This is a genomic window from Pseudomonas sp. TH10 (assembly GCF_016651255.1).
Lineage (GTDB): Bacteria > Pseudomonadota > Gammaproteobacteria > Pseudomonadales > Pseudomonadaceae > Aquipseudomonas.
This window is the reverse complement of record NZ_JAEKEG010000047.1, coordinates 1-43999: the sequence shown is the minus strand read 5'-3', so window position 1 is coordinate 43999 and position 43999 is coordinate 1. Positions and strand designations below refer to the sequence as shown.

Sequence of the window (43999 nt, the reverse complement as noted above, 5' to 3'; positions counted from 1 at the left end):
GCAGTCACCGGCTCCGGGCTGGTGGCGGCGTGGTTAAAGCGCGGCCAGTTGACCAAGCCGGCGCAATTGTTTGCCGATTACTGTCGGGAGCAGCTGACGGCCAAGGCGGCCGCTTGACCGTCAAAAGATCGCAGGCTCCTGCATTTGAATGCGAGCCAACGTAGGCGCTGGCATAGCCTGCGATCTGTTGATCTTCAGCTTTTGCGCGGTTTTATGCGCGCTGTCGCCTCTGCCACCAACGGATCATCCGGCCAGTAATGCTTGGGGTATCGTCCTTTCAAGTCCTTCTTCACCTCGGCGTAGGTACTGCGCCAGAAGTTCGCCAGGTCCTGGGTCACCTGCACCGGCCGGCGCGCCGGGGATAGCAGGTGCAGTTTCACCACCTGCCTGCCGCCGGCGATGCGCGGGGTGTCAGACAGGCCGAACAGTTCCTGCAAGCGTACCGCCAGGATCGGTGGCTGCTCGCTGTAATCCAGGCGGATCGAAGAGCCCGACGGCACGCTCAGGTGATGCGGCGCCTGCTCGTCCAGGCGTTGCGGCAGCGGCCAGGGCAACAGGTTGTGGACGATGCTCGACAGGTCCAGGTTGCTGAAATGGCTCAGCCGCGAAACCTTGCCCAGATACGGCATCAGCCAGTGTTCAAGGCTTTTTAGCAACGCGGCGTCGCTGACGTCCGGCCATTCGCTCTGGCCCTTCCCCGCCAGATCCAGCTGGCGCAACAGCGCCACTCGCGCTTGCCACTGGCGCAGCTCCGGGGTCCACGGCAATAGCTCCAGGCCCTTGCGCCGCACCAGATTGACCAGCGCCTGACTCCGGGCGCTTTCATCCAGGCCGGTCAACGGCTCGCGGCTGAGGATCAGTTCCCCAACCTTGCGTTGGCGCTCGGCGCGCAACACGCCCTCGCGCTCATCCCAGTCAAGCTGGTCGACTAGGCGCACCTGCTCGCACAGCACGGAGTCGAACAGCGCCGGATCAAAATCCGTCGCCAGGTAAATCCGTTCCTCTCGCTGGCCCTGGCGACTGCCCAGGTCGGCAATCACCAGCCACGCTTGCTTCATCAGGCTGTCCGCTTCGGCGAACAGCGCCGCCCGGCCGTTGGCCAGGCGATACTCGGCGCCACCGGCACGGCGTTGCTGCGCCACGCGGTCGGGATAGGCCAGCGCTAACAGCGCGCCCAGCCAGCGTGGATGTTCGGGATCACTGACCGCCTGCGTCGCCTTGCCCCGCAGGTAGCCGCGATACTGCCGTGCCAGTTGCCGCGCACGCTGGACGCCGCCCTGGGCGCCACGCGCGGGGCGTTCCGCGCCGGACAACAGGACCAACCGGCTATGCAGATCGGCACCGGCGCCGCGCAGGATATCGCGCTCCCCCAGCAGAGCCGCGACGTCGCAGGCCATATCTGCCAACCCCAGGTCCTGGCCGCGCAACAGTAAATGACCAATACGTGGATGCGCCGGCAGCTCGGCCATGGCCTGGCCGTGGCGGGTCAGCGTCTCGCCATCCAGAGCGCCCAGGCGTTGCAGCAGATCCTGCGCCTGCGCATAAGCGGCGGCCGGCGGGATGTCGAGCCAGACCAGTTGCCCGGGCGTTACACCCCAGCGACCGAGTTGCAAGGCCAGGCTGGCAAGGTCAGCCGAGAGGATTTCCGCACTGGCATAGGCCGCCAGCTGTTCGTGCTGATCCTGGGACCACAGGCGATAACACACCCCGGCTCCAGGCGCCCGGCCCGGCCCGCACGCTGGGTGGCACTGGCACGGGAAATTCGCTGGGTGTCGAGGCGGGTCATGCCACTGCCGGGGTCGAAGCGCGGCACCCGCGCCAGCCCGGCATCGATCACCACACGCACACCGTCGATGGTCAGGCTGGTCTCGGCGATGTTGGTGGCCAGCACTACTTTGCGCTTGCCCGCAGGAGCCGGCTCAATAGCCGCGCGCTGGGCGCCAAGGTCCAGCTCGCCGTGCAGCGGGCAGAGCAGAACCTGGGAACTGTCGCCCAGCGCATCGGCCAGCTGTTGATGCACCCGCCGAATTTCCGCCTGCCCGGGCAGGAACACCAGAACGCTGCCGGCTTCATCGTTCAAGGCTTCAAGTATTGTCTGCACCAGTCTCGGTTCGATGAATTCACCCGCCTGGAACGGCCTGCCCCAGCGCATCGCCACCGGGTACATGCGCCCATCGCTGCGCAGTATCGGCGCATCATCGAGCAACCCGGCCAGGCGCTCGCCTTCGAGGGTGGCCGACATCAGCAGGATTTTCAGCGGCTGGTCTTCCCGGAACAGCTCACGACCGTTCAGACTTAAGGCCAACGCCAGATCAGCGTCGAGGCTGCGCTCGTGGAATTCGTCGAAGATCAGCAAACCCACGCCTTCGAGCGCCGGGTCATCCTGCAAACGGCGGGTGAGAATGCCTTCGGTGACCACTTCGATGCGCGTCTTGGGGCCGACCTTGCTGTCGAGACGAATGCGATAACCGACGGTTTCGCCGACCTTCTCGCCCAACTCGCTGGCCAAGCGCTCCGCCGCCGCACGCGCAGCCAGGCGACGCGGTTCGAGCATCAGAATGGTTTGCCCGTCCAGCCATGCCTCATTGAGCAGGGCCAGCGGCACGCGGGTGGTTTTACCGGCACCGGGCGGTGCTTCGAGCACGGCTTCGTGGCGTGTCGCCAAGGCTTCACGCAGGGCGGGTAAAACGTCGTCGATCGGCAAAGAATTCATGCTGGCTCCAAAACAGAGGGCCGAGTATAACGGCGAACTGCCGGGCGTTCGTCAGGGTCTTAATTCCAAATGACGACGCTTCGTTTTCAAATGACTGAGGAGATTTCCCATGCGTTTACCTTTTCGCCTGATCGGCGGTGTGCTGGTCGCTACTCTGCTCACCCAAATCACCGCGTGCGGTTCGATTTTCTACCCGGATCGGCGCGGCCAGATTGATGGCAAGGTCGACCCGGCGATTGCCGTGCTGGATGCCGTGGGCCTGCTCTTCTACATCATTCCCGGCTTGATCGCGTTTGCCGTCGACTTCGCCACTGGCGCGATCTATTTCGAACCCGGGAAGACCGCCCAAGTGGCTCCTGAAAAACTCCAGGAAGCGATTGGCGCCGACGGCAAGGTCGACAACGGCAAATTGCAGACCATCCTGGAAACCGAACTGGGCCGCAGCTTCCCGCTGGATGATCCACGCCTGATCCAGCACAAGGGCAGCACCCAGCAGTTGGCCATGTTCGGCCTGCAACCCGCTGCATAAACCTGTTGCAAGGAACCGCCGCACCTATGATCTCAAGCTCCGAACACGCCCGCCTGCTGCGGCTGGCGACCCGTGCCTCGGTGGCGGTGGCCTGCACGCTGATCGTCGCCAAAGCCATCGCCTGGTGGCTGAGCGGTTCGGTGAGCATGCTCGCCGGCCTCACCGACTCGGCGCTCGATGGCATTACCTCGATGCTCAATCTGCTGGCGGTGCATTACGCGCTGCGCCCGGCCGATGACGATCACCGTTACGGTCACGGCAAAGCCGAGTCCCTCGCGGGCATGGCGCAGGCCCTGTTCATTGGCGGCAGTGCGGTGTTGATCGCATTTCAGGCTTACGAGCGACTGCACGATCCACAACCGCTTGGCGCGCCGTGGCTGAGCATCGGGGTGATCGTGTTTTCGCTGCTGCTGACAGCGGCGCTGCTGGTATTGCAGCATCGGGTGATCAAGCAGACCGGCTCCAACGCGGTGCGCGCGGATTCGCTGCACTATCGCTCGGACATGTTGCTCAACGGCAGCATTCTGATTGCTCTGATTTTGGCCGGGCTCGGCTTTCATCAGCTTGATGCGTGGTTCGGTCTGGGGATTGCTGCCTACATTCTGTGGAGCGCGGTGCAGATCGCCCGGGAAAGTTTTTCGGTGTTGATGGATGAAGAACTGCCGACCGATGTCAGTCAGCACATGCTCGAACTGGCGTGCAGTGTACCGGGGGTGTTGGGCGCGCATGACTTGCGCACGCGGATTTCCGGCAACCACTGGTTCGTGCAGTTGCACCTGGAGTTGCCGGGAGAATTGACCCTGTCAGTGGCGCACGGCATCAGCGATCAGGCCGCCGATGCCATTCACAAAGCCTACCCACGGGCCGAAGTGCTGGTGCACGCTGACCCGCAAGAAGTGGTGCAAGCGGCCCGCGCTCAGAATTTGACCTGATAACCGCGACTGCCAAGGCAGTTGCCCTGGGCCTGCCGGTAGATCTGCACCACCGAGGGGTCCGGCTGATAAGTGTCGGCACGTGGATCGAAACCACTCTGCTCGACTGCATAGCGGTAGCAGTCGTAGCCGTCCTGATTGACCTGCTCCGGCGACTGTCCATTGGCCGGGTAAGCTTCAACGTCGTAGCCGTTGCTGGCCGACTGTGGCAGCGGTTGTCCCGGTGGCTCGACCACCACGTAATCCCGGGTGCTTTCCTGATAGGCATAGTACGAACCGGCCGCCAGGAACAGCAGCGAACCGCCGATCCACACCTCGCGTGCGTAATCGGGCAGGTAGCCCACCCGGATCCCGCGCGGCGGTTGCACCACCACATAACGTGGCCCCTGTGGACGGTACCAGTAGCCGCCCGAGTAGAAGTAATCGCTGGCCACCGTAGGGCACACGATAATCACGGTCCGGGAAGCGGTCGATCACATGCCCTGGACGATACTGCGGCCCAGGTCCCCAGCCATTACCGTGCCCAGTGCGGGCGACCGGGCCAGCGATTGTCATTACGATGGTCATCGGCGACGCGCCCCGGCCCGCCGACTTGCCAATGCGGGTGTAGCATCGTTGCGCCGTGGCTCATCCTGATAATAGCCCCGCTGAGGTTGCTGGGTCTGGCGCACGCTGTCGGGGCGACCCTGGATCGGCAGGTCATTGGCGGGTAACTGGGGTGGAGGCGGCGGTGGTCGCACCGGGCTGGTTGTAGTCCGGTGGCGGGCGACTTTGCCCTGTTGCGATTGTCGGTCCGTTCTGCTCGAACTGTCGACTGTTGTCACCGCGAATGATGTCGTTGCCCTGCCCACGGGGCTGATTACTCTGCTGTTGGGCGCATTCTGCGGGCGTTGCGAATGATCGTTGCCACCGCGCCCCGGATTATTGCCCTGGCGAGCATCACCTTGCGGGCCACCACCAGGCCCCCGATTTTGCGGCTCGTCAGCCAGCGCCTGGGTCGTGACGCTGATGCACAGTAAACCAACACCGGCCAAACGCCGGATGCGCGACTTCATGCTTTTCCTCACAGGAGCTCAGGGCTTGTACATAAGACTGGGAAAGCACAGGCCGGTTCTGCAACAGGTTATCAGTCGCGCAGTATTTTTCGCAGGCATAAAAAGGGGAGACCCGTCGGCCTCCCCTTAGAGAACTTCGTCCTGGCTCGACGCTTTTGACGTCGGCTCACCTCACGCCGTCTTGTGGACAGTGTGCAGCTCGGAGGCCGGCACATCCCCGGTGGGGGTGGCGGCCGCAGCTGACCTGATTGGGCGAGCTGCAGTGGACTGTTTTACCGAGCAGTGATTCTGGTGATAAGAATAGGCCCGAGGCCGCGACAGATGATTGCGAAGATTGCTGAAATAAACACCACTTGCGCAATTTTTAACCCTGGATAGATAATCCGCCGCAATAGTTACAACCAAGGACAGATTGATGAGCAAACTCGACCGTTACGACCTGAGCATTTTGGCGGAATTGCAGCGCGACGCCCGCATCTCCAACCAGGAACTGGCCGAGCGCATCGGTCTGTCGCCATCGCCGTGCTCGCGCCGGGTCAAGCAATTGGAAGACGACGGCTATATCTCGCGCCAAGTGGCTTTGCTGGATCGCAAAATGCTCGGTCTGAGCCTGACCGCGTACGTGCTGATCGGCATGGATCGGCACACGCCAGAGCGTTTCGAGAATTTCGAAGCGGCGATTCGCACATTGCCGCAGGTGTTGGAGTGCAGTCTGGTGACTGGCGTCGACGCTGACTATCAGTTGAAAGTGGTGGTGCCGGACATGGATCACTATCAAAAGCTGCTGCTTGGCCACCTTACGCGCATCGATGGCGTGACCAGCGTGCGCTCGAGTTTTGTGCTCAATCAGGTGCTCAACAGCACCGAACTGCCGCTGACTCATCTTCGCAGCTGATGACGCCATCGCTGGCAAGCCAGCTCCCACAGGTTTTGTGTTGAACACAAGATTGTGATCGACCACAAAACCTGTGGGAGCTGGCTTGCCAGCGATAGGGCCGGCGAAGGCGACCAATGACTGCGGCACACCGACGCAGGTCAATGCTGCGCGAACCTTGCGTGGCGTATACTCGCCGCGCCCTTTTAGCCCCGCGCGCGTCGGAGAAACCCAATGGATCCAGCACTATTAGAAGAATGGATGATGACCGGCCTGGTCAGCATCCTGATCATTTTCATGGGTTTCATCGTCTGGGATCTGGCGAAGAAGTCCAAGGCCGGGCGCTTTGGCTCGTTCATTCTGTTCTTCGTGCTGGGCCTGGGCGTGGCCGCGTTCATCATCAAGAGCGTGGTGATCGGCCTGATCGAATCCGGCGCTCTATAAGCGCGCCGGCACTTCTTTCCACTGGCCCTGATCGAGTCCTTCGATCGTCCAGTCGCCAATCCTCACCCGGACAAGTCGCAAGGTCGGCAAACCCACGGCAGCCGTCATGCGCCGCACCTGGCGGTTGCGGCCCTTCGCGAATCACCAGTTCCAGCCAACTGGTGGGCACACTCTTGCGAAAACGCACGGGAGGATTGCGCGGCCAAAGCTGCGGCTCTTCCAGCTGCCGCGCCTCGGCGGGCAAGGTCATGCCGTCATTGAGCTCGACGCCGTCGCGCAAGCGCTGCAGCTGCACAGCGTTCGGCTCGCCTTCCACTTGCACCCAGTAGGTCTTGGCCAGCTTGTGTTTCGGGTCGGCGATGCGCGCCTGCAGCTGTCCGTCATTGGTCAGCAACAGCAAGCCTTCGCTGTCGCGATCCAGACGTCCTGCCGGGTAGATGCCGGGCACATCGATGTAATCCTTGAGCGTCGCCCGCCCTCCTTCGTCGCTGAATTGCGTCAGCACATCGAAGGGCTTGTTGAACAGGATCAGCCGGGGTTCGGCAGGCGGCGCTTTGGCGACCCGGCGCGGGGCCGAGGCGGATGGCGCAAGGTTCGCACCGGGGCGGCGGGAAGCAGGACGTGGGGGACGGGACATGGCGAAGAGAACATCTAACGGTCAGGGCTGCTAATGCTGAGTGCCCTGACCGCCAAATGACCATGAGAACAATCAGCGGAACGGCGGCTCGTCGAAGCTGCGCAGTTTGCGCGAGTGCAGCGAGTTGAGTTCCGTGCGCAACAGGTCCACCGCTTCGATGCCAATCTTCAAGTGCTGGCTGACCGCACGCTCGTAGAACGCGTTCGCCGAGCCCGGCAGCTTGATTTCACTGTGCAGCGGCTTGTCGGAAACGCACAGCAACGTGCCGTACGGTACGCGCAAGCGATAGCCCTGGGCGGCAATGGTGCCGCTTTCCATGTCCACCGCCACGGCGCGGGACAGGTTGATCAGCGGACGCTCCTGGGCCCAGCGCAGTTCCCAGTTACGGTCGTCGTAGGTCAGCACGGTGCCGGTGCGCAGGCGCTTCTTCAGCTCGTCGCCCTTCTCGCCAGTGATGTTGGCAGCCGCCTGCTGCAAGGCCATCTGCACTTCGGCCAACGCCGGGATCGGGATATTCGGCGGCACCACGCGGTCGAGAATGCCGTCGCGACGCATGTAAGCATGCGCCAACACGTAATCGCCGATGGTCTGCGACTGACGCAGGCCGCCGCAATGACCAATCATCAGCCAGCAATGCGGACGCAGCACCGCCAAATGGTCGGTGATGTTTTTCGCGTTGGACGGGCCGACGCCGATATTCACCAGCGTCACACCGTGGCCGTCGCTGGCGATCAGGTGATAGGCCGGCATCTGATAACGGTGCCAGACCACACCGGCAGCAATCGCCGACGCTTCGCCGTGATCCATGCTCTTTTCGATGATCACGTTGCCCGGCAAGACCATGCGCACGAAACGCGGATCGCTGCGCAATTGCTCCAGACCATGGACGATAAATTGGTCGACGTAGCGGTGATAGTTGGTCAGCAGAATCCACGGCTGCACATGGCGCCAGTCGCTGCCGGTGTAGTGCACCAGGCGACGCAGCGAGAAATCCACGCGCGCGGCGTCGAACAGCGCCAGCGGCAGCGGATCGGTGTTTTCCCAATCGTAGAGGCCGTCGGCGATGCCATCGGTGGCAGCAGACAGGTCAGTACTCGGGAACACGCGCGCCAGCACCGCAGCGGTGACGCCGGAGCCGGCCAGTTCATCGCCCTGCTCGACCACGTACGGATACGGAATGTTTTGCTGGCTGACGCCGACTTCCACCGTCACGGTGAAGTCGTGCATCAATGGCACCAGTTGTTCGAGCAGGTATTTGCGAAACGCCGCCGGGTGGGTGACGGTGACGCTGTAAGTGCCCGGCAATTGCACCTTGGCGTAAGCGCGGGTGGTCTGCGGGACTTCGCCCTGGCAAAGATAGGTCAGACGCAGTTCGGGATAACGGAACAGCGCACGCTGTTCGGCGTCAGGCTCGACGCGATCCTTGAGGTAACGCTTGAGCGCCGAGTTCAGCGCAGTGGTGGCCCGCTCATGCAGCTCGGCCAGACGGTCCACGGCTTGTTCGGCGGTTTCAACGACAATAAACGCTTCGGTCACGATCAGCTTCCTGTGTTCTGACTTGCAGAGCTTCATCTTGCCTGCATCGTGGCGTCACGGGAACAGTGAAAAAAAGATCGTCCGAAGGCCCGGGCCGCGTTCGGACGATCTTTTGCCCTTCAAATCATCTGCGGGGTTGATCGGGCGACGATCGCTTCTACCTCCAGGCCGCGTGGCAGCGCACCATACACGCGGCCGTTCGAGCCGAGTCGGCTGGCGATGAACGCATCACTGACGGCAGCATTACCCGCCTCCAGCAACAACCTGGCCTGCAAACCCAGGGCGATGTCCTCGGTGAGCTGGCGGGCTCGGTACTGGATATCGCTCGTATCCTTGAACTGCGCCTGCAACTGCTGGATATGAGCGGCCAGACGTTTGTCGCCATGACCATCGCCCAATTCACTGAACAACACATCGAGCACACCCGGTTCTTTCGACAGCGCGCGCAGCACATCCAGACACTGCACGTTGCCCGAGCCTTCCCACGTCGAGTTAACCGGTGCCTCGCGGTACAGGCGCGGCAGGATGCTGTCCTCCACATACCCCGCGCCGCCCATGCATTCGGCCGCTTCGTTGATCATCCCCGGCGCACGTTTGCAGATCCAGTATTTGCCCCCCGCCGTCACCAGCCGCGCAAACTGCGCTTCGTGGCGATCATCCAGATGATCCAGCGCTTTGCCCATGCGCAAGCTCAGGGCCAGCGCGGCTTCGCTTTCCAGCGCCAGATCGGCCAGCACGTTTTGCATCAACGGCTGTTCGCTGAGCACTTTGCCGCCGACTTTGCGGTGCGCGCAGTGATGGCTGGCTTGGGTCAGTGCCTGACGCATCAGTGCGCTGGAGCCGACCATGCAATCGAACCGGGTCATCGCCACCATCTCGATGATGGTCGGCACGCCGCGGCCCTCTTCACCGACCATCCATGCCAGCGCGCCACGGAACTCCACTTCGCTGGAAGCATTGGACTGGTTGCCGAGTTTGTTTTTCAGGCGCTGGATGTAGAACTGATTGCGCGTGTCATCCGGGCGATGACGCGGCAACAGGAAGCAGGTCAGGCCCTTGTCGGTCTGCGCCAGCGTCAGGAAGGCATCGCACATTGGCGCCGAGCAGAACCACTTGTGACCCACCAATTCATAAGCCTCGCCCGGGCCACTGGCGCCCACCGGATACGCTTTGGTGGTGTTGGCTCGGACGTCGGTACCGCCCTGTTTTTCGGTCATGGCCATGCCGATAGTCACACCGGCCTTGTGCGCCATGCCGACGTTACGCGGGTCGTATTCGCTGGCGAGGACTTTCGGCAGCCACTGCTCGGCCAGGTTCGGCTGCAAACGCAGGGCCGGCACGCTGGCGAAGGTCATGGTCAACGGACAACCGCTGCCAGCCTCGGCCTGACTGTGCAGATAGCTCATCGAGGCGCGTGCGACGTGGGCGCCATCCTGGGGATGTGTCCATGGCAGCGAAGTCAGGCCGTGTTCAATCGCCGTGCGCATCAGTTCGTGATAGGCCGGATGAAATTCCACCAGATCGATGCGATGGCCATAGCGGTCATGGCTGGTGAATACCGGTTTGTTCTGATTGGCGAGGAACCCGGCGGCCATCAGTGGCCCGCCGGCGAGCGCACCGTACGCATCGATCCGCGACTCGGCCCAACCGGCACCGAACCGGCGCGACCATTCCTGCAAAGGCAGGTCGATGCGATACAGGTTGGTGCCGTCCAGCGACGGTGGCTGGTTGGTGACTTCGTGGGTTTCGGCGAACTGATGCAGGTTCATGACACGGGCTCCTCTGTCGGCCAGAAAGTCAGTTAAGCACTGCCCTCAGAACGATCAAAGTGTCATACCTGCCGAATTGGCGGCGCATTTACCCTATGCGCAGCACAGCACCCGGCGCTCAAGGGCTGACTGCAAATCTTCGAATTTCACCGGCTTGCTCAAGTAGTCGATGAAACTGGCGCCGGTGCAGTGCTCGCGATCGATGCTCAAGGCAATCATGAAGACCGCAAGCTCGGCGCAGCCCGCCAGCGTACGGATCTGGCTACTGACAGGCATGCCGTTGAATGGCGGCAATTGGCAGTCGAGCAATACCGCATCAAACGCCTCCCGCTGCAGGTAATCGAGTGCCGCCGACCCGCTGTCGGCCGTGCGCACCTGGTACCCGAGCTTGAGCAGCATGCCGCGGATAACCAGTTGGTTGACGGTGTTCCCGTCCACCAGCAGCACCTTGCAATCTCGCGGCTGGCGCAGGCGCGAGTAATGCTGTGAAGTGCGGGGCGGGGATTGCGTTATTGACAGTTCAAATTCGACGTCCAGCTGGAAACGACTGCCGCGACCTGGCTCGGAGCGGTGCGTCAGTCGCCCCCAAGCAACTCGACCAGCTGCCGACAAATGGCCAGACCCACGCCCAGCCCGCCATACTCGCGGGTCATTGAGCCATCGAGCTGGAAGAAGCGCTGATACATGGTCGCCTCCCCCAGGTCGGTAAAACCGATACCGGTATCAATCACCGCAAAACACAGCGCCATTCTTCCAGGTTGCGCAGGTTTGCCTGTGACGCGCAGCGCCAGCCCACCGACCCGGGTGAACTTGATCGCATTGTCCAGCAGGCATTCCAGGCATTGCATCAGCTTGGCGCTGTCACCGTGCAGGCGGTCTGGAAGGCCGGGTGTCACGTCCACCTTGAAGTCCAGCGACTTGCTCAGGGCATTGCTCTCGAACTGCACGCGCAAGGCTTCGATCACGCTGCGCAGACTGAACGTCGCCGCGCTGGCCGTAAGCCTGCCGGCCTGCAACTCGGTCAACGTGAGGATGCCGTTGACCATGCGCATCATGTCGCGCGCCGAACCGGCGGCAGTCTGGTGATATTGCTCCAGCTCCGAGTCCAACTCGACGGTCTGCATCAATTCCAGCGAACCGATCACACCGTTCATCGGCGTGCGCAGTTCGTGGGTCAGGGTCGCGAGGAATTCGTCCTTGAGCTTGTTGCTGTGCGCCAGTTGCTGGTTGAGCACTTCGAGTTTTTGCCCAGCGTCGTAAAGCGTCTGCGCCTGTTGTTCGCGCATGGCGTTGATGCGGTCAGCCAACGCCAGCGAGAGCAATGCCACTTCAATGGCCGAACCGATCTGGCTGGCGTACATGGTCAGGAATACGTTTGGCAGGTAACCCAGGACCATCAGTGTGTTGATGACGCCGCCAAGCAAAAACGCCGACCAGGCGATGATGAAGTAGCGCGCCACACGCAAGCCACGCCACCAGGCGATAATCCCGGCCGCGAAGATCACCACGGTGAAGGTCAGCGCCAACGTCGTCGCCAAACGCAGGGCCAGGGCGTAACTGGTCATCAGTGACAGGCCGATGACCAGTGCGCCAAAGGCAATCAAGCCGATCAGCAAGCGGTCGAGCCCGCGGCTGTGGGTTCTGGTCTGGAGGAAACTGCGCGCGAACTGGCTGCCGAACAAACCGGCGCAACCGATGAAGAATGGCGTGGAGGCGTTGGTCCACCACGGATTGTTCGGCCAGAAATACTCGGCCGCCGCGCCATTTACCGACAGTTGATAGAAGCCGAATGAGGCGATATAGAAGATGTAATAGAGGTAGCTGGTGTCGCGCACGCTGAGGTAGATGAAGAGGTTGTAAACCAGCATCCCCAACAACACGCCATAGATGATGCCCAGTACGTATAGGCGCACCGGTTGATCTTCGAGGTAGGCAGTGCTCGACCACAAGGTGACCGGCGCCTGGATCGAACCTTCGCTGGCCAGTCGCAGGTACACGGTTTGTCGTTGATCGGGCTCGAAGGCCAGGTCGAACAGGTAATTGTTCTGGCGAATCTCGCGGCTGGCGAACGGCAACGCGTCGCCGGTCTGACGGATCAGGTGATAGTCGCCCGCAGCGTCGGGTAAATACAGATCCAGATGATCGAGGGGCGGATAGGCCAGTTCCAGCAGCCAGGTTCTTTGCGTCGCTGGATTCTTCGGACGATAGTGCAGGTCGATTTTCAGCCAGAACGCTGAACGCGAATAGCCGGCGTTGAGGGTGGCATTATCGTGGGCTTTGAAATTGCCGGCAGCGGCCTGCGCACGGACATCGGCAATGCTCGCCTGACCGCTTGGGTCTTCGAACACTTGCAGAGACCGGCCCAGTGGGAGGCTCTGAGTGGTTTCGTCGAATTCGACGGCGCTCGCCAGGAGGGGCAAGCAGAACAGCAACATCAGCAAATAGCGCATTGAAGCCCCAGCGTGGCTCGTCCGGTTGTGTCAGGAAGCCCCCCATTCCTTTTGAGTAGACGTAAAACCGGTATTACCTGTTATTGGTTTGGATCCAGACTAGCATAGCCGTTGATGGCCATTGAGCACCATTGAAATCTTTCCAGTAAAGGCTCTAGAACGGGCGTTTCAGAGCAAAGCAGCGGGCTAGAGCTGTTAGATTGGTCAGGAAGATCAAAAGATCGCAGCCTTCGGCAGCTCCTACATTGGAATACGTTCACTGTAGGAGCTGCCGAAGGCTCGGGCCGCGTTCGGACGATCTTTTGATCTTGCTCTGTCACCTACCCCCGAAAATCAGCTTTGGTGGTAAGCTCGCGCACCATGAATATCTACAGCTCCCGCCCTGTTGTCCTCTGTCTCTCCGGCCACGACCCAAGTGGTGGCGCCGGCTTGCAGGCAGATATCGAAGCCCTGCTCGCGCAGGGTTGCCATGCGGCTCCGGCCGTCACCGCCCTGACCGTGCAAGACACCGTCAACGTCACTGACTTCCGCGTCCTCGACCGTGAGTGGGTGTTGGCTCAGGCCAATGCCGTGCTCAACGACTCCGAAGTCGCCGCGGTCAAACTGGGCATGCTCGGCTCGCTGGAAATGGTCGACACCGTTGTCGAACTGCTTTCGGCGCACCCGCATTTGCCAGTGGTCTGCGACCCAGTGCTGCGCGCCGGTGGCGGCGGACGCCTGGGCAAGGACGAAGTCGGCTATGCGATGCGCGAGCGTCTGCTGCCACTGTCGATCATTGCCACGCCTAACCTCCCTGAAGCCCGCATCCTTGCCGAACTGCCCGAAGGTACCGCGGACGAGTGCGCTGAAAAACTCCTGCCGTTCGTCAAAAACCTGCTGATCACCGGCGGCCATGGCGACGAAACTGAAATCCACAACCGCGTGTACAGCCGCGATGGCCTGCGTGAAACCTTTGTCTGCCAGCGTCTGCCGGGCAGCTATCACGGCTCCGGCTGCACCCTGGCCAGCGCCCTCGCCGGTCGACTGGCCCAGGGCGAACACTTGGCCAGCGCCGTGCGCAGTGCTTTGGATTACACCTGGCGCACCCTGCGCGATGCCGAACAGCTGGGCAAAGGCCAGTTCGTCCCGCGTCGCCTGCCGCTGGATTTTTGCTCGTAACGTCGTGAGGTCTGCCTGATGAAACTACGTGGCCTGTATGCCATCACCGACAGCGAGCTGCTGGCCGGCAAGTTTCTGTCTTACGTGGAGGCGGCGCTGGAAGGCGGCGTCACCCTGCTGCAATACCGCGACAAGAGCAACGACGAAGCCCGCCGTCTGCGCGAGGCCGAAGCCCTGCGCGATCTGTGCGAGCGCTACAAGACGCAGTTGATCATCAACGATGACGCCGAACTGGCCGCGCGCCTCAACGTCGGCGTGCACCTCGGTCAGACCGACGGCCCGCTGTCGCCGACCCGCGCCCTGCTCGGCTCGAAAGCGATCATCGGTTCGACCTGCCACGCGCAACTTGAACTGGCAGAGCAGGCGACTAAAGAAGGCGCGAGTTATGTCGCCTTCGGCCGCTTCTTCAACTCCAACACCAAGCCCGGCGCGCCGACCTGCAGCCTTGATCTGCTCGACGAAGCCCGGCGCAAACTGCACCTGCCGATCTGCGCGATTGGCGGCATCACTCTCGACAACGCCGCGCCGCTGGTGGCCCACGGGGTCGATCTGCTGGCCGTGGTTCACGGTTTGTTCGGCGCCGAAAGCACGGCTGAAGTCACACGCCGCGCCCGCGCGTTCAACGAACTGCTTTCCATTTAAGTCGCTTAAAATCTGATTTGAGAGTCCGATCATGTCCCGTTCCGAAACGCTATTTGCCAATGCCCAGAAACACATCCCCGGTGGCGTGAACTCGCCAGTGCGCGCGTTCAAGAGCGTTGGCGGTACGCCGCTGTTTTTCAAACACGCTGAAGGGGCCTACGTCACCGACGAAGACAATAAGCGCTACGTTGATTACGTCGGCTCGTGGGGCCCGATGATCCTCGGCCACAGCCACCCGGACGTTCTGGACGCCGTGCGCAAGCAACTTGAGCACGGCCTGTCCTACGGCGCACCGACCGAGATGGAAACCCAGATGGCGGATCTGGTGTGCTCACTCGTGCCTTCAATGGAAATGGTGCGCATGGTCAGCTCCGGCACCGAAGCGACCATGAGTGCCATTCGCCTGGCCCGCGGCTTTACCGGGCGCGACAGCATCATCAAGTTCGAAGGCTGCTATCACGGTCACTCCGACAGCCTGCTGGTCAAGGCCGGTTCCGGCGCCCTGACCCAAGGCGTGCCGAGTTCGGCAGGTGTACCGGCGGCATTCGCCAGACACACGCTGACTTTGCCCTTCAACGACATCGACGCGGTCGAAACCATGCTGGCTGAAGTGGGCCAGGACGTCGCGTGCATCATCGTCGAGCCGGTGGCCGGCAACATGAACTGCGTTCCTCCGGCACCGGGCTTTCTCGAAGGCCTGCGGACCCTGTGCGACAAGCACGGCGTGGTGCTGATTTTCGACGAAGTGATGACCGGTTTCCGTGTGGCACTGGGCGGTGCACAAGCGCATTACGGCGTGACCCCGGACCTGACCACCTTCGGCAAGATCATTGGTGGTGGCATGCCGGTTGGCTGCTTCGGCGGCAAGCGTGAAATCATGTCGCACATTGCACCACTGGGGCCTGTTTACCAGGCTGGTACGCTGTCGGGTAACCCGCTGGCAATGGCGGCGGGCCTGACCACCTTGCGCCTGATCAGCCGTCCTGGCTTCCATGCCGAGTTGACCGACTACACCAGTCGCCTGCTCGATGGCCTGCAACAACGCGCCGATGCAGCCGGTATCCCGTTCGTGACCACCCAGGCCGGCGGCATGTTCGGCCTGTACTTCAGTGGTGCCGATGACATCGTGACCTTCGACGACGTGATGGCCAGCGATGCCAAGCTGTTCGGGCGTTTCTTCCACCTGATGCTCGAAGGCGGCGTGTACCTGGCGCCAAGCGCATTCGAAGCCGGTTTCACCTCGATCGCCCATGGCGAAGCCGAGTTGAAACTGACGCTGGACGCTGCCGAGCGCGCCTTCGCTGCACTGAAGTAATCGCCGTACCGCTGACGTTGGCTATTGCCAGCGTCAGCTTTCACCTACATCCGCACTGTTTTTCCAGCGCTCCTGCCAGGAATCTCCCATAAAGTGGGCGATATATTCCCCGCGCAGCAGAAAAACGAGTAAAGACTTTGTAAGGTTGGCCCTGCTTATTTCATAATGCGCGCTTATTGGATCCCTCGATGGGTCCGCGTGCCCTTCAGAGGTAAGTCGATTCCCATGAACCGCACCGGCCGCGCCCTTGCACTGGGCTGCCTGTTGCTCCTTCAGCCCTTGCTTGTACAAGCAGGCGGCAACTCGTTGTTAATCCCAGCGATGGGTCGCTGCACCCTCAATACTCAGCCGCAGGACTTGGCCCAGGCGCTTGCTGCCTGCCAGAAAGCCGCGGATGAAGGGGATGCACAGGCGCAATACGAGTTGGGTGAGTTCCACTACGACGGCAAAAATGCGCCGCGCGACCTCAATCAAGCCCTGAGCTACTTCGAAAAAGCCTCACTGCAAGGCCACGCCCAGGCGCAATTCAAGCTCGGCACCATGTTCTTCCACGGCGAAGGCGTGCCGGCCAACAATGTCCAGGCGTATATCGTGCTGAAGATGGCGGCGGTCAATGGCGCGGAGGATGCGCTGGACACTGCCGACGAGGTGGCCGAGAAGATGCCGCGTGAAGAACTTGAGGTGGCCACTCAGGTGCTCGGGCAGATTTTCCGCAAGTACTTGATGGAATTGCAAAGCGCGGATGGGCGTACGCCGTTTTCGCCACTTCCCTAGTTTTTGCTTCAATCTGACGACCCATCGCTGGCAAGCCAGCTCCCACAGGGGCGCTGTCGTTCACAAATAATGTGAACACCGCAGATCTACTGTGGCAGCTGGCTTGCCAGCGATAGGTCGACGCGGTCTCGAAGGCTTACTTCTCAGGCATCGGCATCGGGAAAGGCATGACGTTGCCGACCGCGCCGCGGGCTTCGCTGATTTTCGGGGTACCCAGACGTTCCACCTCATCAATGCGCACAATCGAATGCATTGGCACAAAGCTGCGCACCACGCCTTCGAACTGCGCCTTGAGCTTTTCTTCGCTCGGGTCGACGACCACTTGCGTGCGCTCGCCAAAGACGAACTCTTCCACTTCCAGGAAACCCCACAGATCACTTTGATAGATCTGCTTGGCGTACATTTCGAACACCTGGCCCTGGTTGAGGAAAATCACCTTGTAGATTGGAGCTTCGCGTTTGGTCATGGCGGGCGGACGACATCGGGGATAAAAATGAGGGCGCGAACTATAGCATAGCCACCGGACGCACAGCGGTAGGAACCTGACAGCATGTTCCCTATAATGCGCGGTTCTTTGAATCACGTGACGACCAAAATCCATGGCCAAGAAGCTTTACATCGAAACCCACGGTTGCCAGATGAACGAGTACGACAGCTCGCGCATGGTCGATCTGCTGGGTGAACATCAGGCCCTGGAAGTCACCGCCCGGGCGGAAGACGCAGACGTGATTCTGCTCAATACCTGCTCGATCCGCGAACGTGCCCAGGACCGGGTGTACTCCCAGCTCGGTCGCTGGCGCGAACTGAAACTGGCCAACCCGGAAATGGTGATCGCCGTCGGCGGTTGCGTGGCCAGTCAGGAAGGCGCGGCCATCCGTGATCGCGCACCGTACGTCGACGTGGTCTTCGGCCCGCAAACCCTGCACCGCCTGCCGGAAATGATCGACGCCGCGCGCATCACCAAGCTGCCGCAAGTGGATGTGTCGTTCCCGGAAATCGAAAAATTCGACCACTTGCCCGAGCCGCGTATCGATGGCCCGAGCGCCTACGTGTCGGTAATGGAAGGTTGCAGCAAGTACTGCACGTTCTGCGTGGTGCCGTACACCCGTGGCGAAGAAGTCAGCCGGCCGTTCGACGACGTGATCGCCGAAGTCATCCACCTCGCCGAGAACGGCGTGCGTGAAGTGACTCTGCTGGGGCAGAACGTCAACGGTTATCGCGGTACGACCCATGATGGGCGCCTGGCCGATCTCGCCGAGCTGATCCGCGTAGTTGCGGCTGTCGATGGCATCGACCGCATCCGCTACACCACTTCACACCCGCTGGAGTTCTCCGACAGCCTGATCCGAAGCCCACGCCGAAGTACCGGAACTGGTCAAACACCTGCATTTGCCGGTGCAGTCGGGTTCCGACCGGATTCTGGCGGCGATGAAGCGCAACCACACCGCACTGGAGTACAAATCCAAGCTGCGCAAACTGCGTGCGGCGGTGCCGGGCATCTGCATCAGTTCGGACTTTATCGTCGGCTTCCCTGGTGAAACCGAGAAAGATTTCGAGCAGACCATGAAGCTGATTGCCGACGTCGGTTTCGATTTCTCCTATTCCTTCGTTTATAGCCAGCGCCCCGGCACTCCGGCGGCTGATCTGGCCGACGACACGCCGGAAGAGCTGAAAAAAGAACGCCTGAACGCCCTGCAACATCGCCTGAATCAGCAAGGGTTTGAGATCAGCCGACAAATGGTTGGCTCGATCCAACGCATTCTGGTGACCGATTACTCGAAAAAAGATCCGGGTGAACTGCAAGGGCGCACCGAGAATAATCGAATCGTCAACTTCCGCTGCGACAATCCAACCCTGATCGGTCAGTTCGCCGACGTGCACATCGATGCGGCGCAACCGCACTCGCTGCGCGGCTCGCTGATCCAGTAATCAACGCAAACCCGTAGGAGCAAGGCTTGCCCGCGATGGCCGCGCCGCAGTCTGTCTGGTAGGCCGCGTCATCGTTCATCGCGAGCAAGCTTTGCTCCTACAGGCCGGTGTTGGGTGTTGGAATATTTAAGAGCTTTCGCACCCAAGCCTCTGGCGTTATCCTTGATTTCATCTTAATTGCCCCAGGGCGGCTAAATACGACCTTGAACGCACCCATAGAACCACATCGTTTTATCCTCGAGCCCTTTGAGGCTCGCCGCTTCGCCAATCTGTGCGGGCAATTCGACGAGCATTTGCGCTTGATCGAACAGCGCCTGACCATCGAGATCCGCAACCGCGGCAATCAGTTCGAGCTGATCGGCGACCCCAAGCACACCACGTCTGCGGAAAACCTGCTGCGCCGCCTGTACCGGGAAACCAAGGGTACCGAGCTGTCGCCAGACATCGTGCACCTGTTCCTCCAGGAATCGGCCGTCGTCGAGCTGGACAATCACGCCCCCGCCGAAGCCTCCGTCGCCCTGCGCACCAAGAAAGGCATGATTCGCCCACGCGGCTTGAATCAGCTGCGCTACGTGAAGGAAATCCTCGGCAACGACATCAACTTCGGCATCGGCCCCGCCGGTACCGGCAAGACCTATCTGGCCGTTGCCTGCGCAGTAGATGCGCTGGAACGGGAGCAGATCCGCCGCATCCTGCTGGTGCGTCCGGCGGTTGAAGCGGGTGAAAAACTCGGCTTCCTGCCCGGCGACCTGTCGCAGAAGATCGACCCCTACCTGCGCCCGCTGTACGACGCGCTGTACGAAATGCTCGGCTTCGAATACGTGGCCAAGCTGATCGAACGCCAGGTAATCGAAGTTGCACCGCTGGCCTACATGCGTGGCCGCACGCTGAACAACAGCTTCATCATCCTCGACGAAAGCCAGAACACCACCGTCGAACAAATGAAGATGTTCCTCACCCGGATCGGCTTCGGCTCTACAGCGGTCATCACCGGTGACATCACCCAGGTCGACCTGCCGAAAGGCACCAAATCGGGTCTGCACCATGTGATCGAAGTGCTCAAAGACGTGCCGGGCATCAGCTTCACGCACTTCATGCCCAAAGACGTCGTGCGCCATCCTTTGGTCCAGCGGATCGTCGAAGCCTACGAGCGCTTCGAAAACCGTGACGAAGCACCCAAGGACACCTCGCGAAATGCTTGAGCTAGACCTGCAAATCGCGACTGACGCGAACGCGCCGAGTGAGGCCGACTTCCGCCTGTGGTGCGAACTGGCCCTGCGCCAGCGCACCGCTGACTCGGAAATGACCATTCGTCTGGTTGACGAGGAAGAAGGTCGTGAGCTCAATCACACCTGGCGCCACAAGGATTACGCGACCAACGTCCTGTCGTTCCCGGCCGAAGTGCCCGACGAGTTTCTCGACATCCCATTGCTCGGCGATCTGGTGATCTGCGTGGCCGTGGTCGAGCGCGAAGCCGCCGAGCAAGGCAAGGAACTAAAGGTCCATTGGGCGCATCTGGTCATTCACGGCTGCTTGCATCTGCTTGGTTACGACCATATAGATGATGAAGAAGCCGAAGAAATGGAAGCACTGGAACGAACGTTGCTTGCCGAATTGGGCTATCCCGATCCGTACGCGGACGACGAAATCGAAACCGAAACATCCCCTATCGTTACAACAAAGGATTCAGAGTAATCGCTATGAGCGAAGATCGATCGAGCAACGGGCAGAAGTCATGGCTGGGTAAACTGACCCAGGCTTTTGCCCACGAGCCGAAGAACCGCCAGGAGCTCCTTGAGCTGCTGCGTGATGCACATCAGAACAAACTGCTGGACAGCGAAGCGCTGGCCATCGTCGAAGGCGCCATTCAGGTGGCTGACCTGCAAGTACGCGACATCATGGTCCCGCGCTCGCAGATGATCAGCATCAAGGCGACCCAGACACCGCGCGAGTTTCTCCCGGCCGTGGTCGACTCGGCCCACTCGCGCTATCCGGTTATCGGCGAAAGCCATGACGACGTGATGGGCGTGCTGCTGGCCAAAGATCTGCTCCCGCTGATCCTCAAGGAGAACGGCGACAGCTTCAACATCAAGGATCTGCTGCGCCCGGCCACCTTCGTGCCGGAGTCCAAGCGTCTGAACGTGTTGTTGCGTGAATTCCGCGCCAACCACAACCACATGGCCATCGTCATCGACGAATATGGCGGCGTGGCCGGTCTGGTAACGATTGAAGACGTGCTGGAGCAGATCGTCGGCGACATCGAAGACGAACACGACGTCGAAGAAGACAGCTACATCAAGCCGCTGCCAAGTGGCGACTTTCTGATCAAGGCCCTGACGCCGATCGAGAACTTCAACGAGTTCTTCGACAGCGAGTTCTCCGACGACGAATTCGACACTGTCGGCGGCCTGGTGATGAGCGCGTTCGGGCACTTGCCAAAACGCAACGAAATCACTGAAATCGGCGCCTATCGTTTCCGCATCCTGAACGCCGACAGCCGTCGGATTCATTTGCTGCGACTGACGCCAATCGCCCGGTAAAAAATCTAAGGACTGAAATGCGCTGGACAACCCGCCCCGGCTGGCCCGGTAACCTGCTGGCCGTGGCGGCCGGTGCAATCACCACATTCGCTCTGGCACCGTTCAACATCTGGCCGCTGGCTTTGCTCGCGGTCGGCTTGTTCTATGCCGGTTTGCGTGAGCTGAGTCCGCGTCAGGCGCTGGGCCGTGGCTGGTGCTTCGGTTTCGGCCTGTTTGGCGCCGGCACCAGCTGGATCTATTACAGCATTCACCATTTCGGCGGCGCCTCAGTGCTGCTGGCCGGGTTCCTGATGCTGTTGTTCACGGCCGCGATCGCATGGTTCTTCGCGCTGCCAGCCTGGCTATGGGCGCGCTGGTTGCGACGTAACGAAGCGCCATTGGCCGACGCCTTGGCATTCGCTGCTTTGTGGGTCGGCCAGGAAGCGTTTCGTGGCTGGTTCCTCACCGGGTTCCCGTGGTTGTATTCCGGTTACAGTCAGCTCGACGGCCCGTTATCCGGCCTCGCACCCGTCGGTGGCATGTGGCTGATCTCCTTTGCCCTCGCCCTCACGGCGGCGCTTATCTGTAACGGCCTGCGCCTGGTGCGCACTGGACGCAAAGGTTTCATCGCTGCGGGCGCATTGCTGCTGGTCGGGCCTTGGGTCGCGGGTATCGCCCTCAAGGGCCACGCCTGGACCAGCCCTTCTGGCGCACCACTGACCGTTGCCGCGATTCAGGGTAACGTCGAACAAAGCATGAAATGGGATCCGGCGCAGCTCAACGCGCAACTGGCGCTGTACCGCGACCTGAGCTTTCGCTCGAAACCGGCGGACCTGCTGATCTGGCCGGAAACCGCCGTGCCGGTGCTCAAGGAGTCCGCCGAGGGCTACCTGGCCATGATGGGCAACTTCGCTGCTGAGCGTAAATCGGCGCTGATCACCGGCGTGCCAATCCGCGAGACGGTTCGTCACGAAAAACGCTTCTTCAACGGTATCACCGTGGTTGGCGAAGGCGACGGTACTTACCTCAAGCAGAAACTGGTGCCATTTGGCGAATACGTGCCATTGCAGGATGTATTGCGTGGACTGATTGCTTTCTTCGACTTGCCGATGTCCGACTTCGCACGTGGCCCGGCCGATCAAGCGTTGTTACAGGCCAAGGGTTATCAGATTGCGCCGTTCATCTGCTACGAAGTGGTGTACCCGGAGTTCGCTGCCAGCCTGTCGGCACGCAGCGATTTGCTGCTGACGATCAGCAACGACACCTGGTTCGGCACCTCGATCGGACCGCTGCAACACTTGCAGATGGCGCAGATGCGCGCGCTGGAGGCGGGTCGCTGGATGATCCGTGCGACCAACAACGGCGTGACCGGGCTGATCAACCCTTATGGGCAGATCACCGAGCAGATCCCGCAGTTCGAGCAGGGCATTTTGTACGGCGAAGTGGTGCCGATGCATAACCTGACGCCCTACCTGCAATGGCGTTCGTGGCCGTTGATCGTGGTGTGTGTGTTGTTGTTTGGCTGGGCGCTGGTGGCGAACCGGATGGCCAAGACCGTTTAATTTAATTGTGATGCCTTAAAAGATCGCAGCCTCGTTTCACTCGACAGCTCCTACCGGGTGACACGCCGCTGCGATCTTCTGATCTTCAGCGATAGAAAAGCGAATACCCCACCTGCCCCACCGCCTCATTCAGCAACTGCCCGCTCTGCCAGATCGATTTGAACTCCGGCAGCCAGCCACCAAATGGCCGCGCATTGTCAGTGCCGAGAAAACCTACCGGAGCCGGCACCACTTCGAATCCTGCCTGCTCAAAACACCAGACTGCGCGCGGCATGTGCCAAGCCTGAGTCACCACGACCACACGCTTGATTCCCTGTGGCAACAGCATGTCGGCGCTGAACTTCGCGTTTTCCCACGTTGTGCGGCTTTCGCCTTCCTGCCAACGCACGCTTACACCGAAATCATCCAGCAAAGAATCGGCCATCAACTTCGCCTCGGTCGGCGGCGTGCCGTAATGCAGGCCACCCGTGGTCAGAATCGGCAAACCCGAGGCTTTCGCCAGCCGCGCCGCATAACGCTGGCGCTCAAGCCCGACGCCAGTCGGCTGATCTTCGCCCCAGGCCAGATCGCCGCGCTCACGCCCGGAACCCAACACCACAATGGCATCAGCGCGCTGGGCCAGCGTCGTCCATTCCTGACGGGCCAACGGCGGCTCGCGTTCCAGCGCTTTGGCGCCCCATTGCACAATCACCGGCAGGCTCATCAGCCAGAAGCCCCCCAGGCCCAACGCAAAGCACAGGCCGGCCAGTCGTGGCCGGGTGCGGCGCAGCCACCAGCCAAGGGCCAGCAAAAGCAACAGGATGCCGGGCGGCAAGAGAAGTTGTTTCACGAAATAACGAAAAGGCATCGAGCATCTCCAGAGATGCCCGAAGCCTAAGAGGGTTGATGCAATGCGACAACTAAATCGAAAGGACTAAACTGTTTCATTGCCTGAAATGCGGCCGGAGCCTTATTTATTTGAATTGCAGCGACCGGACCTTTACCGCGTCCCTGCCAGGTACCTTGTCCTTGAGCCAGATGATTTTGGCCGAGCGCGGTGCGTCAAGCTGCTTCACTGCTTCTGACAGGCATCCATGCGTTTCACGTTCACTACGATCCAGATAGGCCTTGACCAGTTTGAACTCGGCGGGGCTCAAGCCACGCAATTCCAGTTCCAGGGGGCGCTCGTCGCGCAGCCGGTCAGCGGTTTTTACAGCGTCCAGGGCCATCCCCAGACGATCGATCAACCTCTCGTACAACTCGGGTTTCGTCACTTTTTTTTGCCGTTGCTCCACCATCCCTCACCTCATTGAAGATAAGACTCACTCCCCAGTTAGAGCTTAGCTTCGCTATACAAACCGGCTGTACGCCGCGACCAACGGCCCCGACGCAAGTATTGCGGGGTATGTAGCTGTAATCAGGGTTTCCCTAGGCCAAGCGCGGTCATGTATGCTACGGCGCTTCCTGTAATTCCACTTCCAGCTCGTCCGGGCCAACCCCGAGACCTGCGTTGAAGAGGATTAGGCCACCCCTATCCAGTACAAAAGTAGCCATGCACGAACAATATCAGCCCCGTGAAATTGAAGCCGCCGCCCAGTCGTTCTGGGACGAGCAAAAGTCCTTTGAAGTCAGTGAACAGCCAGGCAAGGAGACTTTCTACTGCCTGTCGATGTTCCCTTACCCCAGCGGCAAGCTACACATGGGGCACGTGCGCAACTACACCATCGGCGACGTGATCTCCCGCTACCAGCGCATGCAAGGCAAGAACGTTCTGCAACCGATGGGTTGGGACGCCTTCGGCATGCCGGCAGAAAACGCCGCGATGAAAAACAACGTAGCGCCCGCCAAGTGGACCTACGAAAACATTGCCTACATGAAGTCCCAGCTGCGCAGCCTGGGCCTGGCGGTCGACTGGTCGCGTGAAGTGACCACCTGCAAGCCGGATTACTACCGTTGGGAACAATGGCTGTTCACTCGCCTGTTCGAAAAAGGTGTGATCTACCGTAAAAACGGCACCGTGAACTGGGACCCGGTCGACCAGACCGTTCTGGCGAACGAACAGGTGATCGACGGTCGCGGCTGGCGTTCCGGCGCGCTGATCGAAAAACGCGAAATCCCGATGTACTACTTCAAGATCACCGCTTACGCGGATGAACTGCTGGAGAGCCTCGACGAACTGACTGGCTGGCCTGAACAGGTCAAGACCATGCAGCGCAACTGGATCGGCAAATCCCGCGGCATGGAAGTGCAGTTCCCCTACAACGTCGACTCCATCGGCGAAACCGGCGCGCTGAAAGTCTTCACCACCCGTCCGGACACCCTGATGGGCGCCACCTACGTGGCCGTGGCCGCCGAACATCCACTGGCCACTCTGGCGGCAAAGAACAATCCCGAGCTGCAAGCGTTCATCGCTGAATGCAAGGGCGGCAGCGTTGCCGAAGCCGACGTCGCCACTCAAGAGAAAAAAGGCCTGCCAACCGGCCTGTTCGTCGAGCACCCACTGACCGGTGAAAAACTCCCGGTATGGGTCGCCAACTACGTGCTGATGCACTACGGCGACGGCGCCGTCATGGCAGTGCCGGCGCACGACGAGCGCGATTTCGAATTCGCTCACAAGTACAACCTGCCGGTCAAATCGGTGGTGCGCACCAGCTCTGGCGACAGCAACCCGGCCCCGTGGCAAGACGCCTACGGCGAACACGGCACGCTGATCAATTCCGCCGAGTTCGACGGTCTCGACTTTGCTGGCGCGTTCGACGCCATGGAAGTCGCCCTGATCAAGAAAGAGCTGGGCGCCTCGCGCACCCAGTTCCGCCTGCGCGACTGGGGCATCAGCCGTCAGCGCTACTGGGGCTGCCCGATCCCGATCATCCACTGCGACGCGTGCGGCGACGTACCGGTGCCGGAAGATCAACTGCCTGTCGTCCTGCCGGAAGACGTGGTCCCGGATGGTGCAGGTTCACCTCTGGCGCGCATGCCTGAGTTTTACGAGTGCACCTGCCCGAAATGCGGCCAGCCTGCCAAGCGTGAAACCGACACCATGGATACCTTCGTCGAGTCGTCGTGGTACTACGCCCGCTACGCCTCGCCGCATTTTGAAGGTGGTCTGGTGGAAAAATCCGCAGCCGATCACTGGTTGCCGGTCGATCAGTACATCGGTGGTATCGAGCACGCGATTCTGCACCTGCTCTACGCGCGTTTCTTCCACAAGCTGATGCGTGACGAAGGCCTGGTCAGCTCCAACGAGCCGTTCAAGAACCTGCTGACCCAAGGCATGGTGATCGCCGAGACTTACTACCGTCGCGAAGCCAATGGTGCTTACACCTGGTTCAACCCGGCAGACGTGGAACTCGAGCGTGACAGCAAAGCCAAGGTCATCAGCGCCAAGCTGAAATCCGACGGCCTGCCGGTGGAAATCGGTGGCACCGAGAAGATGGCCAAGTCGAAGAACAACGGCGTCGACCCACAGTCGATGATCGATCAGTTCGGCGCAGATACTTGCCGCCTGTTCATGATGTTCGCTTCGCCGCCTGACATGAGCGCCGAATGGTCTGACTCCGGCGTTGAAGGCTCGCACCGTTTCCTCAAGCGCGTCTGGCGCCTGGCGCAAGCCCACGTCACTCAGGGCTTGCCGGGCAAACTCGACGTTGCCGCGCTGAACGACGAGCAGAAAGCCGTGCGCCGCTCGATCCACCTGGCCATCAAACAGGCCAGCCATGACGTCGGCCAGAACCACAAATTCAACACTGCCATCGCTCAAGTGATGACGCTGATGAACGTGCTGGAAAAAGCCGCGCAAGGCACCGAACAGGATCGTGCGCTGGTGCAGGAAGGCCTGGAGGCCGTGACCCTGCTGCTGGCTCCGATCACTCCGCACATCTGCCACGAGCTGTGGAATCAGCTCGGCCACCCGGATGCGGTGATCGACGCCGGCTGGCCGGTGCTGGACGAAACCGCGCTGGTGCAGGACAGCCTGACGCTGGTTATCCAGGTCAACGGCAAATTGCGTGGGCAGATCGAAATGCCGGCCAGCGCGACGCGCGAAGAAGTCGAAGCCGCCGCGCGCATCAACGAAAACGTGCTGCGTTTCGTCGACGGCCTGACCATTCGTAAAGTGATCGTTGTACCGGGGAAACTGGTCAACATCGTCGCCAGCTAAATTGGATTGGGCGTCAGGTTCGCCTGACGCACTGTAAAACCTTTCGGGCCGCAGGGTCGGCCCACATGGTTTCAAGGGGAGCAACACAATGATCAAACGCAATCTGCTGGTGATGGGCCTCGCTGTGCTGCTGAGCGCCTGCGGTTTCCAGCTGCGTGGCACCGGCACCACCGAACTGACGATCAAAGAGCTCGACCTGAGCGCGCGTAACGCCTACGGCGAGACCGTCACCGAGCTGCGTCAGGTGCTGGAGTCCAGCGGCGTCAAGGTTTACAGCGGCGCGCCGTACAAGCTGTACCTGTCTGACGAACAGGAAAACCAGCGCATTCTCAGCTATGCCGGTGCTGGCCGTACTGGCGAGTACCAGCTGACGACCGTGCTTGAGTACGATATCCGTGGCCAGCGTGATCGCGAGCTGCTGAGCGACAAAATCGAAGTGCAGAAGGTGTTCATCCACGACGGCAACAACCTGGTGGGCTCCGAACTGGAAGCCGATGATGCACGCAAGGAAATCCGTCGCGACCTGGTCCAGCGCATGATGTTGCGCCTGCAACAACTCACCCCGGCACAGCTGGATCAGATGCAGCAGACTGCTGACGCCAAGGCCCAGGCTGAGGCCGCCGCCATGGAAGCGGCGCAGAAAGCCGAGGCGGAGACGCCACGTCAGTCGCCCGTTGAACTGCCGCAGCAGTAAGACCTGCGGGGCGCCCAGGCGCCCCGCTCGCCCTTTGCCATGAAACTCGCCCCCGCCCAACTCGCCAAACACCTGCAAGGCAACCTCGCGCCGGTCTACATCATCAGCGGCGACGACCCGCTGCTGTGCCAGGAAGCCGCCGACGCCATCCGCGCTGCGGCTCGCCAACAAGGGTTTGACGAGCGCCAGGTATTCGCCGCCGACGCCAGTTTCGACTGGGGCACCTTGCTGCAAGCGGGTGCCAGCATGTCGTTATTCGCTGAAAAACGCTTGCTGGAACTGCGCCTGCCGTCGGGCAAACCCGGCGACAAAGGGTGCTGCCGCTTTCATCGAATACTGCTCACGCCCCGCTGAAGACACGGTGCTGCTGATCAGCCTGCCCAAGCTCGATGGCAGTGCGCAGAAGACCAAGTGGGGCAAGGCGCTGGTCGAAGGTCAGCAAACTCAGTTCATCCAGATCTGGCCGGTGGATGCCAATCAGTTGCCGAGCTGGATTCGTCAGCGCTTGTCACAGGCCGGTTTGTCGGCCAGCCAGGACGCAGTCGAATTGATTGCTGCACGTGTCGAGGGCAACCTCCTCGCCGCCGCGCAAGAAATCGAGAAGCTCAAGCTGATGGCCGAAGGCGGGCAGATCACCGTTGAAACCGTGCAGGCCGCTGTGGCGGACAGTGCGCGATTCGACGTGTTTGGCTTGACCGATGCCGTGCTCAACGGTGAACCGGCCCATGCACTGCGCATGCTCGAAGGGCTGCGCGGTGAAGGCGTCGAGCCACCGGTGATTCTCTGGGCACTGGCGCGGGAGTTGCGCCTGCTGGCCAACATCTCGTTGCAGTACAGCCAGGGCACGCCGCTGGACAAGTGTTTCAGCCAGGCGAAGCCGCCGGTCTGGGACAAACGCAAACCGCTGATGAGCAAAGCCCTGCAACGCTACTCGGCGCAACGCTGGGCGCAGTTGTTGCTGGAAGCGCAGCGTATTGATGCGCAGATCAAAGGTCAGGCAGCGGGTTCGCCATGGATGAGCCTGAGCCGCCTGTCGTTGTTAATGGCTGGCCAGCGATTGATGTTGCCGGCTGAATAAGATCAACAGGTCGCAGCCTTCGGCAGCGCCTATAGTGGCTGCTTACTTTCTGGCGCCCTGAAAGGCAACCAACCGCTCAACATGTTAAGGTCTGCACCTGACTCGTTTTTCCCTGGACCTGTGCATGCCCCTTAGTCTTTCCCGTCGTTGGCCCCTGCGCCAACTGCTAGCTGCCTCCAGCCTCGTTATGCTTGTCGCTTGCGCGGAAAAACCCACCGCCGCCGACGCTCAACCGCTCCAGACCCTCCCTGTCGCAACAGCCCCTGCGGTCATACCGCCGGTGGTCCCGACCGGTGAAAATCTTGATCTCCAGCCCACGCAGACGTTTGCCGACTGGCAGGCAGGTTTCCGCAAGGAAGCACTCGCCGCCGGGATCCGTGCCGATCTATTTGACCGGGCGTTTGCCAATGTCAGCTTCGACGCCAGCGTGATTCGCGCCGACCGCAGCCAGCCAGAGTTCTCGCGCCCGGTGTGGGAATACCTCGACGGCGCGCTGTCGCCGCTGCGTGTGCGCAAAGGTCAGGCGCTGATCAACCAGTACGCCGACATTCTGCAAAGCATCGAGCAACGCTATGGCGTTGATCGCCAGGCGTTGGTCTCGGTGTGGGGCATGGAGAGCAACTTCGGCCAGTTCCAGGGCAGCAAGTCGGTGATCAACTCGCTCGCGACCCTCGCTTATGAAGGCCGGCGTCCGGGCTTTGCCCATGCGCAATTGATTGCCGCGCTGCAAATCCTGCAACAGGGCGATATAGAACCCGAGAAGATGCTCGGTTCCTGGGCCGGGGCCATGGGCCAGACCCAGTTCATTCCGACCACCTACAACACCCACGCCGTGGACTTCGATGGCGACGGTCGCCGCGACATCTGGGGCAGTTCGGCCGACGCTCTGGCATCGACTGCGCACTACCTGCAAAGCTCGGGCTGGCAGCGTGGTCAGCCATGGGGCTTCGAAGTGCAATTGCCGAGCAGTTTCGATTACACCCTGGCTGACGGTGCGATGCGCAAAAGCGTCGCCGAATGGCGTCAGTTGGGCGTGACCCTGCCCAACGGCGGTCAAGTACCTGCCGGTTCCGAACAGCTCTCGGCCGCCCTGCTGCTGCCGGCCGGTTATCGTGGCCCGGCGTTCCTGATCCTCGACAACTTCCGCGCAATCCTCAAGTACAACAACTCGTCGTCGTATGCCTTGGCGGTGAGCCTGTTGTCGGAACGCTTCAATGGCGGTGGTTTGATCAATGGCACGTGGCCAAAAGATGATCTGCCGCTGAGCCGCTCCGAGCGGATCGAATTGCAGAACCTGCTGAGCGCACGCAACTACGATGCGGGCACAGCGGACGGGATTATCGGCGCCAACACGCGCAAGGCGATTCGCAGTGCGCAGCAGTCGTTTGGCTGGCCGGCGGACGGGTATCCGACGCACAAGCTGCTTGAGAGCCTGCGTACTCAGTAAAGCAAGATCAAAAGATCGCAGCCTGCGGCAGCGCCTACAAGGGTCGATGTAGGCGCTGCCGCAGGCTGCGATCTTTTTGTTTTATCGGGTAACGACGTCCTGCTCGAGCATCAACTCTTTCTTGCCGGCATCCAGCCTTACCAAAGCGCCCATCGGCAACGTCAGGTTCGGATCGCAGTGTCCGCTGCGCCATCCCGACAGCACTGGAATCCGTAGCGGCTCGAAGGTCTGCTTGAGCAAGCGATTCAATGCCGCGACATCCACCCCAGCCACATCCCCGACCAAGACACCGCGCAACTTCGCCAGTTTGCCGGCCAGACGCATCTGGGTCAGTAACCGGTCGATGCGATACAGCGGTTCGTTGATGTCTTCGATCAGCAGAATCACCCCTTCGACATCGATTTCGTAAGGCGTGCCCAATGTCGAAGCGATCATTGCCAGATTGCCGCCGAGCAAACGCCCGTGGGCAACTCCGGGCTCAACGGTGGTCAACGGATACGCCACCGGATGACTCAGCACACTCCCCGCTTTCAACTGGCCGCGCAGCATGGCGAAGAACGAAGTCACGGTCGGCGGCTCCTTGTCGCCGAGCAGGTCAGCGTTGAGCAGCGGCCCGTGGAAGGTCACAAACCCGGCGTACCGGCTGATCGCCAGGTGCAGCGCGGTGATGTCGCTGTAGCCGACAAAGGGCTTGGCGTTACGACTGAGCAGGTCGTAGTCGATGCGATCAAGCAGGCGCGGCGTGCCGTAGCCGCCGCGCAGACAGATGATTGCGTCGACTTCCGGGTCGGCGAACGCAGCGTGTAAATCTGCCAGCCGCCTTTCGTCGCTGCCGGCAAGGTAACCCTCCTTCTCGTAGACCCCGGGAAAAATCCGCAGCGCATACCCGCGAGCACGCATCCAGGCGGTGGCTTTGTCGGTGTCCAGAGGCGCAGGGCCGGCGGGAGCGATGACGCCGATCAGGCCCTCGGCAGGCAGCGCCGGGACAGGAACGTGCGGGCTGAGAACGTGGGTTGGTTTAACGGTCATCCATGAATCTCCCGGTGTGAAGGCGTCTTGCACCACAGTAGTCAGGAACGGGCACAAACAGAAGAGGGACAGCGCCCTCCAACTGCAGGACAAAATTGCGGTGTGCCTCAGGCCAGGCAAAAAACAGCCCGCAAGCCGGACAGGCCTTGCGGGCTGTTTTACCAGCAGTTGATCAGGACGACATCAACTCAGCCTTTACCAGCTTCGCTTGCTCATCGGCGTGGTACGAAGAACGCACCAGCGGGCCCGAGGCAACGTTCTTGAAGCCCATCTTGTAACCTTCTTCGGCGAACCAGGCGAAAGTGTCCGGGTGGACGAAACGCTGCACCGGCAAGTGGCTGCGCGAAGGTTGCAGGTATTGGCCCAGGGTCAGCATGTCGATGTCGTGTTCGCGCATGCGTTTCATGACTTCGATGACTTCTTCGTCGGTCTCGCCCAGACCCAGCATCAGGCCGGACTTGGTCGGAATGTGCGGCATCATCTGCTTGAAGCGTTGCAGCAGGGTCAGCGACCACTGGTAGTCCGAGCCCGGACGCGCAGCCTTGTAAAGGCGTGGCACGGTTTCCAGGTTGTGGTTGAACACATCAGGCGGCTCGGCCGCAGTGATTTCCAGCGCCACGTCCATGCGTCCACGGTAATCCGGGACCAGGGTTTCGAGCTGCACATTTGGCGACAGCTTGCGAATTTCGCGGATGCAGTCGGCGAAGTGCTGGGCACCGCCGTCACGCAGGTCATCGCGGTCAACGGAGGTGATCACCACGTACTTGAGCTTGAGGTCAGCGATGGCGATGGCCAGGCTTTGCGGCTCATTGACGTCCAGTGGCTTCGGACGACCGTGGCCAACGTCGCAGAACGGGCAGCGACGGGTGCAGATGTCGCCCATGATCATGAAGGTCGCGGTGCCGCCGGAGAAGCACTCACCGAGGTTCGGGCAGGACGCTTCTTCGCAAACGCTGTGCAGCTTGTGTTTGCGCAGCAGGCTTTTGATACGGTCGACTTCCGGCGAAACCGGGATGCGCACGCGAATCCAGTCAGGTTTCTTCGGCAGTTCGGTAGTCGGAATGATCTTTACCGGGATGCGTGCAACCTTCTCGGCGCCGCGCAGCTTGACGCCGGCTTCTACCTTGGGACGCGGGGCCGGGCGCTCGGTCACGTCGAGCGTCGGGATCATGGTTTGCACTGCATCAGTAGTCATATCAGTCGATTCCGCCCGTCAGGGTCGTCTGCTCAGCATAGTCGAGGTGTTTGACGAGCTGCGCGCGCAGCCGGGCACTTACCTCGGCAAATTCAATCGATCCTGCGTGATCGCTCAGCTGGGTCATCGCCAGCCCGGCGTAGCCGCAGGGATTAATCCGTCGAAACGGTTCCAGGTTCATATCCACGTTCAGGGCCAGGCCATGAAAGGAACAACCGTGGCGAATCCGCAAACCCAGGGAGGCAATTTTTGCGCCATCGACGTACACGCCGGGAGCGTCTGGCTTGGCCGCTGCGGTTACTCCGTAGCTGGCCAGCAGTTCAATCAGGCAAAGCTCCATGCGACTGACTAGATCGCGCACGCCGAAACCCAGCTTGCGCACATCCAGCAGCAAGTAAGCCACCAATTGGCCGGGGCCATGATAAGTCACCTGCCCGCCGCGATCGACCTGCACCACCGGGATATCGCCCGGCAGCAACAGGTGTTCGGCCTTGCCGGCCTGGCCCTGAGTGAACACCGGCGAGTGTTCGACGAGCCAGATTTCGTCGGCGGCATCGCTGCCGCGTTCGTTGGTAAAGCGTTGCATGGCATGCCAGACCGGCTCGTACGCCATCTGGCCGAGCTCACGAAAGCCCAGCGTGCCCGGCATCACAACACCATATGCACGAAGCCGGTCGCCCGCAGTTCGCTGTTGATGTTGTACAGCTGCTCCTGGTCGGTCGCGACGATGTGCAGCTGGATGGTCGTGTACTTGCCGTTGGTGCTCTGGCGTTCGGCGAACGTCTTGAGGTCAACAGTGGCGTGCTTCTCAAGGATCGCGATGATCCTGTCCTTGAAACCTACGCCGGTATCGCTGATCACCTTAACGGGATAATCAGTCACCGGGAATTCGATCTTTGGCGCCTTTACTTCGGTATCGGTCATGGCGTAACGGCCTCTTAAGCCGTGGTAACGCGCATGGCCCCGCACCGGATCGGGGCGGGGCCATGCAGGTCAACACAAATCAGTTGAACAAGCCGTAGAAGAATAGACGGATGCTATCCCACATGCGGCGGAAGATACCACCCTCCTCGACAGCGTCCAGAGCGATCAGGTCGGCGCTGTGCACAACCTTGTCTTCCAGTTTCACTTCGACTTTACCGATCACGTCGCCCTTGGCGATTGGCGCGGTCAGTTGCGGGTTCATGGTCATGCTGGCTGCGAGCTTTTTCAGCTGGCCTTTTGGCAGGGTCATGGTCAGGTCTTCAGCCAGGCCGGCCTTGACTTGATTGGTGGTGCCTTTCCACACCGGGGCCTGAGCCAGTTCGGTGCCCTTCTGATAGAAGGTTTGGGTTTCGAAGAAGCGGAAGCCGTAGGTCAGCAACTTCTGGGTCTCAGCGGCGCGAGCCACTTCGCTGTTGGTGCCGAACACCACAGCAATCAGGCGCTGGCCATCACGTACAGCCGAGGACACCATGCAGTAGCCGGCTTCGTCGGTGTGACCGGTTTTCAGACCGTCAACGGTCTTGTCACGCCACAGCAGCAGGTTGCGGTTAGGCTGCTTGATGCCGTTCCAGAAGAACTCTTTCTGCGAGTAGATCGCGTAGTGAGCCGGGTCTTCGTGGATGATCGCGCGCGCCAGGATCGCCATGTCGTGAGCCGACGAGTAGTGCTCAGGGTTTGGCAGACCGGTCGGGTTCATGAAGTGGGTGTTGCTCATGCCCAGATCAGTCACGGTTTTGTTCATCAGGTCGGCGAAAGCGTCTTCGCTGCCGGCGATGTGCTCGGACAGTGCCACGCTGGCGTCGTTGCCGGACTGGATGATGATGCCGTGCAGCAGGTCGCTGACCGTCACCTGCGAGCCGACTTTGATGAACATCCGCGAACCGCCGGTACGCCAGGCGTTTTCGCTGACGGTCACCGGGTCGTTTTCACCGATCTGGCCACGACGGATTTCCAGGGTCGCAATGTACGCGGTCATCAGCTTGGTCAGGCTGGCCGGCGGCAGACGCTGGTCACCGTTGCTTTCTACCAGCACGTTGCCGCTGGCGGCATCCATGAGGACGTAGGCTTTGGCGGCCAGTTGTGGTGGCGACGGCATCATCTCGGCCGCGAAGGCGGCTGGCGAGAGGAGCAGCGGGACTAGCAGACACAGGCGTTTGGCAAAGGTGGTGATGTTCATCCGTCTCTCGAAATCGCTAATGGAAACTGCCCTAAGGCAAAATTTAATCAGATGACTTTCTAACGAGCCATCGCGTATTCAGTTGCTCACTCCAGTCACCCTTGCCGGGCTTTTGTTCTTCGACGAGCCAACAACCTGATTCACCCCCCAATCGCTGGTGAATCGTCAATCAAGTCCTACGTATTGCTTATTCCGTAACCACACTTGGCGAACCAAGGTTGGCCAGGCGCACGCTGTTCTGCACCTGGGCAATTTCACCCGGCGAACCGATCGGCCCCAGACGGACCCGATGCAGGGTCTGCTGATTGCGCACGATCGAGCTGATGAACACCGGAGCGCTCACCATCCCGCTGAGCTTCGACCTCAGGAGTTCTGCAGCGTCCGGGTTGGCGAACGCGCCCACCTGCAGATACTGGCCAGTTGCTGTTGCAGAAGCGTTTTTTTTTGCACTCATCGGCACCGGGACGGTGTCAGAGGCATGTTGCTGCGGTGGCGGCGTCCATTGCTCGACGGTGCCGGCCGACGCCGTGATCACCGGCGCGCTGTTCTGCGCAACCTGCGGCTCGTTGAGCATCAACGGTGCCGGACGGCCCTTGGCTGCCCAATACTGCTGCGGATCGATGCCTTCAACCTTGACGCGTGCGGTGCCGGTTTCGGCGTAACCGAGTTTTTTCGCGGCGGCGTACGACAAGTCGATGATGCGATCGGAATAGAACGGCCCACGGTCATTGACCCGCAGGATCACCGTGCGGTTGTTGTCCAGGTTGGTCACCCGAACGTAACTTGGCAGTGGCAATGTCTTGTGGGCGGCACTCATGCCGTACAGGTCGTAGACCTCGCCATTGGCAGTGTTCTGACCGTGAAACTTGGTGCCGTACCAGGACGCCGTGCCCGAGGCAACGTAGGTCTTGGATTCCTGCAACGGGAAATAGGTTTTGCCCAGCACGGTGTAGGGGTTGGCCTTGTACGGGCCAGTGTGCAGGGTCGGTGTGGCATCAGGGATGCGCGAAACGTCGACGTCCCACCACGGCGCGCCGTCTTTGTGCGCGCGGTTGATGTCCAGACCCGGCTGCGCTCGCACAGCGGTATTGGAGGTTTTCGGCGTCGGCGAACGGCTGGTCGTGCAGCTGGCGACCAGCACCGCCAACGCAGCGAATGCCACCAGCTTCAGGGGTTTATTGTTAGGCAATGCCCGCATTACTTGACGCCCCGTGCTTGTACCAGCTGTTCAGACAGTTGATGTACGGCCATGGCGTACATCACGCTGCGGTTATAACGCGTGATCGCGTAGAAATTCTTCAGGCCCATCCAGTATTCAGGGCCGTTTTCGCCTTCGAGGCGAAATGCAGTCACCGGCATATCATCGCGCAGCGCATCATGACTCGACCACCCCAACGCCCGCAACTCTCCGACGGTCTTTGTCGGCTCGATGCCCGTGGTCAAACCCTCGTCCACCTGGTCGCCACGCACATCGGCGCGGCTGACCACAGGCTCGCCCGCCACCCAGCCGTGACGCTTGAAATAACTCGCGACGCTGCCGATCGCATCGTCCGGGTTGTTCCAGATATTGATGTGGCCGTCACCGTCGAAATCCACCGCATAGGCGCGAAAGCTGCTCGGCATGAACTGCGGCAAGCCCATGGCCCCGGCGTAGGAGCCTTTGAGGGTCAGCGGATCGACCTGCTCTTCACGGGCCAGCAGCAGAAACTCACGCAATTCCTTTCGGAAAAATTCGGCACGCGGAGGATAGTCGAAACCGAGCGTGGACAAGGCATCGATCACCCGGTAATTACCGGTATTACGTCCGAAAAAGGTTTCAACGCCGATGATCGACACGATGACTTGTGCCGGTACCCCGTATTCCTGCTCGGCACGGGCCAGTGTCGCCTCGTGCTGACGCCAGAAGTCCACACCTCGCGCAATACGCGCGTCAGTGATGAACATCGGGCGGTATTCTTTCCACTGCTTGACCCGCTCGGCAGGTCTGGAGATGGCGTCGAGAATCGCCTGTTTGCGTTGAGCCTCGCGGAACACCGCCATCAGTTGCTCACCGGCGAAACCGTAGTCGCGGGTCATTTCACCGACGAACTCGGCCACCTGCGGCGAGCCTTCGTATTCGCCGGCCAGCGCTTCCTGCGCTGTGCCAAGGATGCCTACCAGGCCGACCCACGGCGCGTATCGAGTCGCCCAGCCACGCATTTCTTGCATTGAAATCTTCACCTTATTCAAACTTGTGCGATCCACTTGCGATGGGTATGGATCGACATCAAAACCCCAAACGCTGACAGCAGCGTCACCAGCGAAGTTCCTCCGTAGCTAATGAACGGCAACGGCACCCCTACGACCGGCAACAGGCCACTGACCATACCGATGTTGACGAAAACGTAAACAAAAAACGTCATGGTCAACGCGCCAGCGAGCAATTTGCCGAACAGCGTCTGTGCCTGAGCGGTGATCACCAGGCCCCGGCCAATCAACAGCAGATAGATCAACAGCAGCGCACAAATGCCCACCAGACCGAATTCTTCGCCCAGTACCGCAATGATGAAGTCGGTGTGGCTTTCCGGCAGGAAGTCCAGGTGCGACTGGGTGCCGAGCAGCCAGCCTTTGCCGAACACGCCACCGGAACCGATGGCGGCTTTCGACTGAATGATGTTCCAGCCCGTGCCCAACGGATCGCTTTCCGGGTCGAGGAACGTCAGGATTCGCTGCTTCTGGTAATCGTGCATGATGAAGTACCACATGGCGACGGCCACGGGTACGGCAGCGGCCAGCACGCTGAGGATCCAGCGCCAGCGCAACCCACCCATGAACAGCACGAATGCACCGCCAGCGAGAATCAGCAGCGACGTACCAAGGTCGGGCTGGCGCACGATCAGAATGAACGGCACACCGATCAGCATCAAACTGATGCCGACATGCTTGAGCTGCGGCGGCAACGTGCGTTTCGACAGGTACCAGGCGATGGTCGCCGGCATCAGGATCTTCATGAATTCCGAGGGCTGAAAGCGGATCACCCCCGGAATGTTGATCCAGCGCGTGGCACCCATGGCGTTGTGGCCCATGATGTCCACCACCATCAGCAGCACCACCCCGATCACGTAACCGAGCGGCACCCAGCGCGCCATGAAGCGCGGTTCGAACTGGGCAATGACAATCATCGATACCAGACCGATGCCAAACGAAGTGGCCTGTTTGGCCAGCAGATCCCAGCTCTTGCCACTCGCCGAATACAGCACGAACAGACTGCCGGCGGCGAGGATCAGCAACAGAATCAATAACGGGCCATCGATATGCAGTCTTTGCAGCAACGTCGCGCGGCGACGCATCACATCCTCACTGGAGAGCATGCGATCAAAATTATTCATCACGGGCCGTAGCCTCCGCACTGATTGGGCTGGCGTATTCGGCCTTCAAACGTCCGTCCTGATCGAGCAGCCAGGCGTCCATGACCTGACGTACTACCGGCGCGGCGACGCCGGAGCCGGACTCACCGTTCTCGACCATCACCGACACCACAATGCGTGGATCATCGGCCGGGGCGAAACCGACGAACAAGGCGTGGTCGCGGTGACGCTCCTGAACCTTGGAGCGGTCGTACTTCTCGCCTTGCTTGATCGCAACGACCTGGGCCGTACCCGATTTACCGGCGATACGGTATTGCGCGCCAATGGCGGCTTTACGCGCGGTACCACGGGCGCCGTGCATGACCTGCTGCATACCGTGGTTGACCTTGGTCCAGTCCGACGGGTCGCGCAGGACAATGTCCGGTATCGGGTTTTCGTCGATCGGCTTCACCCCTTCGAGGGATTTGGCCAGGTGCGGACGGTTCCACACACCTTTGTTGGCGACCAGCGCTGTGGCCTGGGCCAATTGCAGTGGCGTCGATTGCATGTAGCCCTGGCCGATCCCGAGGATCAGGGTTTCGCCGGGGAACCACGCCTGTTTGCGCGTCGCACGTTTCCATTCGCGGGACGGCATCAGGCCGGGGGATTCTTCGAACATGTCCAGCGAGACCTTCTGGCCGATGCCGAACTTGTCCATATAAGCCGACAGCCGATCAATGCCCAGCTTGTGCGCCAGATCGTAGAAGTAGGTGTCGTTGGAGCGCATGATCGCCGTGTCCAGGTCGACGAAGCCGTCACCGGTGCGGTTCCAGTTGCGGTACTTGTGGTCGTAGTTCGGCAGCTGGTAGTAGCCCGGATCGAACACTCGGCTCGATGCCGTCACCACCCCGACATCGAGACCGGCAATCGCCACCGCCGGCTTGATCGTCGAGCCCGGCGGGTACAGGCCGCGCAGCACACGGTTGAACAGCGGCCGGTCAATGGAATCGCGCAACTCGGCATAGGCCTTGAAGCTGATCCCGGTGACGAACAGGTTCGGGTCGAAACTCGGCTGACTGACCATCGCCAGCACTTCGCCGGTCTTCGGATCCAGCGCCACCACCGCGCCACGACGCCCGCCGAGTGCGGCTTCGGCCGCCTCCTGCAATTTGATGTCGAGGCTGAGGACGATGTCTTTGCCGGGAATCGGATCGGTACGCTTGAGCACGCGCAGAACACGGCCACGGGCGTTGGTCTCGACCTCTTCGTAACCGACCTGACCGTGCAATTCCGGCTCGTAGAAACGCTCGATGCCGGTCTTGCCGATGTGATGGGTGCCGCTGTAGTTGACCGGATCGAGGGTTTTAAGCTCTTTCTCGTTGATCCGCCCCATGTAACCCACCGAGTGCGCAAAGTGCGCGCCCTGCGGGTAGTGACGAACCAGTTGCGCAACCACTTCCACCCCGGGCAGGCGGAACTGGTTGACCGCGATCCGGGCGATCTGTTCTTCCGAGAGTTCAAACAGGATCGGCACCGGCTCGAACGGCCGGCGCCCCTGACGCATGCGTTTCTCGAAGATCACCCGATCCTCGGGCGTCAGCTCCAGCACTTCGACGATCACATCGAGCACTTGCTGCCAGTCGCCGGAGCGCTCGCGGGTCATGCTCAGACTGAAGCTTGGACGGTTGTCCGCCACCACCACGCCGTTACGGTCGAAAATCAGCCCGCGCGTCGGCGGAATCGGCTGCACGTGGACGCGGTTGTTTTCCGAAAGGGTCGAGTGGTACTCGTACTGGATCACCTGCAGGAAATACAGCCGCGCGATCAACACACCAATCAGCAACACGATCGCAATGGCCCCGAACACGACGCGGCTACGCACTAAGCGTGCGTCTTTTTCGTGGTCCTTGATGCGGATCGGCTGAGACATGAGGGCAGGATTACTTGTGGTAAGGGTGACCGGACAGCACGGTCCAGGCACGATACAACTGTTCGCCGATCAGGATCCGCACCAGCGGGTGCGGCAACGTCAACGGCGACAACGACCAGCGCTGATCGGCGCGGGCACAGACTTCCGGCGCCAGCCCTTCCGGGCCACCGACCATGAAATTGACCGTGCGCGAATCCAGCCGCCAGCGGTCGAGTTCGACCGCCAACTGTTCGGTGCTCCAGGGTTTACCGTGGACTTCCAGCGTGACAATCCGCTCGTTCGGCCCGACCTTGGCCAGCATGGCTTCGCCTTCCTGGCGGATGAAACGGGCCACGTCGGCATTCTTGCCACGGGTATTGAGCGGAATTTCCACCAGTTCCAGCGCCAGCTCGGACGGAAGACGCTTGGCATATTCATGCCAGCCTTCTTCCACCCACTTGGGCATGCGTGAACCGACGGCGATCAGGCGCAGTCGCACAGCAATCCCTTACAGCTGGTCTTTGTTGAGCTTGGTGAAATGCTCGTGGGTGTTTTCCGGGCTGTGGTGCTTGGCGTCTGCCGCACGGCTTTGCTCAGCACCGGCCCACAGGCGTTCCAGGTCGTAGAACTGACGTGCCGAGGCAGTCATCATGTGCACGATCACCAGGTCCAGGTCCAACAGCACCCAGTCGCTGTCGCCCTTGCCTTCTTCGCCCAGCGGCTTGGCGCCCTGCTTTTTGACTTCTTCGCGAACCTTGTCGAGCATCGCGTTGATCTGGCGATTGGACGTACCAGTGGCGATGATCATGTAGTCAGTGATGCTCTGCTTGTCGCGAACATCGATGATCTGGATGTCTTGTGCCTTGACGTCTTCCAGGGCAGCTACGGCCAGTTTGACCAGTTCGTCGCCTTTGAGCGGCTCATTGGTGTTGACCGGCTCTGGCAGCGGGGCGCTCTTGAATGTGCCTTTGCGCTTTACTTTGGTTTGGTCTTTGTCAGTCATATAAAACTCGTTTTGCTCATATATTCGGCGGCTTGGCGACACGTGGATTCGTATCAGTGAAGCACGCCTTGTTCAGTTCGACGCACGATAGAGACCGTGCGCATCGATGTAGGCCAGGACCGCGTCGGGCACCAGGAAACGTACCGACTTACCGCTGGCCAGCAGTTGACGGATCTGGGTGGCGGAAACCGCGAGCGGTGTCTGCCAGACGAATGCAATCTGTCCGCTCGGCCCTTTCAGGGCCAGCGGGTCGCTCACCGAACGCGCTGCCAGCAGGTTGCGCAAGGCATCCGGCGGTTCGCTGTCGGCGTCCGGGCGCTGTAGCACCAGGATGTGGCAATGCTGGAGCAACTCTTCCCAGCGGTGCCAAGTGGGCAGGCCGCAAAATGCGTCCCAGCCCAAAAGCAGAAAAACCTGGGTCTCGGCGGGCATTTCGGCGCGCATCAACTCCAGGGTATCAATGGTGTAGGACGGTTTATCCCGCTGCAATTCGCGGGCGTCCACCACCAGCGGCGGCACTCCGGCCACCGCGCACTCGACCATCGCCAGCCGATCCTGCGCCGACACTTGCGGCGTATTGCGATGCGGCGGGCGGGCGCTCGGCGTCAGGCGTAATTCGTCAAGCGCCAGCGCTTCTGCGACTTCCAGGCCGCCACGCAAATGACCGATGTGCACCGGATCGAACGTTCCGCCCAGTACGCCGATGCGACGGGGCCGGGGCTCGCTGCCGGTACGCGGCGCTGTCAGGTCGAGGTCGGTCAAGTCAGACCGTCGCCTGGCCGCGCAACTGGCCATCACCAACGACGATGTACTTCTCGCAGGTCAGTCCTTCGAGGCCCACCGGGCCACGGGCGTGCAGCTTATCAGTAGAAATGCCGATCTCGGCACCCAATCCGTATTCAAATCCATCGGCAAAGCAGGTCGGGGTGTTGATCATCACCGACGCCGAGTCGACTTCCGCCACAAAACGGCGGGTGTCGGCGAGGTTTTCGCTGACGATCGAGTCGGTATGGTGCGAGCCGTAATGGTTGATGTGTTCGATGGCTTGATCCAGACCGTCGACCACGCGGATCGACAGGATCGGCGCCAGATATTCGGTGTTCCAGTCGTCTTCGCTGGCCGCCACGGCCTCGATGATCGTTCGGGTGCGCTCGCAACCGCGCAGTTCAACGCCTTTTTCGCGGAACTGGGCAGCCATCGACGGCAGGAAATCCTTGGCAACGGTTTGATCGACGAGCAAGGTCTCCATCGCACCGCAGATGCCATACCGATAGGTCTTGGCGTTGAAGGCGATGCGCTGTGCTTTCGCCAGGTCGGCGTGAGCGCTGACGTAAACGTGGCAAATACCGTCAAGATGCTTGATCACGGGCACCCGGGCATCGCGGCTGATGCGTTCGATCAGGCCACGGCCACCACGGGGCACGATGACATCGACGTACTCGGGCATGGTAATCAGGGAGCCGACTGCTGCACGGTCGGTGGTTTCGACCACTTGCACCACGGCGGCAGGCAACTCGGCCTCGGCCAGGCCGCGCTGGATGCACGCAGCGATGGCGCGATTGGAGTGAATCGCCTCGGAGCCGCCACGCAAAATGGTCGCATTACCCGACTTGAGGCAAAGGCTGGCGGCGTCGATGGTCACATTGGGACGCGACTCGTAGATGATCCCGATCACCCCCAGGGGCACACGCATCTTGCCGACCTGAATACCGGAAGGCCGAAAGCTCATGTCGCGAATGGCGCCCACAGGGTCGGGCAAGGCCGCGACCTGCCGCAGGCCGACGATCATCCCGTCGATACGCTCCGGCGTCAGGGCCAGGCGCTCCAGCAGCGCAGGCTCCAGACCATTGGCACGACCGGCCGCCAGATCCAGCTCATTGGCAGCGGCAAGCTCGACGCGCGCCGCGTCCAGCGCATTGGCAGCAGCCTGCAGGGCGCGGTTTTTCTGCGCGGTGCTGGCACGGCCGATGACCCGGGAAGCTTCGCGGGCGGCGCGACCCAATCGGGTCATGTAGTCAAGAACGGACTCAGTCATGGTCTGCTGGGGTCTTGGCAAAGAGGAAAGCGGCAGATTATAGCTGTCGCGTCTCGGGACTAACAGCGGTGACGGGCGGATGGTCGAAATGAGCCACGAATCGCCGACGTTCAGGCGTAATTAAGCCGCGCATTGTTATCATCACGGCTCAATCAGCCCTGACAAACGCTGTTCATCATGACTAACCTGACTGCCCCATCCGCCGCCGACCTCAAGCCCCACGGGCTCCCGGACGCTTTTTTCGACCGCGACGCGCAAGTGCTCGCGCAAGATCTGCTCGGCAAAGTCATCCGCCATCGCGTTGGCGACTTATGGCTGAGCGCGCGGATCATCGAAACCGAAGCGTATTACTGCGCGGAAAAAGGCAGTCATGCCTCCCTTGGCTATACGGAAAAGCGTAAGGCTTTGTTTCTGGATGGCGGCCACATCTATATGTATTACGCCCGTGGCGGCGATTCGCTGAACTTCAGCGCGCAGGGTCCGGGCAACGCCGTACTGATCAAATCCGCTTATCCGTGGGTCGATGACATCAGTGGTCCGGCGAGTCTGGCGCAGATGCTGTTGAACAATCCCGATGCTCAGGGGCGTGCCCGCCCTTCGCAGAAGCTCTGCGCCGGGCAGACCTTGCTGTGCAAGGCACTCGGGCTGAAAGTGCCGATGTGGGACGCCAAACGTTTCGATCACGAAGTACTTCTGGTAGAAGACACCGGGCCCGCACCTTTGCACATTATCCAGACCACCCGTTTGGGCATCCCCCACGGCCGCGACGAACACTTGATGTACCGCTTCGTCGACGCGACCTACGCGCAATGGTGCACGCGGAACCCGTTGCGCCGCGGTCAGGTCGAAGGCCGCGACTATTTTCTGCTGAATTGAATAATCGAGCCCCTGTAGGCGCGAGCTTGCTCGCGATGCTTTCCCGAGCGCCGCGTTGATCCAGACAGCACTCGCTATCGTTAGCGACCATCGCGAGCACGCTCGCTCCTACAGGGTTCGTTGGTGTATTAAAGCCTGCGTTCGCCCACTGCGGACGCTTATAAAAATTCGATGGAGTAGTGTTTATGGGCCCATGGCTCGATAGCGTGACCGGATGGCTCGCGGCAAACCCGCAGTGGCTGGCCGCGGCTGTATTCGTCGTGGCCTTCG

The 43999-nt window shown here is 60.9% G+C and carries 34 protein-coding genes and 7 pseudogenes; 19 read left to right on the top strand and 22 right to left on the bottom strand.

The genetic code is table 11. The features are described 5' to 3' along the window. A pseudogene (locus JFT80_RS07375) lies at positions 1–117 on the top strand (LysR family transcriptional regulator); the annotation flags it as partial. Positions 118–194: 77 nt separating this feature from the next. Here the strand turns inward: JFT80_RS07375 and hrpB are convergent. Further along, positions 195–2713: pseudogene (gene hrpB / locus JFT80_RS07370) on the bottom strand (ATP-dependent helicase HrpB). Between the two features lie 109 nt (positions 2714–2822). On the opposite strand from hrpB, the gene JFT80_RS07365 reads away from it, so the two are divergent. Together JFT80_RS07365 and JFT80_RS07360 are read left to right on the top strand one after the other, a co-directional pair. Then, positions 2823–3242 carry a polyribonucleotide nucleotidyltransferase gene (locus JFT80_RS07365; protein WP_201147422.1) on the top strand — a complete coding sequence of 140 codons (420 nt, stop codon included), beginning with the start codon at positions 2823–2825 and terminating at the stop codon, positions 3240–3242. A gap of 26 nt (positions 3243–3268) precedes the next feature. Continuing rightward, positions 3269–4174 (top strand): cation diffusion facilitator family transporter, encoded by a 906-nt coding sequence (locus JFT80_RS07360; protein WP_201147421.1) that lies wholly within the window; start codon positions 3269–3271, stop codon positions 4172–4174. On the opposite strand, the pseudogene JFT80_RS07355 reads toward JFT80_RS07360, so the two are convergent. Continuing rightward, positions 4159–5229 (bottom strand): annotated as a pseudogene (locus JFT80_RS07355) (DUF6515 family protein). The gene JFT80_RS07360 and the pseudogene JFT80_RS07355 sit on opposite strands and share 16 nt — an antisense overlap. Before the next feature lie 415 nt (positions 5230–5644). Between JFT80_RS07355 and JFT80_RS07350 the strand changes: the two are divergent. Further along, positions 5645–6124 (top strand): Lrp/AsnC family transcriptional regulator, encoded by a 480-nt coding sequence (locus JFT80_RS07350; protein WP_042561225.1) that lies wholly within the window; start codon positions 5645–5647, stop codon positions 6122–6124. Positions 6125–6337: 213 nt separating this feature from the next. Further along, positions 6338–6547 carry a DUF2788 domain-containing protein gene (locus JFT80_RS07345; protein WP_007909655.1) on the top strand — a complete coding sequence of 70 codons (210 nt, stop codon included), beginning with the start codon at positions 6338–6340 and terminating at the stop codon, positions 6545–6547. Here JFT80_RS07345 and JFT80_RS07340 read toward each other — a convergent pair. From JFT80_RS07340 to JFT80_RS07325, 4 genes and pseudogenes are all read right to left on the bottom strand, one after another. Beyond that, positions 6542–7184 (bottom strand): annotated as a pseudogene (locus JFT80_RS07340) (pseudouridine synthase). The gene JFT80_RS07345 and the pseudogene JFT80_RS07340 sit on opposite strands and share 6 nt — an antisense overlap. A gap of 72 nt (positions 7185–7256) precedes the next feature. Then, positions 7257–8756 carry an AMP nucleosidase gene (amn, locus tag JFT80_RS07335; RefSeq protein ID WP_201147420.1) on the bottom strand — a complete coding sequence of 500 codons (1500 nt, stop codon included), beginning with the start codon at positions 8754–8756 and terminating at the stop codon, positions 7257–7259. An 83-nt stretch (positions 8757–8839) separates the two neighbouring features. Next, positions 8840–10489, bottom strand: coding sequence for an acyl-CoA dehydrogenase family protein (locus tag JFT80_RS07330; protein ID WP_201147419.1), 1650 nt, complete (start codon positions 10487–10489; stop codon positions 8840–8842). Positions 10490–10582: 93 nt separating this feature from the next. After that, positions 10583–12939: pseudogene (locus tag JFT80_RS07325) on the bottom strand (7TM diverse intracellular signaling domain-containing protein). A gap of 360 nt (positions 12940–13299) precedes the next feature. Here JFT80_RS07325 and JFT80_RS07320 point away from each other — a divergent pair. From JFT80_RS07320 to JFT80_RS07305, 4 genes are all read left to right on the top strand, one after another. Next, a complete protein-coding gene (locus JFT80_RS07320) occupies positions 13300–14097 on the top strand; it encodes a hydroxymethylpyrimidine/phosphomethylpyrimidine kinase (protein ID WP_016986138.1) in 798 nt (265 codons plus the stop codon). Between the two features lie 18 nt (positions 14098–14115). Next, entirely contained in the window at positions 14116–14739 is a 624-nt protein-coding gene (gene thiE / locus JFT80_RS07315; RefSeq protein ID WP_201147418.1) for a thiamine phosphate synthase, read from the top strand. Positions 14740–14770: 31 nt separating this feature from the next. Then, a complete protein-coding gene (gene hemL, locus JFT80_RS07310; protein ID WP_201147417.1) occupies positions 14771–16054 on the top strand; it encodes a glutamate-1-semialdehyde 2,1-aminomutase in 1284 nt (427 codons plus the stop codon). A 225-nt stretch (positions 16055–16279) separates the two neighbouring features. Beyond that, positions 16280–16828 carry a tetratricopeptide repeat protein gene (locus JFT80_RS07305; RefSeq protein WP_201147416.1) on the top strand — a complete coding sequence of 183 codons (549 nt, stop codon included), beginning with the start codon at positions 16280–16282 and terminating at the stop codon, positions 16826–16828. 136 nt (positions 16829–16964) lie between these two features. Here the strand turns inward: JFT80_RS07305 and JFT80_RS07300 are convergent, their stop codons facing one another. Further along, the gene (locus tag JFT80_RS07300) at positions 16965–17294 is read right to left on the bottom strand and encodes a DUF1820 family protein (protein ID WP_003185742.1); all 330 of its coding nucleotides are present in this window, start codon (positions 17292–17294) and stop codon (positions 16965–16967) included. A gap of 133 nt (positions 17295–17427) precedes the next feature. On the opposite strand from JFT80_RS07300, the pseudogene miaB reads away from it, so the two are divergent. The 5 genes and pseudogenes from miaB (at position 17428) to lnt (ending at position 22838) form a co-directional block, all read left to right on the top strand. Next, positions 17428–18757: pseudogene (miaB, locus tag JFT80_RS07295) on the top strand (tRNA (N6-isopentenyl adenosine(37)-C2)-methylthiotransferase MiaB). 203 nt (positions 18758–18960) lie between these two features. Further along, the gene (locus JFT80_RS07290) at positions 18961–19959 is read left to right on the top strand and encodes a PhoH family protein (RefSeq protein ID WP_201147415.1); all 999 of its coding nucleotides are present in this window, start codon (positions 18961–18963) and stop codon (positions 19957–19959) included. After that, positions 19952–20452 carry an rRNA maturation RNase YbeY gene (gene ybeY / locus JFT80_RS07285; RefSeq protein ID WP_201147414.1) on the top strand — a complete coding sequence of 167 codons (501 nt, stop codon included), beginning with the start codon at positions 19952–19954 and terminating at the stop codon, positions 20450–20452. The genes JFT80_RS07290 and ybeY overlap by 8 nt, the downstream gene beginning before the upstream one ends. A gap of 5 nt (positions 20453–20457) precedes the next feature. After that, the gene (locus JFT80_RS07280; protein ID WP_007909641.1) at positions 20458–21297 is read left to right on the top strand and encodes an HlyC/CorC family transporter; all 840 of its coding nucleotides are present in this window, start codon (positions 20458–20460) and stop codon (positions 21295–21297) included. Between the two features lie 17 nt (positions 21298–21314). After that, positions 21315–22838 carry an apolipoprotein N-acyltransferase gene (gene lnt / locus JFT80_RS07275; protein ID WP_201147413.1) on the top strand — a complete coding sequence of 508 codons (1524 nt, stop codon included), beginning with the start codon at positions 21315–21317 and terminating at the stop codon, positions 22836–22838. Positions 22839–22923: 85 nt separating this feature from the next. On the opposite strand, the gene JFT80_RS07270 is transcribed toward lnt, so the two are convergent. Both JFT80_RS07270 and JFT80_RS07265 read right to left on the bottom strand, forming a co-directional pair. After that, a complete protein-coding gene (locus JFT80_RS07270; protein ID WP_201147412.1) occupies positions 22924–23685 on the bottom strand; it encodes a YdcF family protein in 762 nt (253 codons plus the stop codon). A 106-nt stretch (positions 23686–23791) separates the two neighbouring features. Then, positions 23792–24115 (bottom strand): hypothetical protein, encoded by a 324-nt coding sequence (locus JFT80_RS07265; RefSeq protein WP_201147411.1) that lies wholly within the window; start codon positions 24113–24115, stop codon positions 23792–23794. A gap of 254 nt (positions 24116–24369) precedes the next feature. On the opposite strand from JFT80_RS07265, the gene leuS reads away from it, so the two are divergent. The 4 genes and pseudogenes from leuS (at position 24370) to JFT80_RS07245 (ending at position 30195) form a co-directional block, all read left to right on the top strand. Further along, complete coding sequence (leuS, locus tag JFT80_RS07260; protein ID WP_201147410.1) at positions 24370–26976, top strand: leucine--tRNA ligase; 2607 nt, start codon at positions 24370–24372, stop codon at positions 26974–26976. Positions 26977–27064: 88 nt separating this feature from the next. Next, positions 27065–27670, top strand: a complete 606-nt coding sequence (gene lptE / locus JFT80_RS07255) for an LPS assembly lipoprotein LptE (protein WP_201147409.1) — start codon at positions 27065–27067, stop codon at positions 27668–27670. Positions 27671–27709: 39 nt separating this feature from the next. Beyond that, positions 27710–28748, top strand: a pseudogene (gene holA / locus JFT80_RS07250) (DNA polymerase III subunit delta). A 124-nt stretch (positions 28749–28872) separates the two neighbouring features. Continuing rightward, the gene (locus JFT80_RS07245) at positions 28873–30195 is read left to right on the top strand and encodes a lytic murein transglycosylase (RefSeq protein ID WP_201147408.1); all 1323 of its coding nucleotides are present in this window, start codon (positions 28873–28875) and stop codon (positions 30193–30195) included. A gap of 81 nt (positions 30196–30276) precedes the next feature. Here the strand turns inward: JFT80_RS07245 and JFT80_RS07240 are convergent, their stop codons facing one another. The 13 genes from JFT80_RS07240 to JFT80_RS07180 form a co-directional block, all read right to left on the bottom strand. After that, a complete protein-coding gene (locus JFT80_RS07240) occupies positions 30277–31224 on the bottom strand; it encodes an LD-carboxypeptidase (protein ID WP_201147407.1) in 948 nt (315 codons plus the stop codon). Between the two features lie 172 nt (positions 31225–31396). Next, complete coding sequence (gene lipA, locus JFT80_RS07235) at positions 31397–32395, bottom strand: lipoyl synthase (RefSeq protein WP_201147424.1); 999 nt, start codon at positions 32393–32395, stop codon at positions 31397–31399. 25 nt (positions 32396–32420) lie between these two features. Next, positions 32421–33068 carry a lipoyl(octanoyl) transferase LipB gene (lipB, locus tag JFT80_RS07230; RefSeq protein ID WP_201147406.1) on the bottom strand — a complete coding sequence of 216 codons (648 nt, stop codon included), beginning with the start codon at positions 33066–33068 and terminating at the stop codon, positions 32421–32423. Continuing rightward, on the bottom strand, positions 33068–33343 hold the full coding sequence (locus tag JFT80_RS07225) for a DUF493 domain-containing protein (protein ID WP_201147405.1): 276 nt from the start codon (positions 33341–33343) through the stop codon (positions 33068–33070). The genes lipB and JFT80_RS07225 overlap by 1 nt, the downstream gene beginning before the upstream one ends. Positions 33344–33422: 79 nt before the next feature. Continuing rightward, complete coding sequence (locus tag JFT80_RS07220; RefSeq protein ID WP_201147404.1) at positions 33423–34580, bottom strand: D-alanyl-D-alanine carboxypeptidase family protein; 1158 nt, start codon at positions 34578–34580, stop codon at positions 33423–33425. Positions 34581–34767: 187 nt separating this feature from the next. After that, positions 34768–35778: a septal ring lytic transglycosylase RlpA family protein gene (locus JFT80_RS07215; protein ID WP_007909599.1), complete on the bottom strand. Its 1011-nt coding sequence runs from the start codon at positions 35776–35778 to the stop codon at positions 34768–34770. Then, on the bottom strand, positions 35778–36788 hold the full coding sequence (gene mltB / locus JFT80_RS07210) for a lytic murein transglycosylase B (protein ID WP_201147403.1): 1011 nt from the start codon (positions 36786–36788) through the stop codon (positions 35778–35780). Before mltB ends, JFT80_RS07215 begins: the two co-directional genes overlap by 1 nt. 17 nt (positions 36789–36805) lie before the next feature. Continuing rightward, positions 36806–37909, bottom strand: coding sequence for a rod shape-determining protein RodA (rodA, locus tag JFT80_RS07205; protein ID WP_201147423.1), 1104 nt, complete (start codon positions 37907–37909; stop codon positions 36806–36808). Positions 37910–37940: 31 nt separating this feature from the next. Further along, positions 37941–39836 carry a penicillin-binding protein 2 gene (mrdA, locus tag JFT80_RS07200; protein ID WP_201147402.1) on the bottom strand — a complete coding sequence of 632 codons (1896 nt, stop codon included), beginning with the start codon at positions 39834–39836 and terminating at the stop codon, positions 37941–37943. A gap of 10 nt (positions 39837–39846) precedes the next feature. Beyond that, positions 39847–40314, bottom strand: coding sequence for a 23S rRNA (pseudouridine(1915)-N(3))-methyltransferase RlmH (gene rlmH / locus JFT80_RS07195; protein ID WP_003185785.1), 468 nt, complete (start codon positions 40312–40314; stop codon positions 39847–39849). Between the two features lie 9 nt (positions 40315–40323). Next, complete coding sequence (rsfS, locus tag JFT80_RS07190; protein WP_016986117.1) at positions 40324–40818, bottom strand: ribosome silencing factor; 495 nt, start codon at positions 40816–40818, stop codon at positions 40324–40326. Positions 40819–40890: 72 nt separating this feature from the next. Next, entirely contained in the window at positions 40891–41613 is a 723-nt protein-coding gene (nadD, locus tag JFT80_RS07185; protein WP_374091333.1) for a nicotinate-nucleotide adenylyltransferase, read from the bottom strand. Next, positions 41582–42853, bottom strand: coding sequence for a glutamate-5-semialdehyde dehydrogenase (locus JFT80_RS07180; RefSeq protein WP_201147400.1), 1272 nt, complete (start codon positions 42851–42853; stop codon positions 41582–41584). Before JFT80_RS07180 ends, nadD begins: the two co-directional genes overlap by 32 nt. 177 nt (positions 42854–43030) lie before the next feature. Between JFT80_RS07180 and JFT80_RS07175 the strand changes: the two genes are divergently transcribed. Then, the gene (locus tag JFT80_RS07175; RefSeq protein WP_201147399.1) at positions 43031–43729 is read left to right on the top strand and encodes a DNA-3-methyladenine glycosylase; all 699 of its coding nucleotides are present in this window, start codon (positions 43031–43033) and stop codon (positions 43727–43729) included. Positions 43730–43999 lie beyond the last annotated feature (270 nt).

What these genes read in the sequence shown, in the direction of transcription:
- lptE (WP_201147409.1), top strand. Translation starts at nt 27,065, where the DNA reads ATGATCAAACGCAATCTGCTGGTGATGGGCCTCGCTGTGCTGCTGAGC.
- JFT80_RS07245 (WP_201147408.1), top strand. Translation starts at nt 28,873, where the DNA reads ATGCCCCTTAGTCTTTCCCGTCGTTGGCCCCTGCGCCAACTGCTAGCT.
- JFT80_RS07350 (WP_042561225.1), top strand. Translation starts at nt 5,645, where the DNA reads ATGAGCAAACTCGACCGTTACGACCTGAGCATTTTGGCGGAATTGCAG.
- amn (WP_201147420.1), bottom strand. Translation starts at nt 8,756, where the DNA reads ATGAAGCTCTGCAAGTCAGAACACAGGAAGCTGATCGTGACCGAAGCG.
- JFT80_RS07365 (WP_201147422.1), top strand. Translation starts at nt 2,823, where the DNA reads ATGCGTTTACCTTTTCGCCTGATCGGCGGTGTGCTGGTCGCTACTCTG.
- JFT80_RS07220 (WP_201147404.1), bottom strand. Translation starts at nt 34,580, where the DNA reads ATGAACATCACCACCTTTGCCAAACGCCTGTGTCTGCTAGTCCCGCTG.
- JFT80_RS07215 (WP_007909599.1), bottom strand. Translation starts at nt 35,778, where the DNA reads ATGCGGGCATTGCCTAACAATAAACCCCTGAAGCTGGTGGCATTCGCT.
- mrdA (WP_201147402.1), bottom strand. Translation starts at nt 39,836, where the DNA reads ATGTCTCAGCCGATCCGCATCAAGGACCACGAAAAAGACGCACGCTTA.
- thiE (WP_201147418.1), top strand. Translation starts at nt 14,116, where the DNA reads ATGAAACTACGTGGCCTGTATGCCATCACCGACAGCGAGCTGCTGGCC.
- JFT80_RS07240 (WP_201147407.1), bottom strand. Translation starts at nt 31,224, where the DNA reads ATGACCGTTAAACCAACCCACGTTCTCAGCCCGCACGTTCCTGTCCCG.
- JFT80_RS07300 (WP_003185742.1), bottom strand. Translation starts at nt 17,294, where the DNA reads ATGACCAAACGCGAAGCTCCAATCTACAAGGTGATTTTCCTCAACCAG.
- lnt (WP_201147413.1), top strand. Translation starts at nt 21,315, where the DNA reads ATGCGCTGGACAACCCGCCCCGGCTGGCCCGGTAACCTGCTGGCCGTG.
- leuS (WP_201147410.1), top strand. Translation starts at nt 24,370, where the DNA reads ATGCACGAACAATATCAGCCCCGTGAAATTGAAGCCGCCGCCCAGTCG.
- JFT80_RS07330 (WP_201147419.1), bottom strand. Translation starts at nt 10,489, where the DNA reads ATGAACCTGCATCAGTTCGCCGAAACCCACGAAGTCACCAACCAGCCA.
- nadD (WP_374091333.1), bottom strand. Translation starts at nt 41,613, where the DNA reads ATGGCCAGTTGCGCGGCCAGGCGACGGTCTGACTTGACCGACCTCGAC.
- JFT80_RS07225 (WP_201147405.1), bottom strand. Translation starts at nt 33,343, where the DNA reads ATGACCGATACCGAAGTAAAGGCGCCAAAGATCGAATTCCCGGTGACT.
- lipB (WP_201147406.1), bottom strand. Translation starts at nt 33,068, where the DNA reads ATGCCGGGCACGCTGGGCTTTCGTGAGCTCGGCCAGATGGCGTACGAG.
- ybeY (WP_201147414.1), top strand. Translation starts at nt 19,952, where the DNA reads ATGCTTGAGCTAGACCTGCAAATCGCGACTGACGCGAACGCGCCGAGT.
- hemL (WP_201147417.1), top strand. Translation starts at nt 14,771, where the DNA reads ATGTCCCGTTCCGAAACGCTATTTGCCAATGCCCAGAAACACATCCCC.
- JFT80_RS07305 (WP_201147416.1), top strand. Translation starts at nt 16,280, where the DNA reads ATGAACCGCACCGGCCGCGCCCTTGCACTGGGCTGCCTGTTGCTCCTT.
- lipA (WP_201147424.1), bottom strand. Translation starts at nt 32,395, where the DNA reads ATGATCCCGACGCTCGACGTGACCGAGCGCCCGGCCCCGCGTCCCAAG.
- JFT80_RS07175 (WP_201147399.1), top strand. Translation starts at nt 43,031, where the DNA reads ATGACTAACCTGACTGCCCCATCCGCCGCCGACCTCAAGCCCCACGGG.
- rodA (WP_201147423.1), bottom strand. Translation starts at nt 37,909, where the DNA reads ATGCGTCGCCGCGCGACGTTGCTGCAAAGACTGCATATCGATGGCCCG.
- JFT80_RS07180 (WP_201147400.1), bottom strand. Translation starts at nt 42,853, where the DNA reads ATGACTGAGTCCGTTCTTGACTACATGACCCGATTGGGTCGCGCCGCC.
- JFT80_RS07320 (WP_016986138.1), top strand. Translation starts at nt 13,300, where the DNA reads ATGAATATCTACAGCTCCCGCCCTGTTGTCCTCTGTCTCTCCGGCCAC.
- mltB (WP_201147403.1), bottom strand. Translation starts at nt 36,788, where the DNA reads ATGCAAGAAATGCGTGGCTGGGCGACTCGATACGCGCCGTGGGTCGGC.
- JFT80_RS07280 (WP_007909641.1), top strand. Translation starts at nt 20,458, where the DNA reads ATGAGCGAAGATCGATCGAGCAACGGGCAGAAGTCATGGCTGGGTAAA.
- JFT80_RS07265 (WP_201147411.1), bottom strand. Translation starts at nt 24,115, where the DNA reads ATGGTGGAGCAACGGCAAAAAAAAGTGACGAAACCCGAGTTGTACGAG.
- JFT80_RS07270 (WP_201147412.1), bottom strand. Translation starts at nt 23,685, where the DNA reads ATGCCTTTTCGTTATTTCGTGAAACAACTTCTCTTGCCGCCCGGCATC.
- JFT80_RS07360 (WP_201147421.1), top strand. Translation starts at nt 3,269, where the DNA reads ATGATCTCAAGCTCCGAACACGCCCGCCTGCTGCGGCTGGCGACCCGT.
- rsfS (WP_016986117.1), bottom strand. Translation starts at nt 40,818, where the DNA reads ATGACTGACAAAGACCAAACCAAAGTAAAGCGCAAAGGCACATTCAAG.
- JFT80_RS07345 (WP_007909655.1), top strand. Translation starts at nt 6,338, where the DNA reads ATGGATCCAGCACTATTAGAAGAATGGATGATGACCGGCCTGGTCAGC.